This is a genomic window from Novosphingobium sp. PY1, from assembly GCF_017312445.1.
Taxonomy (GTDB): domain Bacteria; phylum Pseudomonadota; class Alphaproteobacteria; order Sphingomonadales; family Sphingomonadaceae; genus Novosphingobium.
Genome location: NZ_BLTI01000008.1, coordinates 794,223 through 846,973 on the forward strand (window position 1 = coordinate 794,223; position 52,751 = coordinate 846,973).

The 52,751-nt window shown below is 64.7% G+C and carries 63 protein-coding genes and 2 tRNA genes (2 of these 65 cut by a window edge); 28 read left to right on the top strand and 37 right to left on the bottom strand.

Annotated elements, in window-relative coordinates; all coding sequences use genetic code 11:
• From J3474_RS15195 to J3474_RS15235, 9 genes are all read right to left on the bottom strand, one after another.
• Nucleotides 1-92, bottom strand: the beginning of a protein-coding gene (locus J3474_RS15195) for a hypothetical protein (RefSeq protein WP_207094712.1). It extends 259 nt beyond the left edge of the window; 92 of the gene's 351 nt are visible here — the first part of the coding sequence; it begins with the start codon at nucleotides 90-92; its stop codon lies beyond the left edge, outside the window.
• Between the two features lie 130 nt (nucleotides 93-222).
• Entirely contained in the window at nucleotides 223-1,413 is a 1,191-nt protein-coding gene (gene tuf / locus J3474_RS15200) for an elongation factor Tu (RefSeq protein ID WP_007011876.1), read from the bottom strand.
• A 93-nt stretch (nucleotides 1,414-1,506) separates the two neighbouring features.
• Nucleotides 1,507-3,579 (bottom strand): elongation factor G, encoded by a 2,073-nt coding sequence (fusA, locus tag J3474_RS15205; RefSeq protein WP_013832929.1) that lies wholly within the window; start codon nucleotides 3,577-3,579, stop codon nucleotides 1,507-1,509.
• Between the two features lie 120 nt (nucleotides 3,580-3,699).
• The gene (rpsG, locus tag J3474_RS15210; RefSeq protein WP_007011878.1) at nucleotides 3,700-4,170 is read right to left on the bottom strand and encodes a 30S ribosomal protein S7; all 471 of its coding nucleotides are present in this window, start codon (nucleotides 4,168-4,170) and stop codon (nucleotides 3,700-3,702) included.
• A 92-nt stretch (nucleotides 4,171-4,262) separates the two neighbouring features.
• Nucleotides 4,263-4,634, bottom strand: a complete 372-nt coding sequence (gene rpsL, locus J3474_RS15215; protein ID WP_007011879.1) for a 30S ribosomal protein S12 — start codon at nucleotides 4,632-4,634, stop codon at nucleotides 4,263-4,265.
• A gap of 469 nt (nucleotides 4,635-5,103) precedes the next feature.
• Entirely contained in the window at nucleotides 5,104-5,625 is a 522-nt protein-coding gene (locus tag J3474_RS15220; protein ID WP_207094713.1) for a DUF1993 family protein, read from the bottom strand.
• A gap of 145 nt (nucleotides 5,626-5,770) precedes the next feature.
• Nucleotides 5,771-6,970: a GGDEF domain-containing protein gene (locus J3474_RS15225; protein WP_207094714.1), complete on the bottom strand. Its 1,200-nt coding sequence runs from the start codon at nucleotides 6,968-6,970 to the stop codon at nucleotides 5,771-5,773.
• Nucleotides 6,971-7,182: 212 nt separating this feature from the next.
• Entirely contained in the window at nucleotides 7,183-7,977 is a 795-nt protein-coding gene (locus J3474_RS15230) for a peptidylprolyl isomerase (RefSeq protein WP_207094715.1), read from the bottom strand.
• A 4-nt stretch (nucleotides 7,978-7,981) separates the two neighbouring features.
• Nucleotides 7,982-8,671, bottom strand: a complete 690-nt coding sequence (locus J3474_RS15235) for a GcrA family cell cycle regulator (protein WP_038576277.1) — start codon at nucleotides 8,669-8,671, stop codon at nucleotides 7,982-7,984.
• A 97-nt stretch (nucleotides 8,672-8,768) separates the two neighbouring features.
• Here J3474_RS15235 and J3474_RS15240 point away from each other — a divergent pair, with 97 nt between their 5' ends.
• Complete coding sequence (locus tag J3474_RS15240; RefSeq protein ID WP_041558878.1) at nucleotides 8,769-9,647, top strand: ABC transporter permease; 879 nt, start codon at nucleotides 8,769-8,771, stop codon at nucleotides 9,645-9,647.
• A 530-nt stretch (nucleotides 9,648-10,177) separates the two neighbouring features.
• Here the strand turns inward: J3474_RS15240 and hspQ are convergent.
• Nucleotides 10,178-10,558 carry a heat shock protein HspQ gene (gene hspQ / locus J3474_RS15245; protein ID WP_013832924.1) on the bottom strand — a complete coding sequence of 127 codons (381 nt, stop codon included), beginning with the start codon at nucleotides 10,556-10,558 and terminating at the stop codon, nucleotides 10,178-10,180.
• A gap of 156 nt (nucleotides 10,559-10,714) precedes the next feature.
• On the opposite strand from hspQ, the gene J3474_RS15250 reads away from it, so the two are divergent.
• Nucleotides 10,715-10,804: transfer RNA gene (locus tag J3474_RS15250), tRNA-Ser, on the top strand.
• 108 nt (nucleotides 10,805-10,912) lie between these two features.
• Here J3474_RS15250 and J3474_RS15255 read toward each other — a convergent pair.
• The 5 genes from J3474_RS15255 to J3474_RS15275 all read right to left on the bottom strand — a co-directional run bounded on the left by J3474_RS15255 (nucleotide 10,913) and on the right by J3474_RS15275 (nucleotide 15,990).
• Nucleotides 10,913-11,683 carry an alpha/beta fold hydrolase gene (locus J3474_RS15255; RefSeq protein WP_013832923.1) on the bottom strand — a complete coding sequence of 257 codons (771 nt, stop codon included), beginning with the start codon at nucleotides 11,681-11,683 and terminating at the stop codon, nucleotides 10,913-10,915.
• 110 nt (nucleotides 11,684-11,793) lie between these two features.
• Nucleotides 11,794-12,378, bottom strand: a complete 585-nt coding sequence (locus J3474_RS15260) for a GNAT family N-acetyltransferase (RefSeq protein ID WP_207094716.1) — start codon at nucleotides 12,376-12,378, stop codon at nucleotides 11,794-11,796.
• A complete protein-coding gene (locus J3474_RS15265) occupies nucleotides 12,375-13,457 on the bottom strand; it encodes an alpha/beta fold hydrolase (RefSeq protein ID WP_207094717.1) in 1,083 nt (360 codons plus the stop codon). The genes J3474_RS15260 and J3474_RS15265 overlap by 4 nt, the downstream gene beginning before the upstream one ends.
• A 2-nt stretch (nucleotides 13,458-13,459) precedes the next feature.
• Nucleotides 13,460-13,825 carry a hypothetical protein gene (locus tag J3474_RS15270; protein ID WP_013832920.1) on the bottom strand — a complete coding sequence of 122 codons (366 nt, stop codon included), beginning with the start codon at nucleotides 13,823-13,825 and terminating at the stop codon, nucleotides 13,460-13,462.
• Nucleotides 13,826-13,959: 134 nt separating this feature from the next.
• Complete coding sequence (locus J3474_RS15275; RefSeq protein ID WP_207094718.1) at nucleotides 13,960-15,990, bottom strand: elongation factor G; 2,031 nt, start codon at nucleotides 15,988-15,990, stop codon at nucleotides 13,960-13,962.
• A gap of 157 nt (nucleotides 15,991-16,147) precedes the next feature.
• Between J3474_RS15275 and J3474_RS15280 the strand changes: the two genes are divergently transcribed.
• The 3 genes from J3474_RS15280 to J3474_RS15290 are packed head-to-tail and all read left to right on the top strand — an operon-like array spanning nucleotide 16,148 to nucleotide 18,796.
• Nucleotides 16,148-16,936, top strand: a complete 789-nt coding sequence (locus tag J3474_RS15280; RefSeq protein ID WP_207094719.1) for a tryptophan 2,3-dioxygenase — start codon at nucleotides 16,148-16,150, stop codon at nucleotides 16,934-16,936.
• 2 nt (nucleotides 16,937-16,938) lie between these two features.
• Nucleotides 16,939-18,099 carry an aminotransferase class V-fold PLP-dependent enzyme gene (locus J3474_RS15285; protein WP_207094720.1) on the top strand — a complete coding sequence of 387 codons (1,161 nt, stop codon included), beginning with the start codon at nucleotides 16,939-16,941 and terminating at the stop codon, nucleotides 18,097-18,099.
• Nucleotides 18,100-18,112: 13 nt separating this feature from the next.
• The gene (locus tag J3474_RS15290; RefSeq protein ID WP_207094721.1) at nucleotides 18,113-18,796 is read left to right on the top strand and encodes a type 1 glutamine amidotransferase domain-containing protein; all 684 of its coding nucleotides are present in this window, start codon (nucleotides 18,113-18,115) and stop codon (nucleotides 18,794-18,796) included.
• A 136-nt stretch (nucleotides 18,797-18,932) separates the two neighbouring features.
• Here the strand turns inward: J3474_RS15290 and J3474_RS15295 are convergent.
• A tRNA-Ser gene (locus J3474_RS15295) sits at nucleotides 18,933-19,023 on the bottom strand.
• Between the two features lie 76 nt (nucleotides 19,024-19,099).
• Here J3474_RS15295 and J3474_RS15300 point away from each other — a divergent pair.
• Together J3474_RS15300 and J3474_RS15305 are read left to right on the top strand one after the other, a co-directional pair.
• Entirely contained in the window at nucleotides 19,100-20,026 is a 927-nt protein-coding gene (locus J3474_RS15300) for a peptidylprolyl isomerase (RefSeq protein ID WP_207094722.1), read from the top strand.
• Nucleotides 20,023-20,364, top strand: a complete 342-nt coding sequence (locus J3474_RS15305) for a DUF1905 domain-containing protein (RefSeq protein WP_013832217.1) — start codon at nucleotides 20,023-20,025, stop codon at nucleotides 20,362-20,364. Before J3474_RS15300 ends, J3474_RS15305 begins: the two co-directional genes overlap by 4 nt.
• 27 nt (nucleotides 20,365-20,391) lie before the next feature.
• Here the strand turns inward: J3474_RS15305 and J3474_RS15310 are convergent, their stop codons facing one another.
• Complete coding sequence (locus tag J3474_RS15310) at nucleotides 20,392-22,485, bottom strand: bifunctional (p)ppGpp synthetase/guanosine-3',5'-bis(diphosphate) 3'-pyrophosphohydrolase (RefSeq protein ID WP_013832216.1); 2,094 nt, start codon at nucleotides 22,483-22,485, stop codon at nucleotides 20,392-20,394.
• Between the two features lie 415 nt (nucleotides 22,486-22,900).
• On the opposite strand from J3474_RS15310, the gene J3474_RS15315 reads away from it, so the two are divergent.
• The gene (locus tag J3474_RS15315) at nucleotides 22,901-23,230 is read left to right on the top strand and encodes a PilZ domain-containing protein (RefSeq protein ID WP_041558762.1); all 330 of its coding nucleotides are present in this window, start codon (nucleotides 22,901-22,903) and stop codon (nucleotides 23,228-23,230) included.
• A gap of 19 nt (nucleotides 23,231-23,249) precedes the next feature.
• On the opposite strand, the gene J3474_RS15320 is transcribed toward J3474_RS15315, so the two are convergent.
• On the bottom strand, nucleotides 23,250-23,744 hold the full coding sequence (locus tag J3474_RS15320; protein ID WP_013832215.1) for a MarR family winged helix-turn-helix transcriptional regulator: 495 nt from the start codon (nucleotides 23,742-23,744) through the stop codon (nucleotides 23,250-23,252).
• 302 nt (nucleotides 23,745-24,046) lie between these two features.
• Between J3474_RS15320 and J3474_RS15325 the strand changes: the two genes are divergently transcribed.
• The 4 genes from J3474_RS15325 (at nucleotide 24,047) to J3474_RS15340 (ending at nucleotide 27,591) form a co-directional block, all read left to right on the top strand.
• Complete coding sequence (locus tag J3474_RS15325; RefSeq protein ID WP_013832214.1) at nucleotides 24,047-25,294, top strand: MFS transporter; 1,248 nt, start codon at nucleotides 24,047-24,049, stop codon at nucleotides 25,292-25,294.
• On the top strand, nucleotides 25,294-26,613 hold the full coding sequence (locus tag J3474_RS15330; RefSeq protein WP_013832213.1) for an MFS transporter: 1,320 nt from the start codon (nucleotides 25,294-25,296) through the stop codon (nucleotides 26,611-26,613). The genes J3474_RS15325 and J3474_RS15330 overlap by 1 nt, the downstream gene beginning before the upstream one ends.
• Before the next feature lie 188 nt (nucleotides 26,614-26,801).
• Nucleotides 26,802-27,005, top strand: coding sequence for a hypothetical protein (locus tag J3474_RS15335; RefSeq protein WP_013832212.1), 204 nt, complete (start codon nucleotides 26,802-26,804; stop codon nucleotides 27,003-27,005).
• A 193-nt stretch (nucleotides 27,006-27,198) separates the two neighbouring features.
• Nucleotides 27,199-27,591, top strand: a complete 393-nt coding sequence (locus tag J3474_RS15340) for a hypothetical protein (RefSeq protein ID WP_013832211.1) — start codon at nucleotides 27,199-27,201, stop codon at nucleotides 27,589-27,591.
• 78 nt (nucleotides 27,592-27,669) lie between these two features.
• Here J3474_RS15340 and hemF read toward each other — a convergent pair whose 3' ends face one another.
• Nucleotides 27,670-28,536, bottom strand: coding sequence for an oxygen-dependent coproporphyrinogen oxidase (gene hemF / locus J3474_RS15345; protein WP_207094723.1), 867 nt, complete (start codon nucleotides 28,534-28,536; stop codon nucleotides 27,670-27,672).
• A gap of 59 nt (nucleotides 28,537-28,595) precedes the next feature.
• Between hemF and pdeM the strand changes: the two genes are divergently transcribed.
• The 3 genes from pdeM (at nucleotide 28,596) to J3474_RS15360 (ending at nucleotide 31,599) form a co-directional block, all read left to right on the top strand.
• Nucleotides 28,596-29,288, top strand: coding sequence for a ligase-associated DNA damage response endonuclease PdeM (gene pdeM, locus J3474_RS15350; protein ID WP_207094724.1), 693 nt, complete (start codon nucleotides 28,596-28,598; stop codon nucleotides 29,286-29,288).
• A 163-nt stretch (nucleotides 29,289-29,451) separates the two neighbouring features.
• Complete coding sequence (gene infC / locus J3474_RS15355) at nucleotides 29,452-29,973, top strand: translation initiation factor IF-3 (RefSeq protein ID WP_007011929.1); 522 nt, start codon at nucleotides 29,452-29,454, stop codon at nucleotides 29,971-29,973.
• A gap of 192 nt (nucleotides 29,974-30,165) precedes the next feature.
• Nucleotides 30,166-31,599, top strand: coding sequence for a DASS family sodium-coupled anion symporter (locus J3474_RS15360; protein WP_207094725.1), 1,434 nt, complete (start codon nucleotides 30,166-30,168; stop codon nucleotides 31,597-31,599).
• 101 nt (nucleotides 31,600-31,700) lie between these two features.
• Here the strand turns inward: J3474_RS15360 and J3474_RS15365 are convergent, their stop codons facing one another.
• Nucleotides 31,701-32,234: a J domain-containing protein gene (locus J3474_RS15365; RefSeq protein WP_013832206.1), complete on the bottom strand. Its 534-nt coding sequence runs from the start codon at nucleotides 32,232-32,234 to the stop codon at nucleotides 31,701-31,703.
• A gap of 140 nt (nucleotides 32,235-32,374) precedes the next feature.
• Between J3474_RS15365 and J3474_RS15370 the strand changes: the two genes are divergently transcribed.
• A complete protein-coding gene (locus J3474_RS15370; protein ID WP_207094726.1) occupies nucleotides 32,375-32,566 on the top strand; it encodes a hypothetical protein in 192 nt (63 codons plus the stop codon).
• Between the two features lie 5 nt (nucleotides 32,567-32,571).
• Here the strand turns inward: J3474_RS15370 and pal are convergent, their stop codons facing one another.
• From pal to hisB, 14 genes are all read right to left on the bottom strand, one after another.
• Nucleotides 32,572-33,060, bottom strand: a complete 489-nt coding sequence (gene pal / locus J3474_RS15375; protein ID WP_007011933.1) for a peptidoglycan-associated lipoprotein Pal — start codon at nucleotides 33,058-33,060, stop codon at nucleotides 32,572-32,574.
• Nucleotides 33,061-33,221: 161 nt separating this feature from the next.
• The gene (tolB, locus tag J3474_RS15380) at nucleotides 33,222-34,610 is read right to left on the bottom strand and encodes a Tol-Pal system beta propeller repeat protein TolB (protein WP_207094727.1); all 1,389 of its coding nucleotides are present in this window, start codon (nucleotides 34,608-34,610) and stop codon (nucleotides 33,222-33,224) included.
• Nucleotides 34,607-35,464 (bottom strand): hypothetical protein, encoded by an 858-nt coding sequence (locus tag J3474_RS15385; RefSeq protein WP_207094728.1) that lies wholly within the window; start codon nucleotides 35,462-35,464, stop codon nucleotides 34,607-34,609. Before J3474_RS15385 ends, tolB begins: the two co-directional genes overlap by 4 nt.
• Before the next feature lie 15 nt (nucleotides 35,465-35,479).
• Nucleotides 35,480-35,938 (bottom strand): biopolymer transporter ExbD, encoded by a 459-nt coding sequence (locus tag J3474_RS15390; RefSeq protein WP_038576245.1) that lies wholly within the window; start codon nucleotides 35,936-35,938, stop codon nucleotides 35,480-35,482.
• 12 nt (nucleotides 35,939-35,950) lie between these two features.
• Entirely contained in the window at nucleotides 35,951-36,661 is a 711-nt protein-coding gene (gene tolQ, locus J3474_RS15395) for a protein TolQ (protein ID WP_007011937.1), read from the bottom strand.
• Nucleotides 36,658-37,170, bottom strand: coding sequence for a YbgC/FadM family acyl-CoA thioesterase (locus J3474_RS15400; protein WP_013832201.1), 513 nt, complete (start codon nucleotides 37,168-37,170; stop codon nucleotides 36,658-36,660). The genes tolQ and J3474_RS15400 overlap by 4 nt, the downstream gene beginning before the upstream one ends.
• A 122-nt stretch (nucleotides 37,171-37,292) precedes the next feature.
• Entirely contained in the window at nucleotides 37,293-37,670 is a 378-nt protein-coding gene (locus J3474_RS15405; RefSeq protein ID WP_207094729.1) for a histidine triad nucleotide-binding protein, read from the bottom strand.
• A 44-nt stretch (nucleotides 37,671-37,714) separates the two neighbouring features.
• Nucleotides 37,715-38,071, bottom strand: a complete 357-nt coding sequence (locus tag J3474_RS15410) for a phosphoribosyl-ATP diphosphatase (RefSeq protein WP_007011940.1) — start codon at nucleotides 38,069-38,071, stop codon at nucleotides 37,715-37,717.
• Between the two features lie 49 nt (nucleotides 38,072-38,120).
• Nucleotides 38,121-38,294 carry a PEP-CTERM sorting domain-containing protein gene (locus tag J3474_RS15415; protein ID WP_007011941.1) on the bottom strand — a complete coding sequence of 58 codons (174 nt, stop codon included), beginning with the start codon at nucleotides 38,292-38,294 and terminating at the stop codon, nucleotides 38,121-38,123.
• 133 nt (nucleotides 38,295-38,427) lie between these two features.
• Complete coding sequence (gene hisF / locus J3474_RS15420; RefSeq protein WP_007011942.1) at nucleotides 38,428-39,189, bottom strand: imidazole glycerol phosphate synthase subunit HisF; 762 nt, start codon at nucleotides 39,187-39,189, stop codon at nucleotides 38,428-38,430.
• A 4-nt stretch (nucleotides 39,190-39,193) separates the two neighbouring features.
• Entirely contained in the window at nucleotides 39,194-39,922 is a 729-nt protein-coding gene (gene hisA, locus J3474_RS15425) for a 1-(5-phosphoribosyl)-5-[(5-phosphoribosylamino)methylideneamino]imidazole-4-carboxamide isomerase (protein ID WP_007011943.1), read from the bottom strand.
• Between the two features lies 1 nt (nucleotide 39,923).
• The gene (hisH, locus tag J3474_RS15430; RefSeq protein ID WP_007011944.1) at nucleotides 39,924-40,547 is read right to left on the bottom strand and encodes an imidazole glycerol phosphate synthase subunit HisH; all 624 of its coding nucleotides are present in this window, start codon (nucleotides 40,545-40,547) and stop codon (nucleotides 39,924-39,926) included.
• A complete protein-coding gene (locus tag J3474_RS15435; RefSeq protein ID WP_013832197.1) occupies nucleotides 40,544-40,837 on the bottom strand; it encodes a YciI family protein in 294 nt (97 codons plus the stop codon). Before J3474_RS15435 ends, hisH begins: the two co-directional genes overlap by 4 nt.
• Nucleotides 40,837-41,439, bottom strand: a complete 603-nt coding sequence (hisB, locus tag J3474_RS15440; protein ID WP_007011946.1) for an imidazoleglycerol-phosphate dehydratase HisB — start codon at nucleotides 41,437-41,439, stop codon at nucleotides 40,837-40,839. The genes J3474_RS15435 and hisB overlap by 1 nt, the downstream gene beginning before the upstream one ends.
• Before the next feature lie 176 nt (nucleotides 41,440-41,615).
• Here hisB and J3474_RS15445 point away from each other — a divergent pair, with 176 nt between their 5' ends.
• The 7 genes from J3474_RS15445 (at nucleotide 41,616) to J3474_RS15475 (ending at nucleotide 45,502) form a co-directional block, all read left to right on the top strand.
• Nucleotides 41,616-42,119 carry an SspB family protein gene (locus J3474_RS15445; RefSeq protein WP_207094730.1) on the top strand — a complete coding sequence of 168 codons (504 nt, stop codon included), beginning with the start codon at nucleotides 41,616-41,618 and terminating at the stop codon, nucleotides 42,117-42,119.
• Nucleotides 42,120-42,151: 32 nt separating this feature from the next.
• A complete protein-coding gene (locus J3474_RS15450) occupies nucleotides 42,152-42,652 on the top strand; it encodes a hypothetical protein (protein ID WP_207094731.1) in 501 nt (166 codons plus the stop codon).
• A gap of 88 nt (nucleotides 42,653-42,740) precedes the next feature.
• A complete protein-coding gene (gene gmk / locus J3474_RS15455) occupies nucleotides 42,741-43,409 on the top strand; it encodes a guanylate kinase (protein WP_007011949.1) in 669 nt (222 codons plus the stop codon).
• Between the two features lie 90 nt (nucleotides 43,410-43,499).
• Complete coding sequence (dapD, locus tag J3474_RS15460; protein ID WP_013832193.1) at nucleotides 43,500-44,336, top strand: 2,3,4,5-tetrahydropyridine-2,6-dicarboxylate N-succinyltransferase; 837 nt, start codon at nucleotides 43,500-43,502, stop codon at nucleotides 44,334-44,336.
• A 106-nt stretch (nucleotides 44,337-44,442) separates the two neighbouring features.
• A complete protein-coding gene (locus J3474_RS15465; RefSeq protein WP_013832192.1) occupies nucleotides 44,443-44,658 on the top strand; it encodes a hypothetical protein in 216 nt (71 codons plus the stop codon).
• 92 nt (nucleotides 44,659-44,750) lie between these two features.
• Entirely contained in the window at nucleotides 44,751-45,170 is a 420-nt protein-coding gene (locus tag J3474_RS15470) for a DUF1810 domain-containing protein (RefSeq protein ID WP_013832191.1), read from the top strand.
• 128 nt (nucleotides 45,171-45,298) lie between these two features.
• Entirely contained in the window at nucleotides 45,299-45,502 is a 204-nt protein-coding gene (locus tag J3474_RS15475; RefSeq protein ID WP_041558757.1) for a hypothetical protein, read from the top strand.
• A 53-nt stretch (nucleotides 45,503-45,555) separates the two neighbouring features.
• Here the strand turns inward: J3474_RS15475 and J3474_RS15480 are convergent, their stop codons facing one another.
• Nucleotides 45,556-46,824, bottom strand: a complete 1,269-nt coding sequence (locus tag J3474_RS15480) for a dipeptidase (RefSeq protein WP_207094732.1) — start codon at nucleotides 46,822-46,824, stop codon at nucleotides 45,556-45,558.
• 467 nt (nucleotides 46,825-47,291) lie between these two features.
• Here J3474_RS15480 and J3474_RS15485 point away from each other — a divergent pair, with 467 nt between their 5' ends.
• The 3 genes from J3474_RS15485 (at nucleotide 47,292) to J3474_RS15495 (ending at nucleotide 50,506) form a co-directional block, all read left to right on the top strand.
• On the top strand, nucleotides 47,292-48,878 hold the full coding sequence (locus tag J3474_RS15485; protein ID WP_207094733.1) for a GMC family oxidoreductase: 1,587 nt from the start codon (nucleotides 47,292-47,294) through the stop codon (nucleotides 48,876-48,878).
• 19 nt (nucleotides 48,879-48,897) lie between these two features.
• On the top strand, nucleotides 48,898-49,338 hold the full coding sequence (locus tag J3474_RS15490; RefSeq protein ID WP_207094734.1) for a cupin domain-containing protein: 441 nt from the start codon (nucleotides 48,898-48,900) through the stop codon (nucleotides 49,336-49,338).
• A 67-nt stretch (nucleotides 49,339-49,405) separates the two neighbouring features.
• On the top strand, nucleotides 49,406-50,506 hold the full coding sequence (locus J3474_RS15495; protein ID WP_207094735.1) for a TrkA family potassium uptake protein: 1,101 nt from the start codon (nucleotides 49,406-49,408) through the stop codon (nucleotides 50,504-50,506).
• A gap of 15 nt (nucleotides 50,507-50,521) precedes the next feature.
• On the opposite strand, the gene J3474_RS15500 is transcribed toward J3474_RS15495, so the two are convergent.
• Nucleotides 50,522-50,728: a Rieske 2Fe-2S domain-containing protein gene (locus J3474_RS15500; protein WP_207094736.1), complete on the bottom strand. Its 207-nt coding sequence runs from the start codon at nucleotides 50,726-50,728 to the stop codon at nucleotides 50,522-50,524.
• A gap of 953 nt (nucleotides 50,729-51,681) precedes the next feature.
• On the opposite strand from J3474_RS15500, the gene J3474_RS15505 reads away from it, so the two are divergent.
• Nucleotides 51,682-52,110, top strand: coding sequence for an OsmC family protein (locus J3474_RS15505; RefSeq protein WP_013832186.1), 429 nt, complete (start codon nucleotides 51,682-51,684; stop codon nucleotides 52,108-52,110).
• A 78-nt stretch (nucleotides 52,111-52,188) separates the two neighbouring features.
• Nucleotides 52,189-52,728: a hypothetical protein gene (locus J3474_RS15510; RefSeq protein ID WP_242528423.1), complete on the top strand. Its 540-nt coding sequence runs from the start codon at nucleotides 52,189-52,191 to the stop codon at nucleotides 52,726-52,728.
• On the opposite strand, the gene J3474_RS15515 is transcribed toward J3474_RS15510, so the two are convergent.
• Nucleotides 52,725-52,751: the end of a COG3650 family protein gene (locus tag J3474_RS15515; protein ID WP_207094738.1), read on the bottom strand. 429 nt of this gene lie beyond the right edge of the window; only the last 27 of its 456 coding nucleotides appear in the window; its start codon lies beyond the right edge, outside the window; the stop codon is at nucleotides 52,725-52,727. The genes J3474_RS15510 and J3474_RS15515 overlap by 4 nt on opposite strands.

A 52,751-nucleotide genomic window follows, 5' to 3' on the forward strand; every position in this document is an offset into this window, starting at 1 on the left:
CAGCAATCGGGCGGCGGCGGCGCTTCGGGTGCATCGTCGTCGTCCCTGAAGACGTCCTCTCTGGGACCGTGCTTTGAATACTTGCGTGCCATGCAGACGCCCTAAGCGCGGAGCGAGCCGGACGCCAGCCCCGGTGTCGGCTGCAAATGCCCTGCACAGCAAAAAGCCCGGCCTCCTTGCGGAAGCCGGGCCTTTGTCTCGGTCGCCCGAGGATCGCGAAGATTACTTCGTGATCGTGGCAACAACGCCCGAGCCGACGGTGCGGCCGCCTTCGCGGATAGCGAAGCGCAGACCTTCGTCCATGGCGATCGGAGCGATGAGCTTGACCGACAGGGTCACGTTGTCGCCCGGCATCACCATCTCGGTGCCCTCGGGAAGGATCACTTCGCCGGTGACGTCGGTGGTGCGGAAGTAGAACTGCGGACGGTAGTTCGCGAAGAACGGCGTGTGACGGCCGCCTTCGTCCTTCGACAGGACGTAGACCTCAGCCGAGAACTCGGTGTGCGGGGTCACGGTGCCCGGCTTGGCGAGAACCTGGCCACGCTCCACGTCGTCGCGCTTCAGGCCACGAACCAGCGCGCCGATGTTGTCGCCGGCTTCGCCCTGGTCGAGCAGCTTGCGGAACATTTCGACGCCGGTGACGGTGGTCTTCTGCGTGTCGCGGATACCGATGACTTCGACTTCTTCACCGACCTTGATGATGCCGGTTTCGACGCGGCCGGTAACAACCGTACCACGGCCCGAGATCGAGAACACGTCTTCGACGGGCATCAGGAAGGGCTTGTCGGTCGGGCGCGGCGGCTGCGGGATGTACTCGTCCACGGCCTTCATGAGCTCGAGGATCTTTTCCTTGCCGATGGCGTCGTCGCGGCCTTCGAGAGCGGCCAGAGCCGAGCCCTTGATGATCGGAATATCGTCGCCCGGGAAGTCGTACGAGGACAGCAGTTCGCGAACTTCGAGTTCGACGAGCTCGAGGAGCTCTTCGTCGTCGACCTGGTCGACCTTGTTCATGAACACGACGAGAGCCGGAACGCCGACCTGACGGGCGAGCAGGATGTGCTCACGGGTCTGGGGCATCGGGCCGTCGGCAGCGTTCACGACGAGGATCGCGCCGTCCATCTGGGCGGCACCGGTGATCATGTTCTTGACGTAGTCAGCGTGACCCGGGCAGTCGACGTGGGCGTAGTGACGCTGGTCGGTCTCGTACTCGACGTGTGCGGTCGAGATGGTGATGCCGCGCTCGCGCTCTTCGGGAGCCTTGTCGATGTTGGCGAAGTCGACTGCTTCACCGCCGAAAGTTTCCGAAAGAACCTTGGTGATCGCGGCAGTCAGCGTGGTCTTGCCGTGGTCGACGTGGCCGATGGTGCCAATGTTGCAGTGCGGCTTGTTCCGCTCAAATTTTGCCTTCGCCATCTTACAAACCTTCTTCTCGTTTGAAATTGAATCTGCGGGATAGATAGGCGACGCCCGCTGAATCAGGCGCCGCCCCTAGAACCATTCCTGCCCTTAGGCAAGCTTCTCCTTCACCTCGGCCGCGACGTTGGCCGGGACCTCGTCGTAGTGAGAGAAGAACATGGAGTAGTTCGCGCGGCCCTGGGTGAACGAGCGGAGCTGGTTCACGTAGCCGAACATGTTTGCCAGCGGCACGTTGGCCTCGACAACCTGGGCGTTGCCGCGGCTGTCGGTGCCCTGGATCTGGCCACGACGGCTGTTCATGTCGCCGATGACGTCGCCGAGGTATTCCTCGGGGGTGACGACCTCGACCTTCATGATCGGTTCGAGCAGCTTGATGCCGGCCTTCTGGGCGACTTCGCGCATACATCCGCGACCGGCGATTTCGAAGGCCAGGGCCGACGAGTCGACGTCGTGGTAGGCACCGTCATAAAGCACGATGTCGAAGTCGATGATCGGGAAGCCGACGAGCGAGCCGGTCTCGGCCGTTTCGCGCATGCCCTTCTCGATGGCCGGGATGTATTCCTTCGGAATGTTACCGCCCTTGACTTCGTCCTTGAAGGTGATGCCCGAACCGCGCTCGCCCGGCGTGACCTTGACCTTCACGCGACCGAACTGGCCGGTACCGCCCGACTGCTTCTTGTGGGTGTAGTCCACGTCGACCGGCTTCGCGAGGTATTCGCGATAGGCCACCTGCGGCGCACCGACGTTGGCTTCGACCTTGAACTCGCGACGCATGCGGTCGACGATGATGTCGAGGTGAAGTTCGCCCATGCCCTTGATGATGGTCTGGCCCGATTCGTGATCGGTCGAGACGCGGAAGCTGGGATCCTCGGCCGAGAGACGGTTGAGCGCAACGCCCATCTTCTCCTGGTCGGCCTTGGTCTTGGGTTCCACCGACAGCTCGATGACCGGCTCGGGGAATTCCATGCGCTCGAGAACGATCGGCGCCTTCTCCGAGCAGAGCGTGTCGCCGGTGGTCGTTTCCTTCATGCCGGCCAGCGCAACGATGTCGCCTGCGTAGGCTTCTTCGATGTCCTTGCGCTCGTTGGCATGCATCTCGAGGATACGGCCGACCTTTTCCTTCTTCTGCTTCACCGAGTTCAGGTACGAACCCTTCGAGAGCGTGCCCGAGTAGATGCGGCAGAAAGTGAGCGAGCCGACGAACGGGTCGTTCATGACCTTGAAGGCCAGCGCCGAGAACGGCGCGTCGTCCGACGGCGGACGGCTGTCGGGCTCGTCGCTGTCGACCTTGACGCCCTGGACGTCTTCGATGTCGAGCGGCGAAGGCAGGTAGTCGACGACGGCGTCGAGCAGCGGCTGAACGCCCTTGTTCTTGAACGCCGAACCACAAACGACCGGAACGAACGCGTGGCCGAGCGTGCCCTTGCGGATCAGGCGCTTCAGCGTGTCGACGTCGGGCTCGTTGCCTTCGAGGTACGCTTCCATGACATCGTCGTCCTGCTCGACGGCGAGTTCGATCAGCTGGCTGCGGTACAGCTCGGCTTCGTCCGCCATGTCGGCCGGAATCTCTTCATAGAAGAACTCGGCGCCGAGCGATTCGTCCTTCCAGATGATCGCGCGGTTGTGGACCAGGTCGACGAGACCCTTGAGATCGGACTCGAGACCGATCGGCAGGTAAAGCACCGCCGGGGTGGCGCCGAGGCGGTCGATGATCGACTGGACGCAGTACTTGAAGTCGGCGCCGGTGCGGTCGAGCTTGTTGATGAAGCACATGCGCGGAACGCCGTACTTGTCAGCCTGACGCCACACGGTTTCCGACTGCGGCTCAACGCCGGCAACGCCGTCGAAGCACGCAACCGCGCCGTCGAGCACGCGCAGCGAACGCTCGACTTCGATGGTGAAGTCGACGTGTCCGGGGGTGTCGATGATGTTGATGCGGTAGTCGCCCCAGAAGCAGGTGGTCGCTGCCGAGGTGATGGTGATGCCGCGTTCCTGCTCCTGCTCCATCCAGTCCATGGTCGCAGCGCCGTCGTGCACTTCGCCGATCTTGTAGGACTTGCCGGTGTAATAGAGGATACGCTCGGTCGTGGTGGTCTTGCCGGCGTCGATGTGCGCCATGATACCGATGTTACGGTACATATTGAGCGAATGGCTACGTGCCATGGTGAAGTTCCTTCAGCAGGAGTTTCTTGAAGGTGGGGCCGATCGCGAGATAGGCCCCCGCCCCCTGAATTGAAAGTGTGACGCCCGGATGACTTCACGTCCCGAGCGTCACGACGCTGATTACCAGCGGTAGTGCGAGAAGGCGCGGTTCGCGTCCGCCATGCGGTGCGTGTCTTCGCGCTTCTTCACGGCATTGCCGCGGTTGTTGGCAGCGTCCATCAGCTCGCCCGAAAGGCGGGCGGCCATGGTGGTCTCGGGACGGTTGCGCGCCGCCGAGATCAGCCAGCGGATGGCCAGGGCCTGGGCACGCTCGGGGCGAACCTCGACCGGAACCTGGTAGGTCGCACCACCGACGCGGCGGCTGCGCACTTCGATCTGCGGCTTCACGTTGTTCAGCGCATCGTGGAACAGCTGGACCGGATCGGCCTTGGCGCGCGATTCCATGGTGTCGAGCGCACCGTAGACGATGCTTTCGGCGACCGACTTCTTGCCGTCGAGCATGAGGTTGTTCATGAACTTCGACAGGACCTGATCACCGAACTTCGGATCAGGCAGGATTTCCCGCTTCTCGGGACGACGACGACGTGACATCGTTTAGAATTCCTTGTTCTTGCGACCGGGCGCTTTCGCCTTCCCGGCCGGTCAATCTTCATCGCGCGGCGCGGTAAAGCGCCGCTGCCGGATCACTTCGGACGCTTGGCGCCGTACTTCGAGCGCGACTGCTTGCGGTCCTTGACGCCCTGCGTGTCGAGCACGCCGCGCAGGATGTGGTAGCGAACGCCGGGAAGGTCGCGAACGCGGCCGCCGCGGATGAGCACGACCGAGTGCTCCTGCAGGTTGTGGCCTTCACCCGGGATGTACGAGATGACTTCGCGGCTGTTGGTCAGGCGCACCTTGGCGACCTTGCGAAGTGCCGAGTTCGGCTTCTTCGGGGTCGTGGTGTAGACGCGGGTGCAGACGCCACGCTTCTGCGGGTTCTGCTCCATCGCAGGGACCTTCGACTTGGCCTTCTGCGGTTCGCGGCCCTTGCGGACCAGCTGGTTGATCGTGGGCATCTATACTCTTCTTTCAAAATGGGAGTGCGATGGATCCGGCCCGTACCGTGGGCGCAGAACGCAAGCCACGGGACGGACCCGTCGCACCCCGGGTCATCAGGCCCGGCGGGTTCGAAAGACGAAGCATGATCGGAAGTCACGAAGGACCGGTTCTGACCGCCGTTACCGCATCAGCCTGATGGCGACGCCGACGAACCAGGACCCTGGCCGCAATCGTGAGCCGAAAAACACTCCACCCGGCACGAACCGCCGGATTACTTTGCCACCGGGTTTCCGAAAGCGCCCTTGCCCGAATCGGGACAAGACCAGCTGTCATGGGACCGATCCGGAGGCAAAACCGCCGGAAAAGCACCGAAAACACGCGAGCGACAATGTTCAGCTCTAAATCTTCCCCTGCGACCCGAAGCCGCAAAGGATGCGCGCCCTTAGGCGAGATCCCCCTTCGGGTCAAGGCGAACGGGGCGCCGGCTCAGGCTTTCCTGCGGGTCTGTCCGAGGAAATCCCCCTTGCCGAGGGCAACGCCCTGGCTGCGCAGAAGGTCATAGGCGGTCGTGGCATGGAAGAAGAAGTTGGGCAGCGAGAAGCTGAGCAGGAAGTTCGCGACAGTGAAGTCCATGCGGTAGCTCTTGAACTCGAAGCGCATGTCGCGATCGGCGATGGCGTCGAGTTCGCCCGGCGCAACGCCCTCGAGTGTCGCGATCGACTGGGCGACCTGTTCGCGCAATGTCGGGAATTCGCTCGGCACCGGATCGAGCTCGGGACCGAACACGCCTGCGCGAACGCCTTCGATCGCGCGGGCCGAATGATGCCCGGCCTCGAAGACCTGCTTGGCGAACGGCCACATGTCGGGCGCAAGCCGCGCCTCGGTCAGCGTCTCGGGCGAGACGCCGACTGCCTTGCAATGGTCTTCGGCCTTTTCGAGCTGCCCGGCCAACGCCCGCAGGATCTGCAGACATGTTTTCACATAGGCGTCATCGAGTGAAACGGACACGGCTCTCTATCTCCCTGAAAATGTTCGGGCTCGGGGTAGAGGAAGCCGCCGGTCAGCACAACCGGCCCGGCAGGCACAGCGCATATCCGTCCGCGCGAGTGCAATCAGGACTGCGCAGTCCGATTAGCGCGAATGGCCCGCCGGACTAGCTGTACTCGTGCTCGCCAGCCTCGTCGCCATGCTGCGACGCCTCACCTGCACCATCGGCGGGACTGGCCACCTGGACGCAGTTGCGCCCTGCACTCTTGGCCCGGAACAGGGCTTCGTCCGCCGCCCTCAGCGCCTCGCCGGACGTCTCGTAGGCATGGGCATCGGCCACGCCCGCAGAAAAGCTGATGCGCCCGAACGGAAGATCCGTCGCGCGGTTGACGAACTTGCGGGTCGCAAGCTTCTCACGCGCATTGTCGAGGATATCCATGGCTTCCTGCGCGGTTTTGCCGCGCAGCAGGACAACGAACTCCTCACCGCCGTGGCGCGCGACGTGGCACCTGTCGTTCGAGATCTTTGCGAGCGACTGCGCCACCGTACGCAAGATACGATCGCCCGCCTCGTGGCCGTGGACGTCGTTGATGCGCTTGAAATTGTCGATGTCGCAGAAGGCGACGGCCAAGGCGTCTCCCACCTCGCGCGAGTCCCCGAATTCCTGCTTGAGCACGGCCTCGAAGGCGCGGCGGTTGGGCAGGCCTGTCAGGTGATCCATCTCCGCCTCGCGCCGCGCGTCCGCCAGGTTCTTCTGAAGAGCGCGGGTTTCGCGTTCCGAACGGCTCAACTCGCGCTCGATATCGCGGGTGCGCGAGATCATGTCGCGCGCCAGCGAGGCCAGCTGCACGATCACCTCGTTCGCATTGCCCACGGCCCCAAGGTCGCCAACATGGGCCTCAAGCGCCGAATTGTAGTCGTTTGTCGCCGTTCGCGCGGCAGTGGTGGTGGCGGCAAATTCCGCAATCGACGATTCGAGGCGCATCACCAGATGGTGGAGCTGCTCGCCCGAATTGTCGCGGCTCTGAGCAATCACGACATCCTCGAGCCAGGCCAGTGTGATCGGCTCCCGGCTGCTGATGCGGTCGGCCACGAGCCGCCCGACCATGGGATTCGCCCCGGTTACGATGTCGTGCGCGATCTCCAGCGTCGCTACCGACACCGGCAGGCGATGCGTCAGCAGGAAACTGGTGATCTCCGCCAGCGTCTTTTCCCGCATGCGCTCGCGCGGGTCCGCCAACTGCGGCGCGGCTTCGGCTGCAGGCGCAGCCTGCTCGTGCGCCTCGCCGTCCGCGCCTAGGGTCTTGCCCAGCCCGAACCAGCGCATGAAGCCCCCCCGGGCCTGACTGTCGTCGTTTGCCGTCATGCGCTCGGTTAACGACAAAACCGTGGTTAATTTAAGTAGTAATAGTCGGGATCTGGATAAAAACTTTCTGGCAAGCATTGAAATCGGCCATAAAGCACGTTCCGTGCATTTTGCGCAATCGCCGCACCGCGCGCCGGCGGACAAGCACGCGGGTCTTTAGTTGACCGCCCAAAGTCGAATCACCGGGCGGGCAAGTAAACTATGGGTAACGATCAGTCGGCGCCGTCCGCCGCTTCTTCCTCGCCCGCGATGGTGGCAGGTGCCAGTGCCGATGGCTCCGGCGCAGGTACGGTGGAAGCGTGCGGCGGAGCGGCGACCCGGCGAGCGCCGATGATCTTCACCTCGTCCTCGAGAATGTCGCCCTTCATCACGCCTTCACCCTTCGTGGCCGAGCGCGGCATGTCCCAGATCTTGCGCACGACATCCATGCCGGAGACGACATGACCGAAGGCGGCGAAACCGGCGCCGGGATCTTCGCCTTCGTTGTCCGCCTGCGCGTCGAGCGCAGGCATGTCGGAAATGAGAATCATGAAATCGGCCGTGGCAGTGCCCGGCGCGAAGCGCGCCATCGAAACGGCCCCTGCCTTGTGCAGGATGCCCGTCCTGTTGGTCGGCTCATGGGCCACGGGCGGGAAAAGCTTGGCGCCGTCGCGCACCCCGCCCTGCAGCAACCCGGCCGGCTCGTCGCTGTAATCCAGGTGCATGGCCCGGTAGAACACCGCGCCATCCAGGCGTCCGGAATCGACGTACTTGAGGAAGTTCGCGGTGGTCAGCGGCGCATGCGTCTTGTCGAGATCGAGCGTGATCGCGCCGGCGGGCGTCTTCAGCTCGACATAGACATGCTCGACCCTTTCAGGAGCCGCGGGAGCTTGAGCCACGGCAGGCGGCGCGGGCACATCGCCGGGCGCCTCGGCCTGCCGGGCACCGGCCGGCAAAGCGAGCGCGGCCAGCGCGAAAGGTGCGGCCATGGCGGCAAGAACCCTGCCCGGTCGCACCTTCGCCTTCATCGGATCAGCGCACCCGTGGTCCACCGAAAGGCAGCGGCGGAGGTGGACGGCGCGCGCCGCGCGGCAGCTGGGCCTGATAGGCGCGGCCGCAGTGCTGGACGCAATAGGGGAAGCCGGGGTTCACCTTGTCGCCGCAGAAGTGGAAGTCCGGCTCGCCCGGGTGCCCCATCGGCCAGCGGCAGATGCGGTCGTTGAGGTCGAGCAGGCTCGTCTTGTCGGCGATTTCCGGGCTCGGCTTGGCCGGAACCAGGCGGCGCGGCGGAGCGGGCGGGATCGGCTGCTGCTGATCGCCGGGCCCCTGACGCAGGAAGCCACCGGGACCGACCGAGACGATACGCGGCTGCTCCGAGGCGGGCTTGTCCGCAGCAGGGGCTGCCGGCGCAGAAGGCGCAGCGGCGCGCGGAGCCGGCGCGGCCGGAGCCTGCGGCACAGGCCTGGCCACCGGCGCCTCGGCCTTGGGGGCTGGCGCAGCTGGCGCTTCGGAGGCGGGCTTCGCCTTCTTGGGAGCCGCCGGACGAGCCGGCTTCTCGTTCGCCTTGACCGGCGAGGGCCGGGCCTTGAGACCGAGGCGATGCGCCTTGCCGATAACCGCATTGCGGCTGACGCCTCCAAGCTCGTCCGCGATCTGGCTGGCAGTGGCGCCGCCTTCCCACATCTTGGTCAGCTTCTCGATCCGCTCGTCCGTCCAGCTCATTCCTAATCCATCTTTCGCGCTGGGCGACTCCGAAGAATCGCCCGAAAAAGTTCCATGCCGCTTGCCTCGGAAGACCGCAGCCGATAGTCGCCGCTTCATGGCCGATCAAACGAATTCGACCGAGATGCTGACTCCTGCCGGTATCCCGCAGCCACGCCAGTTTCCGACGAAGGGCGAGCCTGTGATCCACCAGGTGAACTGGGTGGGGCTCAAGACCCTTTATATGAAGGAGGTGCGCCGCTTCTTCAAGGTGCAGACCCAGACCATCTGGGCACCGGCGATCACCACCCTTCTCTTCCTCGTGATTTTCACTGTCGCGCTGGGTCGCGGCGGGCGCGAAATCCTGGGCGTGAACTTCGCGACTTTCGTGGCGCCGGGCCTGATCGTCATGGGCATGATGCAGAACGCCTTCGCCAATGCGAGCTTCTCGTTCCTCTCGGGCAAGATCCAGGGCACGATCATCGATTTCCTGATGCCGCCGCTCAGCGAAGGCGAACTGATGCTGGCGATGGTCGCCGCCGCCGTGACCCGCGCCGTCCTCGTCGGCTTGGCCCTTTGCGCGGCGATGCTGCTGTGGCCCGGCGTCGACTTGTCGGTAGCCCACCCCTGGGCGGTCGTCTGGTTCGGCCTGATGGGGTCGGTCTTCCTTGCCCTGCTCGGCTTCATATCCTCGATCTGGGCGGAAAAGTTCGATCACAACGCGGCGGTGACCAACTTCGTCATTGCCCCGCTCTCCCTGCTGTCGGGCACGTTCTACGTGATCGATAACCTTGCGCCGGCTTTCCAGGCGGTGAGCCGCGTCAATCCGTTCTTCTACGTCATCTCGGGCTTCCGTTTCGGCTTCCTGGGCCAAAGTGATATCGGCGATACCAACATGGCCGTTCTGCACAGCGCCATCGGCATCGGCATTGTCAATGCCGTACTGGCCTTCGTGGTCTATCGCGTGCTCCGTTCCGGCTGGAAGCTCAAGGGCTGAAGCATGGGCGAAGGGGTGCCGGAACCTTGCCCGGCAACTCCGGAGCGCCGCGGGCGGCATCTGACGAATAGTCAGTCGTCCGATGATATTCCGACCTCGTGCCGGGACTGACTTCCTCTTACCCTGCAGGCAGGCCTCTGCTCGATCTGGACTGGCTCGACTTCAATCTGGGCATACGGGCTCCACGACCACGCGGGCAGCGACGAGTTCCGCCTCATCTCCCCGAAAACGTCATCGCTTCCGAGGAGGTCATGGCGCCGATGCCCCCCGGCTGCGCAATACGGCGCCCCCCAAGGGAACGGGCAGCTCCCTGTCGATGCTCTCGCCGGGGTAAGCGACCTGGCCGTTCTGCGCGGCGTGGAATGCCATGAGGCGCAGGGTTACTAGCTGGCGCAGCCGAGTGCCGCCAAGGTCGTGACTTAACTGTTGCAAGGCCTGCAAGGCGCAGGCCGGATATCCTCGAAGCGGCTTCAGATCAGGAACGAGCGCATCGCCCGACCGCCGCCGCGAAGCCCGCCCTCAATGATGAATCAGTGAGCCAGACCGCGGCGCAACTGGTAGCGGCCGTTCCGGAATTCCTCGAAGATCTCGCTGACGGAGGGATGATCCACAGGCCCGCCCTCGGCATCCTCGAGCAGGTTCTGCTGACTGACGTAGGCGACGTAGCTGGAATCCTCGTTTTCAGCGAGGAGATGATAGTACGGCTGCTCGCGGCTGGGGCGCAGTTCCAGCGGGATCGACTGGTACCATTCCTCGCTGTTGGCGAAGACCGGATCGATATCGAAAATCACGCCGCGGAAGTCGTGTTGCTTGTGGCGAACGACGTCGCCAATCGCGAATCGCGCCCGCGTCTGGAACGGCGCGTCGATGACGCGTCCGGCCTGTGGCGAAAAGAAGGACGCTCTGTTCATGACCGCAAATATAGGTTTTGTGCGGGTGCGAAACAAGCGACGCCCCAAGAATACCCACAATTTCCCAATCAGGGGGTTGGCAAGCTCAAACAAGTGGGCTAACGGCGCGCTTCGCTCGACCCGGCGGGACTTTCCCGCTCCATCGCGATCTCTAGCGGAGAGGTGGCAGAGAGGTCGAATGCGCCGCACTCGAAATGCGGTGTACGGGCAACCGTACCGTGGGTTCGAATCCCACCCTCTCCGCCATTAACTTACTGAAAATGCGTTAGACTATCCCCTTCGGGGACACTGCAGGACATGCTGCCGCGCGGGTGTTCCGGTGGCTGCTTTGCCGCGCCTTTCCGGCGCCCCGGATCAGGCGTAGAAGCTGGCGAAAGGCGCGCTGGGCTGGAAGGATTGCCATTGTCCTTCGACCTGCCCGAGACGGTCCGCGATGACGTGAAAAACCGCCGGATTGGTCATGAAGCCGAAATGGCTCGACACTACTTCGACGTTTTCATTGATCTCGTCGGTATCGCCGAGGCAGTTTTCCCAGGCGGTGACACCATCTGTCCTGCTGAACACGGCCGTCGAGGGAATCGGCAGGGCATCGGCACCGATGCGATAGCGCTCGACCATCTTGGCCGAAGTGAAATCGTTGCCGGTGGCGAACTGGTAGACCGTCTGCAGGTTGGTCGCGCGCGGATTGCCGGAGAACGGACTGCCCAGCGAGATCACCTGCCTCAGGTCATCCGGATCGCGCCGCGCCGCCTCGCGGGCGATGACCCCGCCCAGGCTCCACCCGACCAGGCTGACCTTGCGGCCGGTATCGCTGCGGATGGCCCGGATGCGTTCGGCGATGTATTCGCCGTTCTCGCCGACGGTGTGCTGGTCGAAGTTCCACCCCAGGTCCATCGGATAGACGTCATAGGAAAGCTGCTTGAGGAAGCTGCGCAGGAGAATCGTCATCGTATCGTTGGTGGCAAAGCCCGGCAGGACCACCACCGGATGACCATCTCCGCGCGGAGAGAGCGACAGCAGCGGGCTGAGCGCCACGAGTGCGCCGGCTTCCATGAGGCACCGCGCCGGCTCAAGCAGGGCCAGGCCGAGGAACGGCGGACGAATGGCGGCAGTCTTGTGCTCCATGCGCGTTCAGGCCCTGCCGATGTGCGCGGGGATATGGAAACGGGTCATGAGAACTCCTGTAACTGTCCGCGCGGGGCCATCGCCATGTGCGGTCGGGGGAACGACAGCGCCTAGAGGCTATATGCCGTCCGCGTGGACGCATAACGCTCGAGATTGAGCGCCATGATGACAATGTCGCTGGTCGCACCCGCGGCGTCGCGGACCTGATCACGCAGCAGCGCTTCGGGACGAAAGCCCAGTTCCTCGAACATGCGCAGCGCGCCTTCCTGATCGGGCGTCATCTGCACCGTCAGCTTCTCCACGTCTTCGCCCAGCGCCTGGTCGACGCAATGCATCGCCAGCAGGCGGCCCAGACCCATGCTGCGGCTGTCCACGCCCACGAGGATACGGATATCGGCGACATGGCTCGACCAGCTCAGGCGGTCGCGGACCAGCGCGGTGCAGCCGTGGACCTGACCTTCGGCATCGACCGCAAGCAGGCTGCTGATCGATCCGCCCTCCTCGGTCTGGTCGATCCAGGCGGACACGACCTTCTCCTGGCGGATATCGCGCTGAAGGAACAGCAGGTCGTGGGCCGGCAGCGATTGCGCGAAGGCCAGGATCGCGTCCCGGTCGCCGCGCTCCATCGGACGCAGGTTGACGCAGGACTCGCCCAGTTCGAGCCGGGTGGGGGCAATATCGTTGCTGATCGTCATGTCGATCGTACTCCAAGCCAGTCGTCTATATGGGGCCATAGGCGCCGGACTGCAGCGGGTCCCGCGACAAGGCTGACATGGCCGCCTTTTGAAACGATTTCGTGTCTGTCCTTCGATCCCGTCAGCTGCATGAGCGGCTGCGTCGCCTCGTGACTGACGATGTGATCGTGCTGCGCCACGATGTTGAGCAGCGGACAGGTGATGCCCGACAGGTCGACCATTTGGCCGCCCACTTCGAGCGTGTTCTTCGCCAAAGCATTTTCCCACATGAGCCGCGTAATGATCTCGCGGAAGTATTCGCCGGGAACCGGGAGGGTTTCTGCCGCCCAGCGGTCGAACATGCGGTAGGACTTCACGTAGTCATCGTTCCACATGTTGTTCCAGAGCGTCATGCGCCCCGCCGTGCGATTGGCCGGACGTGACAGGTCGAAAGCGCCGAGCATCACATCGGCGGGGATGACACCAAGCTCGCGCACCAGCAGGTCGACATCGAAGTAGCGCTTGTCCGCCCAGGCCTGGAACAGCTTCATGTGCGTGAAGTCGATGGGCGTGGCGATTGCGATCAGGTTCCTGACCGCGGCAGGATGCAGCGCGGTGCAGATCGTCGCCAGCGTTCCGCCCATGCAATAGCCGGCCAGCGAAACCTCGGTTTCCTGCGTGATCTCCTGGATGGCGGCGAAGCTGTCGGGCAGGAAGCGGTCGACATAGTCGGCAAGGCCCAGCCCGGCTTCCCCACGCCGGGGAGGATTCCAGTCGAGGTTGTAAACGTCGTAGCCGCATTTGAGCATGAACTCGACGAAACTCTGTCCGGCCGCGAGATCGAAGATGTAGCCCTTGTTCGACGGCGGCGAGACGATCAGCAGCGGCACCCGGTAGATCTCGTCCAGCACCGGTTCGTAGCGGTAGAGAACCGCGGTTCCATCGCGATGGATGACTGTCTTGGGCATCGTCCCGACCGGCGCGCGGTCGGCGATGAGGAGGTCGAGCCCCTTGATGTTGCGCTTGAGCGCCCGCTCAATTTCCTGTTCGACGCGCTGGGCGATGGCGTCGCTGTCGAGCGGTGATGGCTCTGCCGCCAAAGTCAGCCGGCCTTGCCTGCCGGCTTGCGGGTTCTGCGCGGCTCCTGCTTGCCTTCGCGAACGGGGCCGTCCTGCGCCAGCTTGTCGAGCGCGATGCGCAGCTGGGCGATCGAGTCCTCTATGGCATCGAGGCGATCGGACAGCCCTTCCACCTGGGCCTTGGTCGGCAGGTTGAGCGACTGCAGGACGTTCTCAAGCTGGTCGGTCACGGTTCTCTGCGCAACCAGCATCATCTTGGTCGCCTGCCCCATGATCGCGCTGAACTGCTCGCTCTCGGTGAACTTGCCTGACCAGGCGTTGATTTCGAGCTCCCAATCCTGAACGAACTTCTGCCAGGCGGCGAGCGGGTCATAGGGCGCATTGCTCATGGGCACTACAATGCTTTGCACCAGCGGCAGTACAACTAGCCATAAAGAGAGATTCGCGCGGATAATGGCGAGGAATGCCGCCATCGCCCTGCCCGGGATGGCGGCTTTCCTCGCGCATGGTCCGCGCTTCGGCGTCAGGCCGGTTCGAGGCGCCCCTGAATGATCGCGCTTGCCAGCTTGCCGTTGACTTCGGCAAAGTGATCGAAGCGCGCCACGAACTGCGCCATGCCCTGACTGAGCGAACGCAGCTCGCCGTCGAGCCCTGCCAGTTCGGCACCGGGCAGCAGCATTTCGATGACGTCCCAGCGCGACCAGCCCTCGAGCGGGACAATACCGAGCATCTGTCCTCTCCGGCTTGCCAGGTGCGAGGTCACGCGCGAGGTCGCCGAGCCCGGGACGCGGATCGCAACATGGGCAAAGGGTTCGAGCAGATAGGGTCCCGCCGCAGCCAGTGCCTCGCTCATCGCCAGCCGCCCGGCCAGCCGGAACGCCAGTTCGGAACTGTCGACGGTATGGAAGGAGCCGTCGACCAGGGTAACGGCAACGTCCACCACCTCGAAGCCTAGCGGCCCGCTCTCCATCGCATCGCGCACGCCGTGTTCGACCGAGGGTATCCACTGCCTGGGCACCGCGCCGCCGGTAATGCGCTCGTCGAAGCGGAAGCCCTCGCCGCGCTGGAGCGGGCGAACCTCGATCACCACGTCGCCGAACTGGCCATGGCCTCCCGACTGCTTCTTGTGCCGTCCGCGCTGCGTCACCGCCTTGCGGATGGTCTCACGATAGGGAATGGCCGGCGCGCTGGCGGAAACGTCCACCCCGTAACGGCGCTTGAGCCGCTCGAGCGCGACCGCGAGGTGTTCGTCCGTACGGCCACGGATCAGCATTTCATGGGTCATTTCGTCGGGCGCCCATGCGAGTCCGGCATCTTCCTCCACCAGCTTGCCGATGGCGGCAGACAGGCGCACTTCGTCCTTGTGGTCCCTGACCTCGATGGCGAGCGCACAATTGGTTGGCGGCATCGCCGGAGGCTCCGCAGGTTCAGGCCTGTTCCCCGCCATGCCAAGGCGCTGCCCGGCGCAGACATCGTCGAGCTTGGCGATCCCGACGACATCGCCCGGATCGGTCTGCTGCAGCTTGTTCGCCGCGCTGCCCTGCAAGGCGAAGAGCGCCCCTGCCCGCACCGCCTCGCCGCTTTCGTCCACCCAGTCGGCCCCCTCACGGACCTCACCGCCGAACAGGCGCATGAGCGCGAGGCGACCGACCGAACTGCCGTTCATGATCTTGAAGACCTGCGCAGTGTTCGGGCCGATGCCAAGGCGCTCCATCGCCTGTTCCATCGGCGGCGTGTCATGCCGCAGCATCTTGAGCAGACGCCGCACGCCGAACCCGTTGATCGCCGAACCGAACAGGACCGGCACCGCCTGCCCTTGCGCCGTTTCGCGGGTCAGGTCGCCGAAGATGACATCGAGCCTGGGAACTTCGTCCAGCAGCAGTTGCTCAAGGAGAACGTCGTCATGATCAGCCAGTTGCTCCAGCATGTGAAAGCGCGCTGCGGTCTCCACTGCCTCGAGATCGGCGGGAATCGGTATCTGTTCGGAGGGCTTTCCAGGCCGGTAGTGATAGGCCCGCTCCAGCGCCAGATCGACGAAGCCGTCGATGTGCTCGCCGTCGCGGATGGGGATCTGCCGCGCCACCAGCGCCGAGGCGCTCAGCGGCTGCAGCGTTTCCAGCAGTTCCTCGATGCTGCCGCGCGCCTGATCGATCCTGTTGACGAAGATCGCCCGCGGAATGTCCATCGCCTCGAGCTGACGCAGGATCGGCTCCGCCTGCGGGCCGCGCACGGGATCGGGGTCGATCACCACCAGAGCGAGGTCGGCCACCGCAAGCGCCTGCTCCGCATCGGCGGAAAAGCCGGGCGCGCCGGGGACGTCGAGCAGGACGAAAGGCTCGTCCATCCAGCCAAAGCGCATGAGGTTCAGCTCGGTCGACCCGCCTCGGGATCGGGCCTCGGGACTGGCATCGCCCACGCTGTTGCCGTCCTTGACTGCGCCCAGTCTGGTAATCGCTCCTGCCGCGAACAGCATCGCTTCTGCCAGACTCGTCTTGCCTGCGCCCGTCGGTCCGACGAGCGCAATGACTTTCGCGCCGTTGCTGGTTGCCTTCATGTCGCTCTCCTCGCGCTTGCATCTCCTGAAGTCCTGCCCGCTCTTGTGGCGGTGCGCCGGAGTCGCGAGGATCCTCCCAGAACCGGGCCAATGCAAGCGAAACGAGGGATAGTCCCCTGCGCTTGCGGACCGCCGGGGCTTGGTCCAAACCTTGATCATGACAGACATGACTTACGCGCGCTACCTGGCGCTCGACGATCTTCTCGCCGCCCAGCACCCCGTCTCCGACGAACACGACGAGCTGCTGTTCATCGTCATTCACCAGACCAAGGAACTGTGGCTCAAGCAGATCCTGTCCGAACTGCACCTCGCCATCGGGCTGGTGCAGCGCGACGCCCTGGTCGAAGCCTACAAGAGCCTCGCCCGGGTCAGCCGCATCCAGTCGGTGATGACGCTGGCCTGGGAAGTCCTCGCAACAATGACGCCCAGCGACTACTCGACCTTCCGCCCGGTGCTGGGAAGCAGTTCGGGCTTCCAGTCCGACCAGTTCCGCACGATGGAATTCCTGCTCGGCCTCAAGCAGGCGGGGCATCTCGAATTCCAGGCCGACCGGCCCCATGCGCGCGCGGCGATGGAGAAGGCGCTCCAGCAGCCCAGCCTGTGGGATGAGGCCAATCGCGCGCTCGCCCGCGCCGGCTTCGCGCTGCCGCCCGAAGCGCTTGAGCGCGATTTCAGCGCGACTTACGAACCCTCGCCCCAGGTCGAGGCGGCATGGCTGGAAGTCTACCGCGATCCGCACCGTCACTGGGACCTCTACCAGCTCGCCGAAAAACTGGTCGACATCGACGATGCCCTGTCCACCTGGCGCCACAAGCACGTGCTTACGGTCAGCCGCATCATCGGCGGCAAGCCCGGTACCGGCGGGACATCGGGCGTGCCCTATCTCGCCTCGACCGTGACCAAGCGCGCCTTCCCCGAACTCTGGTCGCTCAGGACCAGCCTTTAATCATGGGCACCTCTCACAAGCACCTGTTCAGCCGCGCCATCGGGGCTGCGCCCGGCAGGCTGCACTTCGCCGCCCATTCGCACCACTTGTGGCCGGATGCCTCGCATGACGGCCACCTTGCCTGCTGGCAGGACGCAGCCGCCCTTGCCGACCGCAAGTGGGATCGGATCATGGGCGAGGTCTGGCCCGAAGCGCAGCGCCATGTTGCCGCCGAGCTGAACCTGCCCGACCCATCCACCGTCGTCTTTGCGCAGAACACGCACGATTTCTTCGTGCGCATCGTCTCGGCCCACCCGCGCCGTCCTTTGCGCATTCTGGCCAGCGACGGCGAGTTCCACAGCTTTCGCCGACAGGCCGCGCGCTGGCTGGAGGCAGGCGTGATCGAACTGGAAACGGTGCCCCTCGCCGGAGAGGACTTCGAGGACCGTTTCCTCGCCCGCGCGCAAGAGGGCGATCACGATCTCGTCTGGATCAGCCATGTCATGTTCGGCACCGGACAGGTCTTCTCGGGGCTCGAGCGGCTTGCCGAGATCGCCCGGCCAGAAGGGCCGTGGGTCGTGGTAGACGGCTACCACGGCTTCATGGCTGCCGAGACCGACCTGTCGCGCGTTGCCGACCGGCTGTTCTACCTCGCAGGGGGCTACAAGTACGCCATGTCCGGCGAAGGCGTGGCGATCATGCACGCTCCGCCCGGCCTTGGCGAAAGACCGCAGGTTACAGGCTGGTATGCCGAGATCGCCGACTTGTCCGATCCATCGGGCCACGTCGAATATGCCGCCGACGCGCGGCGCTTTCTTGGCGCCACCTTCGATCCCTCCGGGCTCTACCGCTTCAACGCGGTGCGCGCGATGCTGGCGCAGGAGGGCCTAGATACCGCGGCGATCAGTGCGAAGACCGAAAGCCTCAAGCGCCACCTTCTCGCAAACATCGCGGAAACCCCGCTTGCCGCAGCCACCTTGCTCAACCCGCCCGGCCCCGGACCGCAAGCGCGCTTCCTTGCCTTCGCGCATCCCAGTGCCCAGCTATGGAAGGCAATGCTCGGCCGCGAGGACGTGATCGTCGATGTCCGAGGCGACGTCCTGCGCATCGGCTTCGGGTTATACCACGATGAAAGCGACGTGGACGCCCTAGTCGACGCCCTCGCCCGGCTGCCGAGAACGTAACAAGGAGTTGTCCATGAAAGTCCTGATCGTCCTCACCTCCCACGATCGGCTCGGCGAGACCGGCCACAAGACCGGCTTCTGGCTCGAGGAACTCGCCGCGCCCTATTACGCGCTCAAGCAGGCCGGCGCGCAGATCACCCTTGCCTCGCCCAAGGGCGGCCGCCCCCCGCTCGACCCCAAGAGCAACGAGCCCGACTTCCAGACCGACGAGACCCGCCGCTTCGAAGCGGACCCCGAAGCGATGGGCGCGCTGGCGCAGAGCGTCCGGCTGGCCGAAGTGAAGGCCGAAGACTTCGACGCGGTCTTCTACCCCGGCGGCCATGGCCCGCTCTGGGACCTTGCAGAGGACAGCCATTCGATCGCCCTGATCGAAGACTTCCTCGCCGCGCAAAAGCCCGTCGCTCTCGTCTGCCATGCCCCCGGGGTCCTGCGCCACGTACGCAAGCCCGACGGCCAGCCGCTGGTCGCAGGCAGAAAGGTGACCGGATTCACCAACTCCGAAGAAGCCGCCGTCGAACTGACCGACGTCGTTCCCTTCCTTGTCGAGGACGAACTGAAGGCCAAGGGCGGCCAGTTCTCCAGCGGTCCCGACTGGCAATCCCACGTCGTGAGCGACGGGTTGCTGATCACGGGCCAGAACCCCGCCTCCTCGGCCGCAACGGCAGAAGCGCTGACGCAGGCCCTGCAGGCCGCGTAATCGGGACTTTGGCCAGCAGCGAAAGGCGATGCGGCGCCTTTACAACCCGTCTTCCGGGTTGACCGCCGCACAGAACGTTGGCCGCGCCTTCCAGACGCATCCTAAACTACTGATTTTTTGCGCAATTTAGGATGATTGGCGGAGCGGGAGGGATTCGAACCCTCGATACGGGGTTACCGTATACACACTTTCCAGGCGTGCGCCTTCGACCACTCGGCCACCGCTCCGCATCGCTGGTGAGCGGGCGCCCTAGCGTGGGATCGCGGGTTTCGCAAGACATCTGGTGATGGCATGAGACACTTCATGTGCAAATACTTGCTGGCCGGCATCGCGGCCCTCGTCCTGCCCGCTTCCGCATTCGGCCAAGATGCCGAAGTTCCGGCCACGCCCAATGGGATCGTCGATGCGGCGCCTGCGGCGGAGTGGCTTCCGATCGAGCAGCGCGATCTGCTGGTCATGGACCTTGCGCCCGGCCCGTCAGGCAAGGTCCGGCGCGTCGTGATCCAGCTCATTGCGGCGCCTTACGTGCAAGGATGGGTGAGCAATATCCGGACGCTTGCGGCGCGGCACTGGTACGACGGCCTCGCCATCGTCCGCACCCAGGACAACTACGTCGTGCAATGGGGCGATCCCGATGGGGAGGACCCGAAGAAGGCAAAGCCCTTGCCCGAGGGGCTGCGAATCATGACCGAGGACGACTATGTAGTGCCAGCTGCCGGCATGGACACCGGCGCCAGCACGAAGCTGCTCCGCGATGCCTATGCCAGCCTGGCCGGCTTCGATCATGGTTGGCCGGTCGCGACCGACGGCAAGAGCATGTGGCCGGTGCATTGCTATGGCTCGGTCGGCGTCGGGCGCGACCTTTCTCCCGATACCGGCACCGGCGGCGAGCTCTACGCCGTCATCGGACAGGCCCCGCGCCAGCTCGACCGCAACATCGCCGTCGTCGGCCGGGTGATCGAGGGGATGGAGCACCTTTCCGCCCTGCCCCGCGGCACCGCGCCCATCGGCTTCTATGCCACGCCGCAGGAGCGCACGCCCATCGTCTCCGTGCGCACCGGCGAATCGCTTACCGACCTGCCGCGCTACGAATATCTTTCCACTTCCAGCGCCAGCTTTGCCGCCTATCTCGACAAACGCGCCAATCGCAGCGACGCCTTCTACATCCACCCGGCCGGCGGCGTGGACGTCTGCAACGTGCCCGTCCCCGTAAGACGCGCAGCACAATGAAGGAACGAAGCGTCAACCCGATCGTCGAAACCCTGACCCATACCGGGCCGCTCTGGCGCTGGACCGGCGCATCGGGTAGCGGCACCTGGCACTTCCTGACAATTGACGGCGAGGCCGGCGAAGCGCTTTCCGGCACTGCCGTCATGCGCAAGCTGGAAGGGACGGCGCGCGGGTTCGGCTCCCTCAAGGTCAAGGCCCGGATCGGCGCAAGCGCGTTCGCGACCTCGGTCTTTCCATCCAGAAGCGACAACGGCTGGCTGCTGCCGATCAAGGCCGCCGTGCGCAAGGCAGAGGGCCTTGCCGAAGGTGACTGGGTCGAAGTGGTACTGGAGTTCTAGGCGCAGGACCGCATCTTTGGCTGCGCTCTAGATGCGCTCTGCTTCGGCGACCGCCTGACTGGCGCGCAAGGTACCCAAGATGCGGGTCAGATGCGCAAGGTCGGCCACTTCCAGATCGACCTCGTAAGTGCCGAAAGGCTCATCGCGGTGGATCACCTGGATATTGACGACGTTGGCGCGGTTGGTGGCGAAGGTCTGGGTCACATCGGCCAGCGTGCCCGGCCGGTTGTACAGCACGAGCCGCAGGCGGCCGACCGCGCCGGTGGTTCGCGATCCCCACGAGAGGTCGAGCCAGTCCGCATCGACGCCGTTGGCGAGCGTGAGGCAATCGATGGTGTGGACTTCGACCTTGTGGTCGGGACGGCGCAGGCCGACGATGCGGTCCCCGGGAACCGGGTGACAGCAGTCGGCCAGTTCGAAGCCCATGCCCGGCGTCAGGCCCTTGATCGAAATCGAGACCTCGCTGCGGGTCCAATCCGGATCGTCGGGCAGTTCGGCAGTGCTGCCGGGCACGAGCGCTTCCATGACCTCGCGGTCGGACAGGCGCGCCGAGCCGATCGCGAACATCAGGTCTTCCTCGTCGCGCAGCTCCAGCCGCCGCACGGCCGCCTCGATGGCCTTCTTGCCGATACGCGTAGGTAGTTGCCCGGCAATCGCATCGAACAGCTTGGAGCCGATCGTGGCGATTTCCTGGTGTTCCTTTGCACGCACCGCACGGCGAATCGCGGCCCGGGCCTTGCCGGTGACGACGAAGCCCAGCCAGGACAGCTGCGGTTCGGACGAGGTGCTCTTGATCACTTCGACAACATCGCCATTGGCCAGCTGCGTGCGCAGCGGCACATGGCGGCCGTTGATCTTGGCGCCGACCGCGGCATTGCCGAGATCGGTATGGACGGCATAGGCGAAGTCGACCGCGGTCGATCCCTTGGGCAGCTGGTGCAGTCGTCCCTTGGGGGTAAAGGCGAAGATGCGGTCCTGATAGATCGCCAGCTTGGTATGCTCGAGCAGTTCCTCGGCATCGTGGCTGGCATCGACGATCTCGATCAGGTCGCGCAGCCAGCCGACCTGCCCGTCCGGCCGCGTGCCGCCCTGCTTGTAGGCCCAGTGCGCGGCCAGGCCGAACTCGTTGAGGCGGTGCATCTCGCGGGTGCGGATCTGCACTTCCATGCGCATCGAGTTTTCATAGATCAGCGCGGTGTGCAGCGACTGGTAGCCGTTCGACTTGGGCGTCGAGATGTAGTCCTTGAAGCGACCGGGGATCATCTGCCAGTGCTGATGCAGCACGCCGAGCGCGCGGTAGCAGTCGTCCGGCGTCTCGGTCAGGACGCGGAAGGCCATGATGTCGGTGATCTGCTCGAAGGTGACGTGACGCTCGGCCATCTTGCGCCAGATCGAGTAGGGATGCTTTTCTCGGCCGGTCACTTCGACCTGGATGTCCGCTTCGGCAAGCGCCTGCTTGATGGCCAGGGCGATGGCGTCGACCTGCCCGCCTTCCTGGCTGCGGATCTGCGCGAGGCGTCCGGTGATCGTGGCATAGCCTTCGGGCTCGAGCTGCTCGAAGGCCAGCAGCTGCATCTCGCGCATGTACTCGTACATGCCCACGCGCTCGGCGAGCGGGGCATAGATGTCCATCGTCTCGCGGGCGATGCGCTTGCGCTTGTCCGGGTTCTTGATGAAGTGGAGCGTGCGCATGTTGTGCAGCCGATCGGCCAGCTTGACGAGCAGGACGCGCAAGTCCTCGCTCATCGCCAGCAGGAACTTGCGCAGGTTCTCGGCCGCGCGCTCGTTCTCGGTCATCACCTCGATCTTGGAGAGCTTGGTGACGCCATCGACCAGTCGGGCGATGTCCGCTCCGAACAGCTTCTCGATCTCTTCGATCGTGGCCAGCGTGTCCTCTACCGTGTCGTGCAGGAGCGCGGTGATGATTGCCTGCTGGTCGAGCTTGAGCTCGGTCATCAGGCCCGCGACTTCGACCGGGTGGCTGAAATAGGGATCGCCGCTCGCGCGCTTCTGCGTGCCGTGCTTCTGCACGGTATAGACATAGGCGCGGTTGAGCAGGGCCTCGTCGGCCTCCGGTGCGTATTCCTTTACGCGTTCAACGAGTTCATACTGACGCAACATGCTGGGAGATCCTTGTCAGGATTTTGTGTGCTGCGGCAAGAGCCTCGTTAAATTCATGCAATCTTTGCAAGTGATAACCGCGCGTAAACCATGGCAGGCCCGCCGCTCCGTCATGCCGCGCACGGCGATTGCCCGGCCATCGCCTGCAGATGCCAGGCGCCGTGGCCTGATGTAGCGGTCATTAATTCAAATAAACGTTCACAAACAGAGGATTAGAGTATGCCCAGTGCGCGTTGAGGAAGGGCCCCGCGCGCACCAGCCAGCCAATAATCCACGCCCTATGCAGGCCCGATGCAAGGAGTGGAATTCAATCGATTGGATGTGGCTACCCACGGGCCGCACGTTAAGATCTCGGAAACTTCGCCACCGCACAATCCCTGATACCGTACCTCGGCCTACCGGGAGGCGATTTTCGATGAGCATGCATACCCCCCTGCACGGCGCGGAATTTGCGCCTCGCTCGCAAACAGAACGCGAACCGCGCCTGCGCACACTGATAGGTGCCAGCATGGACTGCGCCGGCCTGCCCGATCAGGATGTCTTCGTGCGCAATGTCTCCGAACATGGCATGGGCCTCATATCCCACGCGATGACCCCCCGCTGCGGCGAAGTGGTGCACCTCAGGCTGCGCGGCAGTCATGTCTTGCGCGCGCAAGTGCGCTGGGCCCGGGGCGACGACTTCGGCGTCCTTCTGGCCGATCCGCTCGACATGGCCACGCTGGGGCTGTCCGGAGAACCTCAGTAGGCCGCCACGCAGAGGCTCTCTAGCCCTGCAGCCTGCGGTCGATGGGGCCCACGTCCAGCAAGGGCGCGGCGTCGATGTCCGCTGCGTCCAGCAGAAGGCAGAGCCGCTCAAGTCCTGCGAGGATCATCGCCTGTTCCCAGGTCGGCAACTGCGAGTAGCGGTCGCGGAAGCGTTCCTGCAGCATATCGGGCGCACGCGACAGGACTAGGCGCCCATCATCGGTGATCCGCAGGAGCACCTGACGCTTGTCGCGATCGCTGCGCTGGCGCGTCACGAGACCCAGCACGACAAGGCGGTCGACCAGCGTCGTGATCGTCGCCTGGCTGAATTGCAGGGCGCTGGCAACGGCACTGGGGATCGCTTCGCCGCGCCGCTCGATCTCTTGGAGGACGAGCAACTGCGACGTCGTCAGGCCGGTCGCGGCGGCAAGCTGCCTGCCGCCCTGTTCGGTAGCGCGTTGAAGGCGCCGCAGCGCACGCAGGGTTGGATGCAAGAAATCGGTGTCCACGGCCATTTCCTACTTTTTGATGACGGCCGCGACAATGGATTTTCGCTTCGCAGATCGAAGTATATCACCGACCGCGTCTGACGGGCTGCGCTGCAGAATAGTGCCCTTCGGGTTGATAAACCGGCGATAATGCGCAAGTACCCTGCGCTCAAACTCTGGCGCGCCCGCAAGTCCGGCGGAAACTTTCCTTTGGGAGGCGAATTATTTCCAATCAGGCGACCGAAGCGATCTTCCGGGCGCAACCGCAAACCCCGGCAGTCTGCCCGCAGCGCTGCGCGGCAGCCTGACGACAAGGCTGGAGAAGCGTCATGCTAACCGCGATCCTTCCGGTCCGCAGCCTGTTGGCCGCCATCTTCGTCCTGATGGCCGGGAGCGGGTTCCTGTCCACCCTAATCAGCATCCGGCTGGAACGCGCCGGGGAAAGCACATTGCTGATCGGCCTCGTCGCCACCGCCTATTTCGCGGGGCTGGCGATCGGTGCGCTGCGTGCGGGTCCGCTGGTGCGCCGCGTTGGCCACATCCGCGCCTTCGCAGCCTTCGTGTCGGTCTTTTCCGCCAGCACGCTGGCCTATGCCTTCTGGCAACAACCGCTGTTCTGGGCCTTCCTGCGCCTTGCCGACGGCTTCTGCGTCGCGGGCGTCTATGTCTGCATCGAAAGCTGGCTCAACGAACGGGCCGAACCGCAGACGCGCGGCAGCGTCCTGGCCGGGTACATGATCTGCCTCTACCTCGGGCAGGCCGCCGGGCAGTACCTGCTCAACCTCGACGATACCCGCCCCTCGATCCCGTTCCTGGCATCCTCGGTGCTGGTCTCGCTGGCCTCGATACCGGTCCTGCTGACCCATATCTCCGCACCCGAATCAGGCGATGCCCCGCCCTTCTCGCTTCGCCGCCTCTACGACACGTCGCCGCTGGGCGTGATCGGCTCGATCCTGACCGGCATGATGCTGGGCGCGTTCTACGGCCTTGCCGCGGTGAGCGTGCGGCGCATCGGGCTCGACATGGGCGCAACCGCGATGTTCATGTCCGCCGTCATCCTGGGCGGCGTGGCGCTGCAATGGCCGCTTGGCCAGCTATCCGACCGTTATGACCGGCGCCGCGTGATCGTCCTGACGTTTGCCGGGGCAACGCTGGTCTGTGCCGGACTGACCGTCACCCAGCACAACGGCATCCAGCTCCTTGGCCTGGGCGCCCTGTTCGGCGGCTTGACCTTCGCGCTCTATCCGCTGTGCGTGGCGCATACCAACGACCGCCTGGAGGCCGACGAGCGCGTCGGCGCGACCGGCGGACTGGTGCTGCTCTATTCGGCAGGCGCCGCGCTCGGCCCGATCCTCGGCTCGGCGGCCATGACCCTGCCCTTCGAAAGCGGCCTCTTTGCCTACATCACGCTTTGCGCCGCCAGTGCGCTCGCCTTCGGCCTGTGGCGCCAGACCGCGACCCCGCCCGTTCCTTCAGATACGCAGCACGCCTACCAGATCCTGCCACGCACCACGCCTGTGGCCGCGATGCTCGATCCGCTTGGCCCCGATGACATTCCAGCCACGGAAGATTCCTGATGCAGACAGATCCCGCCACCCTGCGCCGGGCGATTGCCGCCTCGGCGATCGGCAATGCCACCGAATGGTTCGACTACGGAATCTATTCCTACGGCGTCACTTATATCTCCGCCGCCCTGTTCCCCGGCAACACCGAGGAAGCCGTGCTCTTCGCGCTGGCGACTTTCGCCATCTCGTTCCTCGTGCGCCCCTTGGGCGGCATCTTCTGGGGTCCGCTGGGAGACCGGCTGGGCCGCAAGTCGGTGCTTGCGATCACCATCGTCGTCATGTCGGGGGCGACCTTCTGCGTCGGCCTGCTGCCATCCTATGCCAGCGTCGGCTTCTGGGCGCCGCTGCTGCTGATCGTGCTGCGCATGATCCAGGGCTTCTCGACCGGCGGCGAATATGGCGGCGCGGCGACTTTCATGGCCGAGTACGCGCCGGACGAGAAGCGCGGCTTTTGCGGCAGCTTTCTCGAATTCGGCACGCTGGCCGGCTTTTCGCTGGGCGCGCTGCTGATGCTGGGCTTCTCGCTGCTGCTGGGAGAGGCGGCGATGCACGACTGGGGCTGGCGCATTCCCTTCCTCGTCGCCGGGCCGCTCGGCGCCGTGGGCGTCTATCTGCGCTCCCACATGGAGGACACCCCGGTCTTTCGCGAAGAACACGAAAAGGCCGAGCGCGTCTCGCACGGCCTGCCCTACCTCATGGCCAATTACTGGCGCCCGATGCTGGTGATGGGCGGCATGGTGATCGCGCTCAACGTCGTGAACTACACGCTGCTCAGCTACATGCCCACTTACCTGCAGCGCCGCCTCGGCCTGACTGCGGACGAGGCTCTGGTCGTGCCGATCCTGGGCATGCTGTTCATGATGCTGCTGCTGCCGATGACCGGCGCGCTGTCCGACCGGATCGGCCGCAAGCCGCTCTGGTGGTTTTCGCTGATCGGGCTCTTCATCGGCGTGGTGCCGCTCTACATGCTGATGGGCATGGGCCTTTCGGGAGCCGTGATCGGCTTCATGGTCCTCGGCCTGCTCTACGTTCCCCAGCTGGCGACGATTTCCGCCACCTTCCCGGCCCTGTTCCCAACCCCGGTGCGCTTCGCCGGCTTCGCGATCTCCTACAACGTGGCGACCTCGATCTTCGGCGGCACGGCTCCTGCCATCGGCAGCGGACTAATCTCGGCCACCGGCGATCCGCTGATGCCCGCCTACTACATGATGGCCGCCTGCGCAGTAGGCGCAGTGGCGCTGCACTTCATGAAGGAAACCGCCGGCAAGCCCCTGTCCGACGCCCCGCCGATCAAGGGCGCAAAGCCGATAGAGGAAGACTACGTCATCTGACGCACCGGAAAGCCCGGCCGCACGGCCGCCGACCTGACTGCCCAACACTTCGCCATTCCCGCGCAGGTGGGAATGACGAATCGAAGGCAAGGCAGCCTTTCAGGTTTTTAATCTGAAAGCTGACTTTACGGACGCGCCAACATTGCAGACGTCGAACGGTTGTACAAGAACGGCATGAGGAGAAAGCCATGCCGAAAGTTGAAGTTTACGAGAAGGACGAGATGAAGCCCTTTTTTGAAGGAGAGTTCACGTTCTTACCGCGCGTCGGCGAGACCGTTTCCAAGGAAATGGGAGGATATTTCAACTACTACAGCGTAGTCGAGATTTGGCATCGCGAGGAAGGCGACACGGGCATCTTTCAAGCCTGCATGCGTCTAGAAATTGACGACTAGCAATGTCCATTTGCCCCAACTTTGCCGCCATCCAGCCAAGCTGGGCCGTCGCCAGGAGTGGTCGGTCGTTCACTCAAACGGCAGCATTTCAACATTTTAACCTGAAACCGGTCTAACCGGACCCGTCGACTTTGCGGACATTGCTGACATTGCTGACATTGACTGGTGAGAGGCGACTGGGCAACCTTATCGAATGAAGGTACCTCCGTCAGCGCGGGTAATCACTTTGCTCTTGTTAGGCGCAGTTGGTGGCTGGCAAGCTCACAATCTTTGGGCAACTGACCGTTGCTTGGACGCCGGTGGTGCTTGGAACGATGCTCTCGGCGTCTGCAATTTGCGAAACGCTTCCAACACGCAAGTGCTTGCGAAAATTCCCTTTGTTCATGACGCAATGAGGCGTTGGGCAGCCAAAAGCGACACCTCAGTTGAAAAAGCGATGACCGGCCGGACCATCAAGCTTTCTATGTTCCCCGAGAAAGAATGCGTGAAGTTCGTGGTAGATACACCCGGCTTGGGAGAGGCCCCGACATACTGTTATCAGCATCGTTCCGTTGAGCTTGTCGAGGAACATAGCAACATGGAATGATGACCGCTTCCCCCAACTTTCCAGTCACTGCCCCCGCCCGAGCACTGCCTCGATAGCAGTCGCTTGTACAGGCGGGGATCAGCTCCAGGTCGCCTCGGGCGGCAGGCTCATCAGGATCGCGTCGATGTTGCCGCCGGTCTTGAGGCCGAACAGCGTGCCGCGGTCATAGACGAGGTTGAATTCGGCATAGCGGCCGCGCCATTCGAGTTGCTGCGCCTTGTCGGCGGGCGTGAAGTCCATGCCCATGCGCCGGCGCACGAGGCGCGGAAACACGGCCAGGAACGCCTCGCCAACCGCCATGGTGTAGGCGAAGTTCGCTTCCCACGCAGCCTCGTCCGCGCACTCCAGGTGGTCGTAGAAGATCCCGCCGACACCGCGGTGGACATTGCGGTGGGGGATGAAGAAGTACTCGTCCGCCCAGGCCTTGTAGCGCTCGTAATAGTCGGCGCCGTGGGCATCGCAGGCGGCCTTGAGTTCCGCGTGGAATTCCGCGGTATCCTCGTCGTAGGGCAGCGGGGGATTGAGGTCCGCGCCGCCGCCGAACCATGCCTTGGTCGTCGTGAGGAAGCGGGTGTTCATGTGCACGGCCGGCACGTGCGGGTTGGCCATGTGCGCGACGAGGCTGATGCCGGTCGCGGAAAAGGCGTTCTGTTCGGCCGAGGCTCCGTTGATGGTGGCCGCGAAATCCCTGGACAGCGAACCGACCACGGTCGAGACGTTGACGCCGACCTTCTCGAAGACCTTGCCTTTCATCAGGCCGCGCATGCCGCCGCCCGTCTCGCCCTCGGCCCCGCCTTCGACTGCCGAGCGTTTCCACGGGGTATAGTCGAAGGCAGCCGCTGAACCGGCCTCTCGCTCGATCGCCTCGAATTCGGCGCAGATCCTGTCGCGCAGCGTCTCGAACCACGTGCGGGCGCGCAGGGTGTAAGGGGTCCAGTCGGTCATGCCTAATCCTTGTTTGCCCGCCGCTTGCCAAATCGGGCCGCCTGCGGCAAGGAAAAGCCATGGTTCCCTTTTCGTTCCAGTCAGAGGAAATGCACCTTGTCGGCGCTGCCAGATCGCGGGGCTGCGCGATCTACTGGCCGCGCGAACAGGCCCTGCTGGTGGCCGACCTCCACCTCGAGAAAGCCAGCTACTACGCGAAGGGCGGGCAGATGCTCCCGCCCTACGACAGCCGCGAGACGCTGGAACGGCTGGCGCATGCGGTGCGGCAGACAGGGGCGCGGCGCGTCTTCGCGCTGGGCGACAATTTCCACGACAGCGAGGGCACAGGACGGCTCGATCCCCATGCCCGCGGCATGCTCGATGCCCTGACTCGCGCGCTGGACTGGGTGTGGATCATCGGGAATCACGATCCCGGCCTTGGCGCAGAGGCCGGGGGCACGCGGGTTGCGCAAATCGAAGTGGCAGGCCTCGTCCTGCGTCACAAGGCGGAGAAAGCGACCGGACTTCCCGAGCTTTCCGGGCACTATCATCCCCGCCTGATCGTTTCCGCCCGGGGCCGCAGGATCGCCCGCCCTTGCGCGGTGCGCAGCGACAACCGCTTGATTCTGCCTGCTTTCGGTGCACTGACCGGCGGCATGGACGCGGCCGATCCGGCGATACTTTCGGCAATGCAACCGGCCTGCGCGATCGACGCGCTGGTAACGGCAACGGGACGCCTGATTGCCTATCCCCTCTGGCGCGCGGACGCCTGAAGGCCCATATAGACGTGCATAAGCCGTGCATTCGGCTCGGGCTCTATGGTAATCTTGCGAATTCCCGCTTTGCTTGGCGGGTGAAATCGCACTATTGAGCGCCCATTCGCACGTAAATCGAAGACGACTCAGGAGAACGCTTATAGCACCCCCACCCCGGCGCATGATGACGCCACCGGTCAAGAGCGGACCGCGCTACAACAATTTCATCCAAGCCGACAAGGTCCGCGTGATCGACGAGAACGGCGAGAACATTGGCGTCATGTACACCCGTGAGGCTATCGAACAGGCGGCCGACGTCGGCCTGGACCTGGTAGAAGTCTCGCCCAACGCAGACCCGCCGGTGTGCAAGTTCCTCGACGTCGGCAAGTATCGCTACGAGGCCCAGAAGAAGGCCAACGCAGCGCGCAAGACGCAGAAGACGCAGGAGATCAAGGAGATCAAGATGCGTCCGAACATCGACGATCACGACTACGACGTGAAGATGCGCAACGTTCAGCGCTTCATCGGCGATGGCGACAAGGTGAAGGTCACCCTGCGCTTCCGCGGCCGCGAGCTTTCGCACCAGCAGCTGGGCATGGACCTGCTGCGCCGCGTGCAGGCCGACGTGGAAGAGATCGCGAAGATCGAGGCCTATCCGCGCATGGAAGGCCGCCAGATGCTGATGGTGCTGGCGCCCAAATAAGCGCCGCCCGGCATTGCCGAAGAAAAAGGGCGTACCCGCCGGGTGCGCCCTTTTTCTATGGCGGGAGAGCCGAAGATGACCTGCGGCAACGATCCAAGGGAAATGCGCCAGCATGTCGGCCAGCTAGTGGGCGCCCTGCTTCTCCCCCCTCGCATCATCCTGAGATTTGTGGCTTAAGTCCCCCAAAGGGAAATGGGGGATGACATCGGCATGAATGCCAAGCGGATCGGATTCATCGCGGGTCTTGTGCTGTTCGGGGCGACGCTGGTGCTGCCCGAACCGGGCGGCATGCCGCCGCAGGCGTGGACCGTCGCGGGTCTGGTCGCCCTGATGGCCTGCTGGTGGATGACCGAGGCCCTGCCGCTGACCGCGACCGCGCTGGCCCCGTTCCTCGTCCTGCCATTTGCCGGGGTCATGACAGCGGGCGAGACGGCTTCCAGCTACTATTCCCCCACCCTGTTCCTGATCCTGGGCGGCGCCTTCATCGCCCTTGCCATCGAGCGCACCGGGCTGCACCGGCGACTGGCGCTCGCCCTGCTCGACGGGCTCGGCTCCAGGGGCGGCGCAGGGCGGTTGCTGTTCGCCTTCATGATGGCTGCCGCGATCCTGTCGATGGCGATTTCCAATACCTCGACATCGCTGATCATGATGCCCATGGCGCTGGCCGTGATCGAGGCAGGCGGCATCGCGGACGACGAGCGCCAGGGGCTTGCCGGCGCCCTGCCCATGGGCATCGCCTTCGCCGCATCGATCGGCGGCCTGGGCACGATCGTCGGATCGCCGACCAATGCGATCGCCGTTGCCCTGCTCGATTCGATGATCGGCCTGCACATCAGTTTCGCGCACTGGAGCCTGATCGGCATTCCCGTGGTGCTGGTGGGCATCCCGCTCGCCGCCTTCATCATCGCACGCATGCAGGCGGTCGCGACTCACCCCTTCGACGTTGGCGGGGCGCGGCGGGCCATCGCCGTGCATCACACCTGGACCGAGCCGGAACGCCGCCTCGTGCCGCTGGTCGCGGTGGCTTTCGCGCTATGGATGCTGACACCGCTGATCGCCCCGGTCCTGCCCAAGGGATCGCTGACCGACGGGACGATCGCGGTTGCCGTGGGCCTGCTGCTTTTCGTGGTGCCGGACGGAACCGGGCGCCCCCTGCTCAACTGGGACGAGGCCAATCGCGCGCCCTGGGGCGTCATCATGATGTTCGGCGGCGGCCTCGCGCTGGCAGAGGGCATGGGCGCCTCGGGGCTCGCCGACTGGCTGGGCCGTTCGCTGCTGCCGCTCTCCGCGGTTCCCCTGCCCCTCGTCGCCCTTGCCATCACCGCCATGGTCATCGTCATCACCGAATTTGCCAGCAACGTGGCAACGGCCAGCGGCATCATGCCGGTCGTTGCGAGCCTGGCGGTCGCGCTGGGGGCCGATCCGATCCTGCTGGCGATGCCTGCCGCACTTGCCGCAAGCTGGGGCTTCATGCTCCCGGCCGGAACCGGACCCAACGCCATCGCCTGGGCAACCGGGCGCATCGAACTGCCGCGAATGATCAAGTCGGGCCTGCTGCTCGACCTTGCCGGCGCGCCGCTGATCGTCGGCGTAGTCTGGCTGGTTTCGCTGCTGATCGGGACGTAATTCACCGCAGGGGGGCGTTCGCCCTGCGGCAGTTCCACTACGTCGTCATCCCCGCGCAGGCGGGGATCCCGCTCTCTATCCGCAATTCCGCACGGAAATGCTCAGCCGTGCCATTCGCGCCGTTCTTCGGCCGCGCGCAGGACTTCATAGGCGAGCTGGTAAGTCTGGAAGGCCTTGGCCGCTTCGGCATCGCCGGGCCGGACGTCCGGGTGGACTTCCTTGGCTTTCGTGCGCCATGCCTTGCGCACCGCATCGAAGTCCGCATCGGGTTCGAGGCCCAATGCTTCGAGCGCGCGCAGTTCATCGCCGCTGCGGCTGCCGTCACCCGAACCGGCCCAGCCATAGTGCGAGGATTCCTGGTAGCCCTCGTGGGTCTGGCGTTCCTTCTTTTCGCGCGCTGCGGCCTCTTCCTTGGTGAGACCGGCGAAATAGTCCCAGCCGGCATTGTACTCGGCCGCGTGCTTCTGACAGAAGTACCAGCGATCCGGGCTGCTGGGGCTTTTCGGCGCGGGGCAATCGCCCGGCTCCGAGCAGCCGTGGCGATCGCACAGGCGGATCTGCGCGGCCTCGCGCGCGGACTCGTAGCCGCGCCAGCGCGGGAATCCCCAGTCCATGGATCTGCGTGCGCGGCTCATCCCCTGAGCGATACGCTGCGACTCGATGGCGATGCAAGTCTTGTAAATCGCAGGAAACCGCCTACTGCTCCCGCCCTTGCTGCATTGCAGACGTCGCTCGGAATAAGTATACTAACCTGGCTTAGTATTATGAGGCACCCATGAGCAAACGGCTGGCCATATCCGCATGCTTTTCCATCCTGATGATGGCGATCTATGTGCTGTTCGGCGAAAATGTCGCGCGTGAGCCCTTGGGCCCGGTCCAGTTCATGAGCGGTCAGAAGATCGGTGCCAGCGTGAAAACGCCCGAGCTGCTGGACAGCCCGGGCGATCTTCTCAATCTTGGAAAGTAAGCCGATCAGTCGATCGTGACAGTGACCGCGCGGCGGTTCTGCGCCCACGCCTGCTCGTTCGAACCGAGCGCGACCGGGCGTTCCTTGCCATAGCTGATGGTCGAAAGACGCGCGGCATCCACGCCCAGGCTCACGAGATAGTTCATCGCGGCATTGGCGCGGCGTTCGCCCAGGGCAAGGTTGTACTCGCGCGTGCCGCGCTCGTCACAGTGCCCTTCGATGGTCGCACGCTTGTTGGGATACTGCAGCAGCCACTGCGCCTGCCTAGCGAGCGCTTCCTGGTCCATCGCGTCGATGTCGTACTTATCGGTGTCGAAGTAGATCGTGTCCGAACCGCTCATCTTGGCGAGGAAGTCGGCCTGGCTGCCCGGCGTCGGGCCGAGATCGGCGGGCGGAGCCTGCGTCGTGGTGGCCGGGCCGGGCTCGGGCGGAAGTTCCTTGGGCGCCTTGGAAGCGCAAGCCGAAATGGCCAATGCCCCGGCAAAGAGAAGCATCGTCGAAGCGGGCTTCGAGAAGCGAGACGTCTGTTGGGTAGAAGACATGGGGCAATCTCCTGTGCTGCACAGCCAAATGAAATGGCTGGCATCGGCTAAAGTTCCGTTCACTATTTAACAAAGGTTTCCTGAATGCGCACCCGTATAAGTGCAGAGCGCGCTCAGGGACGAACCGGACCCCATGCGGGGTCCGACGCGCCCACCGGAGTGGGCAGCTTACGTTCGTTCCGGCCGGTCAGGTCGACTTGCCAGATCGAGGTAATTCCGGAGTTCTTCTCGGTACGGAAGAACTGGACGATGCGCCCGTTGGGAGACCAGGTCGGCGCCTCGTCTTGCCACGAATTGGTCAGGTAGCGCATCCCCCGCCCGTCCGGACTCATCACGGCTATACGCAGGTTGCCGGCAATGTGGGTGAAGGCGATCTGGTCGCCGCGCGGGCTCCATTCCGGCGTTGCCGCACGGCCGCCGAAGAAGCTGATGCGGTGCTGATTGGAACCGTCGGCATTCATCACGTAGATCTGCTGGCTGCCCGAACGGTCGCTTTCGAACACGATCCGGCTGCCGTCGGGCGAGTAGCTGCCACCGATGTTGATGCCGGGGCCATTGGTCAGGCGCTGCGGCGTGCCGCCCCCTGCCGAAGAAATGCGGTAGATGTCGGTGCGGCCACCCATCGACATCGAATAGAGCACCCACTTGCCGTCGGGCGACCAGCGCGGCGCCATCGTGGGATTGCCGGTGCGCACGATCAGCTTCTGGCTGTTACTCGCCAGGTCGTAGGAATAGATGCTCGGCTGTCCGTTGAGGTAGGACAGATAGAGGATCCTCGAATAGTCCGGCGAATAGCGCGGGGTCAGCGCCGTTGCCTGCCCGCTCGTCAGGTAGCGGTGGTTGGCGCCGTCCGAATCCATCACCGCCAGCCGCTTGATGCGGTGGTCCTTGGGGCCGGTCTCGGCAATGTAGGCGATCTTCGAGTCGAAGAACGGGCTTTCGCCGGAGAGGCGCGAATAGACCATGTCGGCGCACTTGTGCGCAGCGCGGCGCCAGTCGGCCGGGCCGACCTGCCAGCCGCCCTTGGCCAGCTGCTGCTTGAGGGCGACGTCATAGAGGTAGCAGCCCACGGTAAGTTGCCCGTTCGCGGCGGCGCGGACATAGCCCTGCACCAGCATGTCGGTGCTGCGGACCGACCAGATCGGGAAGTTGGGCGTCTGGATTTCCGAGAAGGCCGGCTGCGGCAGGCCGGCCGGGCCCGAGGGCTTGAACAGGCCGTTGTTCTTGAGGTCGGCGGCAACCACCTGCGACAGGGCACGGCCAAGCGCCGATGTAGAGCCCGCGTTGGTCTGCGTGGGCACGTCAGCGTCAGTCGCGAACGTGGTGATCGCAATGCCCAGGTCCTGCCAGTCGCTGTCGTCGGAGACCGAACCGGTCAGGCCGCCATCGTCCGAGACGAGCCCGCCCCCGGCATCCGGGGCAGGCGCGGTGTCCTGCGCGGCGAGAGGGGCTGCCGCGCAAAGCGCAAGAACCGAGACGAGCGAAAGTATCCGGGGGGTCATTGCGATAGCCTCTTGTCGAACTTGAACGACGATACGCGTTTCCATGCATCGTAGTATTCCGCGGGAAGATTGAAAGGCGCAGCAAGCTGGACCGCCCTGATCGCCTGTTCGGCGTGGCGCGGAGCCTGGTTGCGGTTGACGTCGGTAATGCCGGTCTGGCGCACCACACTGGGCCGTCCGTCGAGCGTGCCGTCCTTGTTGAGGTTGAAGGCGAGATAAGTCACGAGATCCTCGGCCTCCGGTCCCTGCGGCGCCTGCCAGTGGGGCTTGAGCTGGCGTGTGATCGCTGCGGACAGCGCGGAACGCACCGCCGGACCGATCTCGGCCGCTGGCGCGCCCTTGCCCTGCGTCGCTTGCGCGCCGCTCACGCCTTCGAGGAAGTCCGAACCGACGCGGCTGCCGCCGGTCTTCTTCGTCGTGGTCGCGCTGGACTTCGACGAGGAACTGCTCGGACTGGAAACGATCTTGTCGATCGCGCTGCTCTTGCGGCTGGGCGGGGACTTGGTTTCGGTTTTCTTCTTTTCCGGTGCCTTCTTGGTCTCGACCGGCTTGGCCTTGGGTTCAGGCGGCAGCGGCGATGGCGAAGGCTTTATGTCCGGAACCGGCGCAGGAGCTGGCGCGGGAGCCGCCTCGCCGATGGTCGGCGCGACGTCGGCGGCAGCCTGGCTGTTGGGATCGGGCGAGGTCGAAGTCAGGCCATAATCGTCGCTGATGTTGACTTCGATCCGCTCGGGCGGATGGACGACCCGGTCGGTGTGCGGGTCGAGAAACATCGCGCCCAGAACCGCGGCATGAAGCGCGATTGCCAGTGCAAGTCCGTATTTCTCATCCCTGCGCAGCCCGAGGATTGCCATGATGCGAACCCTAGCTCAGCCGCCTGAACGGCTGCTGACGCCGGTCACCAGCGAGATCGAGGTGAAACCGGCATGGTTGAGTTCGCCCATCACGCCCATGACGGTGCCGTAATCCAGTGCCTTGTCGGCCCGCAGCGTCACGAGCGGCTTCTTGCCGTCGGGCCCCGGCGTCACGGCGGCAAGCCGTTCGGCCAGCTCTCCGGGAGCGAGCGCCTCTTCCTCGAAGTAGATCACGCCGTCACGCTTGATGCTCAGCGTGATCTGCGCGGCTTCCTCCGACATCGCCTTGGCCCGGCTGTCGGGCAGCTCGATCGGTACGGCGGCCTTGAGCAAGGGCGCCGTCACCATGAAGATGATAAGCAGGACGAGCATGACGTCGACCAGCGGGGTGACGTTGATCTCCGCCATCGGCGCACGGGTTCCGCGCCCCCGGCGCCGTCCGCGTCCTGCACCTCCTGACAGTCCCATTGCCATGGCCGGGCTCCGTCAGCGCTGTTCGAGCTGGCGCGTGAGCGCCGCGTGGAGCTGGTCGGCAAAGCGCTGCATGCGCGCTTCGAACGAGTTCACCCGGTGCGAGAAGCGATTGTAGGCGATAACTGCCGGGATCGCCGCGAACAGGCCGATGGCGGTGGCGAACAGCGCTTCGGAAATGCCGGGCGCGACGACCGCCAGCGAGGAGTTCTGCTGCTGGCCGATCTGGAAGAAGCTGTTCATGATGCCCCAGACGGTGCCGAACAGGCCGACGAAGGGCGCGACCGAACCCACGGTAGCAAGGAAGTTGAGGCGGTCCGACAGCGCATCCGCTTCTTCACCCAGCGACGAGGTCATGGCCAGGGCGATGCGCTGGCGTGCGCCTTCGTGATCGACGGTGCGGGACTGGGCGTTGCGGCGCCATTCGGCCAGTCCGGCCCCAGCCACCTTGCCGAGCGGCACGTTGCGGCGCGCGCGCTCCTTCTGGAACGATTCGAAGTTCTCGGCCTCCCAGAAGCCGTCCTCGTACTCGTCGCAGCGGCGCTGGACCCCGCCCATGCGCATCGTGAAGGTGATGATGATCATCCAGACCCAGATGCTCGCCAGCAGCAGGCCGAACATGATGGCCTGAACGACGATGTCCGCGTCAAGGAACAGCTTGATCGGGTTTAGCCGATCGGTTTCGCCGCTGATCGCTACGGCAGAAGCAAGCAGGTCGAGAGTCATTCTAGTCCTTCCGGGCCGGATTCAAGGCCAGAAACAGGGCCTGTGGCGGGAGATTGAGAGAGCATGCGTCCGTCGACGAGCGAATCGAATGCATGTTGCCAGGCGGCAGGTTGTTTGCGCGGTCGTCCATCAGGACCGATGAACCCGACCTTGACGACGGCTTCGCACAGCCGCGTTTCGCCGCGCCAGGCCACCTGCCTCAGCGTGCAGGCGACGCGGCCGACCGTCTCGGGAAAGGTCTCGATGACGACGGTATCGCCAAGGCGCGCCGGGGCGCGGTAGCGCAACGTTGCCTCGGCAACGGTATAGAGCCCCTCGCCCGCTTCCAGCGCAGCACGCTGGTCGATGCCGAGAAGGTCGAGAAGGTCGGAACGGGCACGCTCGAACCAGCGCAGGTAATTGGCATGATAGACGACCCCGCCCGCGTCGGTGTCTTCATAGTACACGCGCAGGGCATAGCGATGGACACCGAGGTCGATCGTGCCGCAACTGGGTTCTGGAATGGCCATCATGCAGCGCGGATGTGTAGCGGGGCCTTCCCTCACTGCAAAGGGACAGGCGGCAGCTTACCGCCTGTCAGCAACGCCACATCGGCCCTATGGGTGTGGATATCTCTCCGACCGGCGCCGGTTTACTCGCAGATCATCTGGAAGAACTGCCGGCCGCCGAAAATGTGGACATGCAGGTGCGGCACTTCCTGGTGGCCGTTGGCGCCCATGTTGACCATCAGGCGATACCCCGGCCCGTCCAGCTCGAGCTGGCGCGTGACATTGCCGACCGCACGCATGAAGGCGGCGATCTCGGCGTCGTCGGCCTTGGCGGTGAAATCGTCCCAGGAGACGTAGGCGCCCTTGGGGATCACCAGAACATGGACCGGCGCCTGCGGACGGATGTCGTTGAAGGCGAGCGCGTGGTCATCCTCGTAGACTTTCGTGCAGGGCAGCTCGCCGCGCAGGATCTTCGCGAAGATGTTGTTCTCGTCGTAGGGCTGCTTGGGGTCGATGGGCATTCTCAGGGCTCCCGCGTAAGGCGTTGATCGTCTTGAGGGAAAATTCAGTCCTTGGGGCGCGATGCCTTTTCGGCAATGCCCGAGACGCCTTCGCGGCGGTCAAGCTCTGCCAGGACATCGGCAAGGGGCACGCCCCTGGCGCCGAGCAGGACCATGAGGTGGAACAGCAGGTCCGCGGCTTCGCCGATCAGTTCCCTGGGGCCCTGCGCCAGCGCGGCGATGATCGTTTCGGTCGCCTCTTCGCCCAGCTTCTGGGACATCTTGCCCAGGCCACTGGCGTTGAGCTTGGCGACATAGCTGGTTTCGGGATCGGCCGCGCGGCGCGCCGCGATCGTGGCTTCGAGGCGGGACAGGGTGTCCCCGCTCTGGGATTGCGGACTCGTCATGATGCGCCAAGCCATGCGGCGAGGCGCCTTCGCGGTCAAGCCGCTGTGAAAGTCCCGGGCGAATTCAGTCCTTGGACCGGCGCGACGACAGCCGCCGCCCCAGGGCCAGACCGGCCAGGCCGATGCCCAGCAGGGCAAGTCCGCTCGGCTCGGGCAACGGCACGCTGGCCGCGGCGAAGGCGGGGACCGGCAGGGCGATCAATGTGGCAAGCGAAATGCAGTGACCGGTGTAACGCACGGGGGGAAGAGCCTCACGGAGTCGAAGTGTCCTGCGCCCATCCGATCATCCGGAGGGGGCAGCAAGCACCTATCGGCGCCTGTCCCGATGTGGATCACTGCCGGCGCAAAAGCTCAACGCGCGAAGGCCGGTGTCAGGCCCGTGCCGGAAGTCCCGCAGAGCGCAGGGCAGCGTGCGCCTCGGCGATCGAATGCTTGCCGAAGTGGAAGATCGAGGCGGCCAGGACCGCGCTTGCATGGCCGCGCGTCACGCCCTGAACAAGGTGATCGAGCGTGCCCACGCCGCCGCTGGCAATGACCGGGACCGAAACCGAATCGGCAATCGCGCGCGTCAGTTCGAGGTCGTAGCCGCTCTGGGTTCCGTCCCCGTCCATCGAGGTGACCAGCAGTTCGCCCGCACCCAGCTCGGCCAGCTTCAGGGCGTGCTCCAGCGCATCGATGCCGGTCGGACGACGGCCGCCATGGGTGAAGATCTCCCAGCGCCCCTCGCCCACCTTGCGCGCATCGACAGAGGCGACGATGCATTGCGAGCCGAACTTGTGGGCGATGTCGGCGACCACCTCGGGGCGCGAAACGGCGGCGGAGTTGACCGCGACCTTGTCAGCCCCCGCCAGCAACAGCGCCCGCGCGTCCTCGGCAGTGCGTACGCCGCCGCCCACGGTCAGCGGCATGAAGCAGACTTCCGCGGTGCGCTGGACGATGTCGAGCAGCGTTCCGCGCCCTTCGTGGCTGGCCGAAATGTCGAGGAAACACAGCTCGTCCGCACCGGCCGCGTCATAGGCGCGCGCCTGCTCGACCGGATCGCCCGCGTCCTTCAGGTCGACGAAGTTGACGCCCTTGACCACGCGGCCGTCGGCAACGTCGAGGCAGGGAATGACGCGGACGCGGACGGTCATGGCTTCAGCCCCTCTGCGCCATCTGGATGGCGGTCGCGAGGTCGAGGCGGCCGTCGTAAAGCGCGCGTCCGGTAATGACGCCCTCGATGCCGTCGTTCTCGTGCAGGGTCAGCATGCGGATGTCGTCGAGGCCTTTCACGCCGCCCGAAGCGATTACCGGCAGGTCGGTCTGGCGGGCCAGATCGACGGTCGCCTGCACATTGCAGCCCTTGAGCAGGCCGTCGCGGCCAATGTCGGTGAACAGCAGCGAGGCGACGCCCGCATCCTCGAAGCGGCGGGCCATGTCGACGATCGAGACGTCGGACACTTCGGCCCAGCCCTCGGTCGCGACCATGCCGTCACGCGCGTCGACGGCGACGACGATGCCGCCCGGGTATTCCTGCGCCATGTCCTTGACGAACTGCGGGTCCTTGAGCGCGGCCGTGCCCATGACGACGCGGCTGACGCCCAGCTCGAACCAGCCCGCGACCGCCTCAGGCGTGCGGATGCCGCCGCCGAGCTGCACATGGCCGGGGAACACCTCGAGGATCGCCTCGACCGCTTCGCGGTTCTCGGCCTTGCCCGCAAAGGACCCGTCGAGATCGACGACATGAAGGAACTGCGAGCCTGCATCGGCAAAGAGCATCGCCTGCGCGGCCGGGTTGTCGCCGTAAACGGTGGCGCGCGCCATGTCGCCTTCGGCGAGGCGGACGACCTGGCCCTGCTTGAGGTCGATGGCGGGAAATACGATCATTTCAAGGCTTCCAATCGAGGAAACGGGAAAGCAGCGCGAGGCCGAAGGCCTGGCTCTTTTCGGGGTGAAACTGCACGCCAACGACATTGTCGCGGGCCACGGCAGCGACAAGTCCGCCGCCATGGTCGGTCATCGCCGCAATGTCATGCCCCTCTTCGGGCACGAAATGATAGGAGTGCAGGAAATAGGCCTCGCCCGCCTCGACCAGCCCGTGCGCCGGGTCCTTGCGGCCGAGCGAAACGTCGTTCCAGCCCATGTGCGGGATCTTGATCGCCGGATCGGTACGCTCGATCAGGCGCACTTCACCCGGAATCCAGCCAAGGCCCATGGTGGAGCCATGTTCCAGGCCCCGGGTAGCAAGAAGCTGCATGCCCACGCAGATGCCCAGAAACGGCGCACCGCCCACGTGGACCCGCTCGGTCATTGCATCGACCATGCCGGGGATCGCCCAGAGCCCCTTGGCGCAGGCCTTGAACGAGCCGACGCCGGGCAGAACGATACGGTCGGCCGCGCGAACGACGGCGGGATCGGCGGTAACCTTGACGTCCTGCGCCCCTGCCGCGCGCAGGGCATTGGCTACAGAGTGGAGATTGCCCGCACCGTAATCGATCAGGGCCAGCGTCATTCGGCGAGCCCTTCGATCCCGGTCGACAGGAACGTGGGCGCCCATTCGATCACGTCGACTTCGGCGACCCCGCCCTTGACGAACGGATCGTTCCCGGCGAGCGCGGCGACGGCTTCGCGGCTCTCGCCCCTGGCAAAGACGATGCCGCCCTCGCGCGGGACCTTGCGGCCCCAGCCGATGAGATGGCCGGCTTCATGCCCCGCCTTGAGCCAGTCGACATGCTCGGCCAGCAGCGCATCCACGGCTTCGATTGGGGCGATGTAGCGCAGCGAGAGAATGAAGCTCGCCATCACAGCGTGTCCTGTCCGAGGATCCCCTTGGTCGATGGAATCGCCCCGCCCTTGCGCGGGTCGAGTTCCACCGCCGTGCGCATGGCCCGGGCGAAGCCCTTGAACAGCCCCTCGCAGATGTGGTGGTTGTTGGTGCCGTAGAGCAGTTCCATGTGCAGGGTGATGCCTACCGCCTGCGAGATCGAGTGGAACCAGTGTTCGACCAGCTCGGTATCGAACTCACCCAGCTTTTCCTGCGTGAAGGCGGCCTTCCACACGAAATAGGGCCGCCCGGATATGTCGAGCGAAACGCGGCACAGTGCCTCGTCCATCGGCGAGTGAACGTCGCCGTAGCGGCCGATCCCGGCCTTGTCGCCCATCGCCTTGGCAATCGCCTGGCCGATCGCGATGGCGCTGTCCTCGGTGGTGTGGTGCTGATCGACGTGCAGATCGCCTGCGATCCTGCAGGTGATATCGATCAGCGAATGGCGCGAGAACTGCTCGATCATGTGATCGAGAAAGCCAATCCCGGTCGAAACGTCATAGGAGCCCGTACCGTCGAGGTTCACTTCGACGGCGATGTCGGTCTCATGGGTCTTGCGATTGATCGAAGCTGTGCGCATGCCGTGCGCCTATAGACCTGTATCTGCGGGAATCAATCACGCGCGAACGCTCAGGGGCGAGTACGCGGCATTTCCCTGTATCACGGACGGTTTACCTTGGAATAAGTGCGCGGAACAGTTAAAAAGGCGTGTCAACAAGCTTGACCGCAACATGAACGATGCGCACGTAGGGCGCGATGAACGATACGCCACCAGACAGCATGATCCCATACGACGAGATCGTACAGGAAGCCCTGCGCGCCGTAGTCGGACGCGTTCTTGGCCAAGTGGAAGCCGCCAACGGCATCCTGCCGGGCAGCCATCATTTCTACATCACGTTCAAGACGACGGCCCCCGGCGTCAGCATTCCCGACGATCTGCGTGCCCGTTTCCCCGACGAGATGACGATCGTCCTCCAGAACAAGTTCTGGGACCTGGGCGTGCGCGAAGACGGTTTCACGGTGAGCCTGAGCTTCAACCAGCTTCCCGCGAAACTGGACATCCCCTTCTCGGCGATCACCGCCTTCGTCGACCCGGCGGTCGATTTCGGCCTGCAGTTCCAGGCCATGGCCGAGGACGAGGAAGAGGACATGCCCGGCATGGCCGGGAACGACGGTTCGGAACGCGATGTCGCCTCGCGCATTACTCCCAGCGAGGATGGATCGAACGTCGTTTCGGTCGATTTCGGCAAGAAGAAGTAGGCGGGGCCAGCGGCCCCGGGAAGGCAGTCTCGATGGCCACGAAGACAGGGCAGGACGAAAGCGACGCGGCTGTTGAAGCCGCGACCGCTGCCGAAACCCCGGCAATGGTTCAGACCGACTCTACCTCCGAAACCGTGGCACCGGGCAAATCCAGCAGGAAGAGCAAGCGCAAGCCGCGGCCCTCCCCGCGCGAACTCGTCGGCCCCAGCCCCAACGACCACACCAACCTGGCGATTGCCGACATCGCCCTTCGCGGCGGCTCCTTCCTTGCGCGCCGCGCAGTGGAAAAGGCCCTGCTCGGCAAGAAGTTCGCCCCCAGCAAGGCCAGTGCGATCCTCAAGGGCCGCACGATGGGCGAGACGATGCTTCACCGCACCCTCGCAAGGGTTGCCATGACCTCGATCCCCGGCGCCATCGTCGTGGGCGGCGGGCTGATCGCCAAGACGCTTTACGACCGCAGCAAGGCGCGCACTGCGCAGGCCGCAGGCGAAGAAAAGCTCGCCGACATGGCCGAGGACGGCGAAGAGTCCTGACAGCGCCTAAGTCGCTACCGGCGTGAGCAACCGCACCGCGATTGCGCAGCCCTCTTGATTTGCAGCGTCCCGCCCGCCATCGGGGGGCATGGACAGCGCATCCCACCCCATCCAAGACGCAGCCGCCGGCGGCTCGCTGGCCCGGCGCGGCCTCATGTTCATCATGTCCTCGCCCTCGGGCGCCGGCAAGACGACGATTTCGCGCATGCTGCTCGAACGTGACGAGCACATCTGCATGTCGGTTTCCTGCACCACCCGTCCGCCGCGCCCGGGCGAAGTCGATGGCAAGGACTACCATTTCGTCAGTCAGGCAGAGTTCGACCGCATGGTCGCCGACGAGGAATTCCTCGAATGGGCCACGGTGTTCGGCAACAGCTACGGCACCCCCAAGGCGCAAGTGAAGGCGGGCCTCAAGGAAGGGCAGGACTACCTGTTCGACATCGATTGGCAGGGCACGCAGCAGCTTTACCAGAAGCTGGAGCGCGACGTCGTGCGCGTATTCCTGCTGCCGCCCAGCATCGACGAACTGCGCCGCCGCCTGACCGGGCGCGGCACCGACAGCGAGGACGTGATCGCCGCGCGCATGGAACGCGCCCGTTCCGAGATCAGCCACTGGGACGGCTACGACTACGTCGTCGTCAACGACGATATCGACGCCTGCTTCGACAAGGTGCGCGAGATCCTGGCCGCCGAACGGATGCGCCGCGCCCGCCAGACCGGCCTGATCGGCTTCGTTCGCGAACTGATGACGCCCTGAGCGTTCGGGCCGGAACCCTCAATCGACTTGTCCTGCGCGCGCCCACGCTCTAGGCGCGCCACGAACGTACCCTTGCCGGAGAATACCAAGATGTCCGAACTCGAAACCGCGATCGAAGCCGCCTGGGAAGCGCGCGACACCGTCACCCCCAAGAGCGACGACGTTCGCAAGATCGTCGACGAAGCGCTCGGCCTTATCGAATCGGGCGCCGCGCGCGTGGCCGAACCCGACGGCCAGGGTGGCTGGAAGGTAAACCAGTGGCTGAAGAAGGCCGTTCTCCTGAGCTTCCGCCTCAATGACAATGCCCCGGTCCCCGGCGCCGCCGGCGGCTCGCCCGCGTTCGACAAGGTGCCGGTGAAGTTCGACGGCTGGGATGAGGCGAAGTTCCGCGAAGCCGGCTTCCGCGTCGTACCCGGCGCCGTCGCCCGCCGCGGCACCTTCATCTCGAAGAACGTCGTGCTCATGCCCAGCTTCGTCAACATCGGCGCCTACGTCGGTGAAGGCACGATGGTCGACACCTGGGCGACCGTCGGCTCGTGCGCCCAGATCGGCAAGAACGTCCACATCTCGGGCGGCGTCGGCATCGGCGGCGTGCTCGAACCGCTGCAGGCCGGCCCGGTCATCATCGAGGACAACGCCTTCATCGGCGCGCGTTCGGAAGTGGCCGAAGGCGTCATCGTCGGCGAAGGCGCGGTGATCTCGATGGGCGTGTTCCTGGGCGCATCGACCAAGATCATCGACCGTGCGACCGGCGAAGTCCACATCGGCAAGGTTCCGCCCTACGCGGTTGTCGTCCCCGGCTCGCTGCCCGGCAAGCCGCTGCCCGACGGCACCCCCGGACCGTCGCTTTACTGCGCCGTGATCGTCAAGACGGTCGATGCCCAGACCCGCTCGAAAACCGGCATCAACGAGTTGCTGCGCGACTGATCCACTTTCCCGGCGCGGGCAATCGCGCCGGAACGGTGTTCGCCATGGTGCGTTGCCTAGGGAAAGGGCCACGAAAAAGGTCCCGACCCGATAAAGGAGACGCACCATGGAAACCCGTGGCGAAGAAATACATATCGACAAGGACGAAGCCCGCGCCGGCAACACGCCGAATATCGTGCGCTACGTCCTTGTCATCAGCCTGGCGCTGGCGATCGTCGCACTCTCGGCGATCTGGATCACCGGCGCGCTGACCGACGACAATCCCGAAGGCAGCAACAGCGCGACTGCAGCAGCTTCCGTGCAGGGCGACAGCATGAGCTGACATCGCCCGCGACAGCTCGGCTGCGAATCACTATCATGCTTCCCGGCTCCCGCACCCTTTGCAAGAGGCGGGGCCATGATGGGGAGATTCGCGTGGCCGACCTTGAACGCTTCGTCGATGCTCAGCGGGCGTTCTATGCCCAGGCGCTCAGCGAACTGCAGGACGGCGCCAAGATGAGCCACTGGATGTGGTTCATCTTCCCCCAGATCGACGGCCTTGGCACCAGCCAGACCGCCCGCCTTTACGCCATATCCGGCCTTACCGAAGCCCGGGAATATCTGGCGCACGAGGTACTCGCCCCGCGGCTCACCGCCTGCACCGAAGCGATGCTGATCTGGGCCGGGAAACGCAGTGCGACTTCAATTCTCGGCGAAGTCGACGCGATGAAATTCTGCAGTTGCATGACCCTGTTCGAAGCGGCCGGCGGCGGCGAATGCTTCGCCCATGCTCTCGACGCCTTCTGCCAGGGGCGCCGCGACGAACGCACGCTGGAACTGCTCAACCTGCGCTAGGCGCCCCGCCTCTGAGGCCACCCGATTCGCGCCTTGCGGGAACCGGTCAGCGGGCTTACATTCCAAGGGTAGGCCCGATTTTCAAAAGCGGCGCCAGACAGTCGCCGGGCCTGCGGGAGAGAGCGACTATGCAACGCATTGGCGAAGAAGTTCATCTGGACACCGAGGAAGCGCGGGGCGGTTCCACGCCCCATATCGTGCGCTACATACTGATCGGCAGTCTGGCCCTGGCGATCCTGGCCATGTCGGCGATCTGGATCACCCGCGCCGTATCCGAACGCCCCGCACAGGGCTGGCCGGTCACGGCCGAACAGCACGCGCTGGGCGGATAAGACACGGCTCGTGTCCGGCGGACGAGACTTCGGCCGCCGGATTGCAGGCGCAGTCAGAACGTCGTCGGCGATTCGATGGCCGGATCACCGCGGTGGGCTGACGCGTAGGCTTCAGCCGCTTTCATTACCCGCATCATGTTGCCGCTGGCAATTTTCTCCAGATCCGCTTTCGCCATGCCCCGGCGCACCAGTTCGGTGAACAGCGCGGGATAAGTCGACACGTCTTCCATCCCCGCAACCGTGACATCGACGCCGTCGAAATCGCCGCCCAGCCCGACATGGTCGATCCCGGCGACCCTGACGACATGTTCGATGTGGTCGGCGACGTCGCTTATCGAGCCGCGCGGCATCGGGTTGGCCTTTTCCCAGGCCTTCAGGGCCGCCTCCGCGCCCTCGGGATCGCCCGGATGCAGGGATGCCTGCCGCGCCTTTTCCCCGGCCTGCGCCGCCAGCCACTGGCGGGTCGGCTCGACCACGTAAGTCGGGAAAACATTGACCATGACGATCCCTCCGTTCTTCGCCAGCAGTTCAAGAACGTCGTCGGGGACATTGCGCGTATGGCCGTTGATCGCCCGCGCGTTGGAATGGCTGAACATCACCGGCGCGCGCGCGACCTCCAACGCATCGCGCATGGTCGCCGCGCTTACATGGCTGAGATCCACGAGCATTCCCATGCGCTGCATCTCGCGCACGACATCGCGGCCGAACTCGGTGAGCCCGCCATGCTCGGGCGTGTCGGTGGCGCTGTCGGCCCAGGCGGTGTTCCTGAAATGCGTGAGCGTCATGTAGCGCGCGCCGAGCGCATACATCTGCCGCAGTACGCCCAGCGATCCGCCGATCGACTGGCCGCCCTCCATCCCCAGCAGCGAAGCCACCTTGCCCGCCTTCATGGCCCGCGCCACATCGGCGCTGCTTGTCGCGAACATCAGGTCCTTGGGATAGGCGGCGATCAGGCGCTTTGCGACGTCGATCTGCTCCAGCGTCGCCTGCACCGCATGCTGGTCGTCCAGCTTGGCCGAAACATAGACCGACCAGAACTGTGCGCCCACATGCCCCTTGCGCAGGCGCGCAATGTCCGTCTGCATCGCCTGCAGATCGTGCCCCGGATCGGCGGTTCCGCTCGTGTCGGTAAAGTCGAAGCCTGCAAGGATGTCCTTGCGCCTTTCGCGCAGCTGCTCGGGCACATCGTTGTGTCCGTCCCACACGGGGGCTTCGCGCAGGGCCGACAAGGCGACCTGCTGCGGATCGGGCGCGGCGATGGCAACAGCGGGGGACGCGGCCAGGGCAAGGAGCAGGCTTGTGCGCAAGGCTTTGTATCGCATGGCTTCCCTCATTCGACCGAAGAATGCCGCGAACAGACGCGATCGCGCCGCAAAGCACAAGCCCCGGCAAATATTGGAGTCAGTTCGATTGAAGCCTACAGGGGAAGAAGCCGCCGGCGGAGGCGGATGCCGAACGCGATCTCAGCGATCGCGATCCCCCCGGACCGAAGCTTTACCCCCCGACAAAGCTTCGTCCCCGAGCGCCAGCGGCTTCTGTCAAAAATGGCGACATGGCCGCCATCCCCCTGCACGCCGAAGGATTAGGTACAATCCCTTGCAGAAGTGTTAACAGGAACGGAAGCAGCTGGAATACGCAAGGTTTGCGCTTAACATCACCTGCATACTGTTAGCTTTCCGTCACCGTAAAGAAATCCGACAATACCGGAACGGCCAAGATCGCCCGGATCGCAGCCAGCTACACACTTTGCCGGTAGATCGCAGCGGTCGAACAGCTTAACTGCGAGGCCATGGGAGAGTTCGACTACATCATCGTCGGTGGCGGCAGCGCCGGTTGCGTGCTTGCCAATCGCCTGAGTACGGCCCCGGGAAACCGCGTCCTCCTGCTCGAAGCAGGCGGCAAGGACGACTACATCTGGATCCGCGTCCCGGTGGGCTACCTCTATTGCATCGGCAACCCGCGAACCGACTGGTGCATGTCCACGCAAGCCGAGGCGGGCCTCAACGGACGCATGCTGAAGTATCCGCGCGGGCGCGTCCTGGGCGGCTGCTCCTCGATCAATGGCATGATCTACATGCGCGGACAGGCAGCCGACTATGACGGTTGGCGGCAGGCCGGCAACTCCGGCTGGGGGTGGGACGAGGTACTGCCCTACTTCAAGCAGGCCGAGGACCACTTCGAAGGGCCCAGCGCATACCACGGCAGCGGCGGGGAACTCCGCGTGGAGAAGCAACGCCTGCGCTGGAAGATCCTCGAGGCGTTCCAGCAGGCCTGCAGCGAGTACGGGATCGCCGCCGTGGACGACTTCAATCGCGGCGACAATGAAGGCGCGGGCTTCTTCCAGGTTACCCAGCGCAAGGGCTGGCGCTGGAGCGCTGCCGATGCCTTCCTGCGTCCGGTACGCTCACGCGCGAACCTCAAGATCGAGACCGGTGCCCTCGTCGACAAGGTGATCGTCGAGGACGGACGCGCGGTCGGTATCGCCTATTGCGTCGGAAGCGAGCAGCGCACGGCCAGGGCGCGCGGCGAAGTCGTGCTGGCGGCAGGCGCAATCGGCTCACCCGCGATACTCGAGCGCAGCGGCATCGGCGATGCAGCCCACCTGTCTGCGCTGGGCATCGCCCCTCTGGTCGACCGCCCGGAAGTCGGCGGCAACCTGCAGGACCACCTGCAACTGCGCTGCGCCTGGAAAGTCTCGGGCGTGGCCACGCTCAACCAGCGCGCCGCCAATCTGTTCGGCAAGGCGCTGATCGGGCTGGAATATGTCCTGCGCCGCACCGGCCCCATGGCGATGGCTCCCAGCCAGTTGGGCGCCTTCACGAAAAGCGACGCGCGCTACGCCACGGCCAACCTGGAATATCACGTCCAGCCGCTCAGCCTCGAAGCCTTCGGCGGCGCGCTGGACCCCTTCCCCGCCTTCACCGCCAGCGTATGCAACCTGCGCCCCGAGAGCCGCGGAACAACCCGGATCGCCAGCGCCGATCCGGCCGAGGCGCCGGGTATCCGCCCCAACTACCTATCAACCGAGGAAGACCGCCGCGTCGCAGCCCAGGCCATCCGCGTGACCCGCGGCATCGTCGCGCAGCCCGCCCTTGCCCGCTACAACCCCGAGGAAGTGCGCCCCGGCGCCGCCTACCAGAGCGAGGAAGACCTGCAGCGCGCGGCAGGCGACATCGGCACGACCATCTTCCACCCGGTCGGTACCGCGGCGATGGGCTCGGTCGTCGATGCCGAGCTGCGCGTTATCGGACTTGATCGCCTGCGGGTCATCGATGCATCGGTCATGCCCACGATCACGTCTGGCAACACCAATGCGCCCACGATGATGATCGCCGAAAAGGGTGCCGCGATGATCCTCGCCGCCGCGCGAGCCTGAAGAAGGGGAAGCACGACAGATGAGCGACGCCGATACGACCGCTGGGCAGATCGTCGCGCGCCTCGGCCTTGAACCGCACCCGGAGGGCGGCTGGTACCGCGAGACCTGGCGCGCCGACGCCCTGCCTGGAACGCGCGCTGGTGCCACGGCCATCCATTTCCTGCTCGAGGCAGGCCAGCGCTCCCACTGGCACCGCGTCGATGCCGCCGAACTGTGGCTGTGGCATGCCGGACATCCGCTCACGCTGGAGATGGCGCCCGATGAAGCCGGCCCTGTCAGCCGAACCGTGCTGGGCGGCAATGTCCTGTCGGGCGAGGCGCCTCAGGTCCTCGTGCCGCCGGGCCTCTGGCAGGCGGCGGCGCCGATCGGCGGCTGGACGCTGGCAAGCTGCGTGGTCGCGCCCGGATTCGAGTTCTCGGGCTTCGAACTGGCCCCGCCCGACTGGTCGCCACGCAGCTGACGGACGCTGGACAAGTCCGGCCCGCTCGCGCAGTCTCCTTGTCGGGGAATTTCGGGGGTCCGGCCGCATGGCAGGCGAGTATGACAGCATAGACGTGGCCGCCCGCCGCGTACTCGGTTCGCCGCTGCAGAACCTCGTGCGCGCGGCGATCTTCGTCCTCGCCGTCTTCGTGCTCGCCACCGCAGGCTTCGTCGCATCCGGCTGGAGTTTCGGCGACGCCGCCTACATGGTCATCCTCACGATCTTCTCGGTGGGTTACGGCGAAGTCCACCCGATCGACACCGCCTGGCTGCGCACGCTCGACATCGCGACGATCGTGCTGGGCTGCACCGGCATGATCGTGCTGACCGGTGCCCTCGTCCAGGTCTTCGCGCATTACCAGATACGCAACATTCTCGGGATCGACCGCATGCAAAGCCAGATCGACCGCCTCACCAACCACGCCATCGTCTGCGGCTACGGCCGCATCGGCAAGCAGCTTGCCATAGAGCTGCAACGCGCACGAACCCCGTTCATCATCGTCGACCGCAACCCGGCCAAGATAGCCGAGGCCGAAGCGGCAGGACACCTGACACTCAAGGCCGATGCCACCGATGAAGCCTCGCTCAAGTCAGCGGGGATCGAACGCGCCCGGGTCCTGGCGACAGTCTTGCCCGACGATGCGCTCAATGTTTTCATCACTCTCTCGGCCCGCAACCTCAATCCGCGGATGGAAATCATCGCCCGCGGCGAATATCCCACGACCGAAGGCAAGCTGATCCACGCCGGGGCCGACAAGGTGGTGCTGCCCACCCATATCGGGGCCGAACGGATCGCCGAGATGATCGTCTATCCCACGACGTCGCGTTTCCTGGGCGAAGCCCCGCAAGTGCGCGATCTCAAGCGCGGCCTGCACGAATTCGGGCTGGAGATCGAGGCGGTGACGGTTCCGGAAAAGTCGGCGCTGGCAGGGGCAACGGTCGGGGAAGCCGAGCGCCGGGCCTGCGGCGCGTTCTTCCTCGTCCAGATCGACCGGCCCAATGGCCAGAGCTACGTCCACCCTGCCGAGGACACGCGCATCGAGGCGGGCGATACGGTCGTGCTCGTCCTGCGCGGCACGCGGATGACGGCGGGCTCGATCTTCACCGAACCGCGCCAGCCTTTCAAGATGGGACGCGGTTACAACTGACCGGAAGCCGCACGGCTAGGCGCGGTGCAATTCGCAGGTGAGCGTGCCGCGTTCCAACCTGCCGCGACAGACCCCGAAGCCAAGATGCGGACATTTGCGCTGCGCGTCGAAGCGACTGCCCCGCGACTTCGCCACGGCCAGGCCAAGGCCCTGCACTCCCATGGCTGCAACAACCGGGCGGCCCTGCCGAGTCGCACTTTCCAACATCGTCACGAATGCCATTGCCATCCCCTGATGGGCTACCGACCGATGCGTCCGGCCCGTCCCGATGAAAGCAACATAAAGGCATCGGCGCAGGAAAACTTTGCGCCAGCGCAACAAGGCGCGGCAGTTTCCTGCCACGCCTTGCGCTTCTCCCCGTTCCCTCGGCCTACGGCGCGACCCGAATGGCTCTGCGGGTTTTCGATCGAACCAGCGTTACCTGCTTGTATCCGACCTATGCATCTGGACTCACGGTATTCCGACGCCATGCGCGCGCCGGCACTTCCCGATAGACGATCTGCCCTGCACCCGGCACAAGCGCCAACCGCTGCCCGCCGGTCTGCAATCCGGCCGGTGCGCACAGTGGCAATGCCGAGAGCAGGACCAGATCGTCTGCTCGGGGAACCGATATGTCGCTGGTAGAAATGGTGCCTGTCATCGCTGCAGGCTCACGGGCCCGGTGATCCAGCCGGACACGATAGCCCGAGCGCCAACACCAGGAGCGAAGCCTTGTCTTTGGTCTGCCATGAATTGCTTCAAGACGACATCCTCTTCCCTGGCAATTCCGTCTTAGCAGACTGCCTTATTGGTAAAGGTGAACATAACATTGCCATAAGCAATGCAAAAGTCCCCAATGGGATTATCGCCGATCCGATCCCTTTTTGCATCGCAAAAACAACGGGACAGAACTCTTGCGCACGTTTTCGCGCGAGGCGCAGGGCCTTTCGGTCGCAGTTGTAGCGAGGTCCCGCACATGCGATTCCCGGATATGCGGGGCTTGCGGCAACAGCCATACTTGCACTCGCTCACTGGGCCCGCTCCGCTGCCGCTGAGGATCGGAACCGGCACTGTCTTGCGGATGCTGCATTGCGCAATGGATTGCAGCGTCCGACTTCGCGGTTTTACACGGGAACATCCACAGCTTTGTCTACGTTACGTGCCCGTACTGTCCACTCGGCAAGAAAGGCCCGGCCATGACCACCAATTCCGCTTCCGCGCGCTACGAAGGCTTCGGCAAGAACGGCAAGGGCGCGATCAGCACCCGCTCCGGCGTCCTGAGCGACCAACCTTACGGTTTCGGAACCCGATTCGAAGGCCAGCCGGGCACAAATCCCGAGGAACTCATCGCCGCAGCCCATGCCGCCTGCTTCACAATGGCAACCAGCTTTGCGCTCGCATCGGCGGGCCACGATGGCGGCACACTTGAGACGAATTGCGTGGTGACGCTCGACAAGGACGGTGCGGGCTTCAAGGTGACAAAGTCCGAACTCTCGCTAAGCGCCACGATCCCCGGCATCAGCCAGGAGGACTTCGCGAGCATCGCCGACGATGCCAAGGCCAACTGCCCGATCTCCAAGCTGCTCAATTGCGAAGTCACGCTGGAGAAGTCGCTGGCCGGCTGAGCCCGCAGGCCAGTGGCCGGAACGCTCCGGCCACTGGCGCGTTACCGATTTTCGAGGGGGGCAACCGGAGACGGCGAGTTGCCTGGTACGACACAGATCCTTGGCGCCCTGCTCGGCGCCGTCACCTTGGGAACGCTGGCAGGCGCGACGATCCCCACGGCGATGAAGCCGGCCTTCGGGCCCGACTGGCGCGATCGCTACGGCGTGCGCTTCAATCCTTCCGCAGCGACGTACTACGTCGAGGCTGGACCCGAGGACCTCAGCCCCCCTTCCGACACGACGCCGCGCTGGGCCGTTTCCTATTACCCGCCAATCCGCCAGTCGATGGATGAAGATCGCGACTGGCTGGAAGGCGCCAGCGCCGATGCCATGCAATATACCGCATACACCCGCGATCCGGACGCAGATTACCGCGATGCCGTGTCGTACGATGACAAAGCTACGACGCAGGGCGAGCCGGCCCTGACTGGCATCGCCGGGCACCGCGTCATCGAGCCGGTGCGCGCCGCCATGCACGAAGTCAAGGTGGACACCAGGGCTGAAGCCGCCGTCGCTGCTGCCGCGCGTACCGCTAGCGCCGCGGCAATCTCGATACCGCGCCTGAGCGAGGGGCTCTAACCCCGCTCCCCACCCGTCCTGGG

What these genes read in the sequence shown, in the direction of transcription:
- J3474_RS15285 (WP_207094720.1), top strand. Translation starts at nt 16,939, where the DNA reads ATGGGCACCTCTCACAAGCACCTGTTCAGCCGCGCCATCGGGGCTGCG.
- hemF (WP_207094723.1), bottom strand. Translation starts at nt 28,536, where the DNA reads ATGACCGACTGGACCCCTTACACCCTGCGCGCCCGCACGTGGTTCGAG.
- J3474_RS15370 (WP_207094726.1), top strand. Translation starts at nt 32,375, where the DNA reads ATGAGCAAACGGCTGGCCATATCCGCATGCTTTTCCATCCTGATGATG.
- J3474_RS15335 (WP_013832212.1), top strand. Translation starts at nt 26,802, where the DNA reads ATGCCGAAAGTTGAAGTTTACGAGAAGGACGAGATGAAGCCCTTTTTT.
- J3474_RS15385 (WP_207094728.1), bottom strand. Translation starts at nt 35,464, where the DNA reads ATGGCAATCCTCGGGCTGCGCAGGGATGAGAAATACGGACTTGCACTG.
- hspQ (WP_013832924.1), bottom strand. Translation starts at nt 10,558, where the DNA reads ATGAACAGAGCGTCCTTCTTTTCGCCACAGGCCGGACGCGTCATCGAC.
- J3474_RS15505 (WP_013832186.1), top strand. Translation starts at nt 51,682, where the DNA reads ATGACCACCAATTCCGCTTCCGCGCGCTACGAAGGCTTCGGCAAGAAC.
- J3474_RS15500 (WP_207094736.1), bottom strand. Translation starts at nt 50,728, where the DNA reads ATGGCATTCGTGACGATGTTGGAAAGTGCGACTCGGCAGGGCCGCCCG.
- hisA (WP_007011943.1), bottom strand. Translation starts at nt 39,922, where the DNA reads ATGATCGTATTTCCCGCCATCGACCTCAAGCAGGGCCAGGTCGTCCGC.
- J3474_RS15270 (WP_013832920.1), bottom strand. Translation starts at nt 13,825, where the DNA reads ATGAGCAATGCGCCCTATGACCCGCTCGCCGCCTGGCAGAAGTTCGTT.
- rpsG (WP_007011878.1), bottom strand. Translation starts at nt 4,170, where the DNA reads ATGTCACGTCGTCGTCGTCCCGAGAAGCGGGAAATCCTGCCTGATCCG.
- J3474_RS15310 (WP_013832216.1), bottom strand. Translation starts at nt 22,485, where the DNA reads ATGTTGCGTCAGTATGAACTCGTTGAACGCGTAAAGGAATACGCACCG.
- J3474_RS15230 (WP_207094715.1), bottom strand. Translation starts at nt 7,977, where the DNA reads ATGAAGGCGAAGGTGCGACCGGGCAGGGTTCTTGCCGCCATGGCCGCA.
- tolB (WP_207094727.1), bottom strand. Translation starts at nt 34,610, where the DNA reads ATGACCCCCCGGATACTTTCGCTCGTCTCGGTTCTTGCGCTTTGCGCG.
- J3474_RS15300 (WP_207094722.1), top strand. Translation starts at nt 19,100, where the DNA reads ATGTGCAAATACTTGCTGGCCGGCATCGCGGCCCTCGTCCTGCCCGCT.
- tuf (WP_007011876.1), bottom strand. Translation starts at nt 1,413, where the DNA reads ATGGCGAAGGCAAAATTTGAGCGGAACAAGCCGCACTGCAACATTGGC.
- J3474_RS15330 (WP_013832213.1), top strand. Translation starts at nt 25,294, where the DNA reads ATGCAGACAGATCCCGCCACCCTGCGCCGGGCGATTGCCGCCTCGGCG.
- gmk (WP_007011949.1), top strand. Translation starts at nt 42,741, where the DNA reads ATGGACAGCGCATCCCACCCCATCCAAGACGCAGCCGCCGGCGGCTCG.
- J3474_RS15240 (WP_041558878.1), top strand. Translation starts at nt 8,769, where the DNA reads ATGGCCGATCAAACGAATTCGACCGAGATGCTGACTCCTGCCGGTATC.
- fusA (WP_013832929.1), bottom strand. Translation starts at nt 3,579, where the DNA reads ATGGCACGTAGCCATTCGCTCAATATGTACCGTAACATCGGTATCATG.
- J3474_RS15495 (WP_207094735.1), top strand. Translation starts at nt 49,406, where the DNA reads ATGGCAGGCGAGTATGACAGCATAGACGTGGCCGCCCGCCGCGTACTC.
- J3474_RS15435 (WP_013832197.1), bottom strand. Translation starts at nt 40,837, where the DNA reads ATGGCGAGCTTCATTCTCTCGCTGCGCTACATCGCCCCAATCGAAGCC.
- tolQ (WP_007011937.1), bottom strand. Translation starts at nt 36,661, where the DNA reads ATGACTCTCGACCTGCTTGCTTCTGCCGTAGCGATCAGCGGCGAAACC.
- pdeM (WP_207094724.1), top strand. Translation starts at nt 28,596, where the DNA reads ATGGTTCCCTTTTCGTTCCAGTCAGAGGAAATGCACCTTGTCGGCGCT.
- J3474_RS15275 (WP_207094718.1), bottom strand. Translation starts at nt 15,990, where the DNA reads ATGAAGGCAACCAGCAACGGCGCGAAAGTCATTGCGCTCGTCGGACCG.
- infC (WP_007011929.1), top strand. Translation starts at nt 29,452, where the DNA reads ATGATGACGCCACCGGTCAAGAGCGGACCGCGCTACAACAATTTCATC.
- J3474_RS15320 (WP_013832215.1), bottom strand. Translation starts at nt 23,744, where the DNA reads ATGGCCGTGGACACCGATTTCTTGCATCCAACCCTGCGTGCGCTGCGG.
- J3474_RS15325 (WP_013832214.1), top strand. Translation starts at nt 24,047, where the DNA reads ATGCTAACCGCGATCCTTCCGGTCCGCAGCCTGTTGGCCGCCATCTTC.
- J3474_RS15260 (WP_207094716.1), bottom strand. Translation starts at nt 12,378, where the DNA reads ATGACGATCAGCAACGATATTGCCCCCACCCGGCTCGAACTGGGCGAG.
- J3474_RS15360 (WP_207094725.1), top strand. Translation starts at nt 30,166, where the DNA reads ATGGGGGATGACATCGGCATGAATGCCAAGCGGATCGGATTCATCGCG.
- J3474_RS15255 (WP_013832923.1), bottom strand. Translation starts at nt 11,683, where the DNA reads ATGGAGCACAAGACTGCCGCCATTCGTCCGCCGTTCCTCGGCCTGGCC.
- J3474_RS15340 (WP_013832211.1), top strand. Translation starts at nt 27,199, where the DNA reads ATGAAGGTACCTCCGTCAGCGCGGGTAATCACTTTGCTCTTGTTAGGC.
- dapD (WP_013832193.1), top strand. Translation starts at nt 43,500, where the DNA reads ATGTCCGAACTCGAAACCGCGATCGAAGCCGCCTGGGAAGCGCGCGAC.
- J3474_RS15475 (WP_041558757.1), top strand. Translation starts at nt 45,299, where the DNA reads ATGCAACGCATTGGCGAAGAAGTTCATCTGGACACCGAGGAAGCGCGG.
- J3474_RS15410 (WP_007011940.1), bottom strand. Translation starts at nt 38,071, where the DNA reads ATGGCTTGGCGCATCATGACGAGTCCGCAATCCCAGAGCGGGGACACC.
- J3474_RS15465 (WP_013832192.1), top strand. Translation starts at nt 44,443, where the DNA reads ATGGAAACCCGTGGCGAAGAAATACATATCGACAAGGACGAAGCCCGC.
- J3474_RS15445 (WP_207094730.1), top strand. Translation starts at nt 41,616, where the DNA reads ATGAACGATACGCCACCAGACAGCATGATCCCATACGACGAGATCGTA.
- J3474_RS15315 (WP_041558762.1), top strand. Translation starts at nt 22,901, where the DNA reads ATGAGCATGCATACCCCCCTGCACGGCGCGGAATTTGCGCCTCGCTCG.
- hisB (WP_007011946.1), bottom strand. Translation starts at nt 41,439, where the DNA reads ATGCGCACAGCTTCGATCAATCGCAAGACCCATGAGACCGACATCGCC.
- J3474_RS15390 (WP_038576245.1), bottom strand. Translation starts at nt 35,938, where the DNA reads ATGGCAATGGGACTGTCAGGAGGTGCAGGACGCGGACGGCGCCGGGGG.
- hisF (WP_007011942.1), bottom strand. Translation starts at nt 39,189, where the DNA reads ATGACCGTCCGCGTCCGCGTCATTCCCTGCCTCGACGTTGCCGACGGC.
- J3474_RS15485 (WP_207094733.1), top strand. Translation starts at nt 47,292, where the DNA reads ATGGGAGAGTTCGACTACATCATCGTCGGTGGCGGCAGCGCCGGTTGC.
- J3474_RS15365 (WP_013832206.1), bottom strand. Translation starts at nt 32,234, where the DNA reads ATGAGCCGCGCACGCAGATCCATGGACTGGGGATTCCCGCGCTGGCGC.
- J3474_RS15450 (WP_207094731.1), top strand. Translation starts at nt 42,152, where the DNA reads ATGGCCACGAAGACAGGGCAGGACGAAAGCGACGCGGCTGTTGAAGCC.
- pal (WP_007011933.1), bottom strand. Translation starts at nt 33,060, where the DNA reads ATGCTTCTCTTTGCCGGGGCATTGGCCATTTCGGCTTGCGCTTCCAAG.
- J3474_RS15400 (WP_013832201.1), bottom strand. Translation starts at nt 37,170, where the DNA reads ATGGCCATTCCAGAACCCAGTTGCGGCACGATCGACCTCGGTGTCCAT.
- J3474_RS15280 (WP_207094719.1), top strand. Translation starts at nt 16,148, where the DNA reads ATGACAGACATGACTTACGCGCGCTACCTGGCGCTCGACGATCTTCTC.
- hisH (WP_007011944.1), bottom strand. Translation starts at nt 40,547, where the DNA reads ATGACGCTGGCCCTGATCGATTACGGTGCGGGCAATCTCCACTCTGTA.
- rpsL (WP_007011879.1), bottom strand. Translation starts at nt 4,634, where the DNA reads ATGCCCACGATCAACCAGCTGGTCCGCAAGGGCCGCGAACCGCAGAAG.
- J3474_RS15235 (WP_038576277.1), bottom strand. Translation starts at nt 8,671, where the DNA reads ATGAGCTGGACGGACGAGCGGATCGAGAAGCTGACCAAGATGTGGGAA.
- J3474_RS15480 (WP_207094732.1), bottom strand. Translation starts at nt 46,824, where the DNA reads ATGCGATACAAAGCCTTGCGCACAAGCCTGCTCCTTGCCCTGGCCGCG.
- J3474_RS15290 (WP_207094721.1), top strand. Translation starts at nt 18,113, where the DNA reads ATGAAAGTCCTGATCGTCCTCACCTCCCACGATCGGCTCGGCGAGACC.
- J3474_RS15305 (WP_013832217.1), top strand. Translation starts at nt 20,023, where the DNA reads ATGAAGGAACGAAGCGTCAACCCGATCGTCGAAACCCTGACCCATACC.
- J3474_RS15225 (WP_207094714.1), bottom strand. Translation starts at nt 6,970, where the DNA reads ATGACGGCAAACGACGACAGTCAGGCCCGGGGGGGCTTCATGCGCTGG.
- J3474_RS15490 (WP_207094734.1), top strand. Translation starts at nt 48,898, where the DNA reads ATGAGCGACGCCGATACGACCGCTGGGCAGATCGTCGCGCGCCTCGGC.
- J3474_RS15405 (WP_207094729.1), bottom strand. Translation starts at nt 37,670, where the DNA reads ATGCCCATCGACCCCAAGCAGCCCTACGACGAGAACAACATCTTCGCG.